The organism is Pseudomonas sp. PDM31 (assembly GCF_019218965.1).
Classification (GTDB): Bacteria; Pseudomonadota; Gammaproteobacteria; order Pseudomonadales; family Pseudomonadaceae; genus Aquipseudomonas.
On sequence record NZ_JAHUWS010000001.1, the window covers coordinates 692058 to 747065 of the forward strand.

The window sequence follows — 55008 nt, forward strand, 5'->3', positions numbered from 1 at the left end:
CGATCACCAGGACCTTGCGCTTGCCTGGCTGGCGCAACAGCTGCGCCGCCAGCATCGCGCCGCTGAGGCCACCGCCGACAATCAGAATGTCGGCTTCATTATTCAGGGTCTGGCTCATCGTGCACTTCCTGTTCAGATCACCACATTACGCACAAAACGCGCCGCCACCGGTCCGTCGTTGCGATAACAGTGGGGCTGGTTACTGGCAAACATGAAAAATTCGCCTGCGGCAATGTTATTGGCCATATCGCCAAGCATCACCGTCAGGCATCCCTCAAATACATATATCTGTTCGCTCCAGCCATCGGCGTCCGGTTCCGACGGATAAACCTCGCCCGGTTGCAGGCACCACTCCCACTGTTCCACTTCACGGCTGGCCGTGGCTTTGGAGAGCAGCACGGCCTTGCTGCCGGCAATCTTGCCGGTCCAGGCCAGCTCGTTGATACGACTGGGATCCCGGGCGTCCGGGGCCTGGATCAGGTCGCTGAAGGCAACATCCAGCGCTTGCGCGACACGATCGAGGGTAGTCAGGCTGACGTTCTTTTCGCCGGCTTCGATGGCCACCAGCATGCGCCGGCTAACCCCGGACAGTTCAGCCAGGGCACTCTGGCTCATATCGGCGGCGTGACGCAAACGGCGCACGTTCTGGCTGACGTGCTGAAGGACCGAAGCCCGTTGGGAAGAATCTTTGTGCACTATATTGCTCACTGGCTGGGGTTGGGCAGTATACTGCGCAACATTCGACGCATTGTGCGTCGCCCTTTTGTAGCGTGCAAGGTCATGACGTCGGCGAACTCCCCCCAGGCTTCCTCCCGTTTCACCAGTTTCAGCAAGGCCGAATGGGTGCTGGTGCTGATTACCATGGTCTGGGGCGGCACCTTCCTGCTGGTCCAGCACGCGATGACCGTCAGCGGCCCGATGTTTTTCGTCGGCCTGCGCTTTGCCGCTGCCGCCAGCATCGTCGCCCTGTTTTCCTGGCGGCACCTGAGGGGACTGACCCTGTTCGAGCTCAAGGCCGGATCATTTATCGGCGTGGCGATCATGCTCGGCTATGGCTTGCAGACGGTGGGGTTACAGAGCATTCCCAGCAGTCAGTCAGCGTTCATAACCGCCCTCTATGTGCCCTTCGTGCCGTTGCTGCAATGGCTGGTGCTGGGCCGCCGTCCGGGGCTGATGCCCAGCATCGGCATCATGCTGGCCTTTACCGGGTTGATGCTGTTGTCCGGGCCGTCCGGTGCTTCGTTCAATTTCAGTCCCGGTGAAATCGCCACCCTGATCAGCGCCGTGGCGATTGCCGCGGAGATCATTCTGATCAGCACCTATGCCGGGCAAGTGGATGTGCGCCGGGTAACGGTGGTGCAACTGGCGGTCACTTCGATCCTGTCATTCCTGATGGTGGTGCCGACCCACGAGGCGATTCCGGACTTCTCCTGGTTGCTGCTGTGCAGCGCCTTGGGGCTGGGAGCGGCGAGCGCGGCGATCCAGGTGGCGATGAACTGGGCACAGAAGAGCGTCTCGCCGACCCGGGCGACCCTCATCTACGCTGGCGAGCCGGTGTGGGCCGGGATTGTCGGGCGCATTGCCGGGGAGCGCCTGCCGGCTATAGCCCTGGTGGGGGCCGGGTTGATTGTGGCAGCGGTGATTGTCAGTGAGTTGAAGACCAAGGGTAAGGCTCGCCCTATGGAAGAAGGGCTAGAACGCGAAATCCAGGGTTAAGCCACTTGAATTTGCGTCGCCTCTGCAGACCCCATCGCGAGCAGGCGCGCTCCCATAGTGTCTCTGGCTGTACGTAGCAATTATGTTCACCTGCAGACTTGTGGGAGCGAGCCTGCTCGCGATGGGGCAGCCCCCGCTGTAATCATCCCCCTGAAACAAAGTTGGACAAGGCTTTTCCGTCTATCTTGTAGGATTCTGCGACAGCTTCGCATTTGGTGATCCGCGAACTGGCACGTATGATGCTTCACAAACTTCCGCAGATTAGAAGCCTATGTCCCTGATAGTTCTACTGCTTCTGCCATTCATTGGCAGCTGTTTGGCGGCCGTGTTGCCGCACAACGCCCGCAATGCCGAGTCCCTGTTGGCAGGCCTGGTCGCCTTGATCGGCACAGTCCAGGTCGCCCTGCTGTACCCGCAGATCGCCCATGGCGGCGTCATTCGCGAAGAATTCTTCTGGTTGCCCAGCCTCGGGCTGAACTTCGTCCTGCGCATGGACGGCTTTGCCTGGCTGTTTTCCATACTGGTGCTGGGCATCGGCACGCTGGTGTCGCTGTACGCCCGCTACTACATGTCGCCGGACGATCCGGTGCCGCGCTTCTTCGCGTTTTTCCTGGCGTTCATGGGGGCCATGCTCGGCCTGGTGATCTCCGGCAACCTCATCCAGATCGTGTTTTTCTGGGAACTGACCAGCCTCTTCTCATTCCTGTTGATCGGCTACTGGCACCACCGCGCCGATGCCCGCCGTGGCGCCTACATGGCGCTGATGGTGACTGGCGCGGGCGGCTTGTGCCTGCTGGCGGGGGTCATGCTGCTCGGCCATGTGGTCGGCAGCTATGACCTGGACAAGGTCCTGGCCGCCGGCGAGCTGATTCGTGCCCATGCCCTTTACCCCATCCTCCTGCCCCTGATCCTGATCGGCGCCCTGAGCAAAAGCGCGCAATTCCCCTTCCACTTCTGGCTGCCCCACGCCATGGCCGCGCCGACACCGGTCTCGGCGTATCTGCACTCGGCGACCATGGTCAAGGCCGGGGTATTCCTGCTCGCACGGCTTTGGCCGTCGCTTTCCGGCAGTGAAGAATGGTTCTACATCGTCAGCGGCGCCGGCGCCTGCACCCTGCTGCTCGGCGCTTACTGCGCGATGTTCCAGAACGACCTCAAGGGCCTGCTGGCCTATTCGACCATCAGCCACCTGGGCCTGATCACCCTGCTACTCGGCCTGAACAGCCCCCTGGCCGCCGTGGCCGCGGTGTTCCACATCCTCAACCACGCCACCTTCAAGGCCTCGCTGTTCATGGCCGCCGGGATCATCGACCACGAAAGCGGCACCCGCGACATCCGCAAGCTCAGCGGCCTGATCAAGCTGATTCCGTACACCGCGACCCTGGCCATGGTCGCCAGTGCCTCGATGGCCGGCGTGCCGCTGCTCAACGGCTTCCTCTCCAAAGAGATGTTCTTCGCCGAAACCGTGTTCATCAACGCCACGGCCTGGGTTGAACTGACACTGCCGATCGTCGCCACCATCGCCGGCACGTTCAGCGTCGCTTACTCCCTGCGTTTTACCGTGGATGTGTTCTTCGGCCCGCCTGCCACCGACCTGCCCCACACGCCCCACGAGCCGCCGCGGTGGATGCGTGCTCCGGTAGAATTGCTGGTGTTCACCTGCCTGCTGGTGGGTATTTTCCCGGCCCAGATGGTCGGCCCGCTGCTCGCCGCCGCGGCACAACCGGTGGTTGGCGGTACATTGCCAGCGTACAGCCTGGCGATCTGGCACGGCTTGAACGCACCGATGATCATGAGCCTGATTGCCCTGTCCTGCGGCACCCTGCTCTACCTGCTATTGCGCAATCAGCTCAAGCGCGGGCGCATCACCCGTCCGCCGCTTATTGGCCGGTTTGACGGCAAGCGCCTGTTCGAGTGCGGCCTGGTCATCAAGATGCGCATGGCTCGCCGCCTGGACCAACTGCTCGGCACCCGGCGCCTGCAAGCGCAGTTGTTCCTGATGGTGCTGGCCGCCGTGCTGGCCGGCTTGATCCCGATGTTGCACAGCAGCCTGAGCTGGGGTGAACGGCCGAAGATCCCCGGGTCGATCGTGTTCGTCACCCTGTGGCTGCTGGCCATCGCCTGCGCCCTTGGCGCTGCGTATCAGGCCAAGTACCACCGACTCGCCGCCCTGACCATGGTCAGCGTCTGCGGCCTGATGACCTGCGTCACGTTCGTCTGGTTCTCGGCGCCGGACCTGGCGCTGACGCAACTGGCCGTCGAAGTGGTGACCACGGTACTGATCCTCCTGGGTCTGCGCTGGCTGCCGCGACGGATCGAAGAAGTCTCGCCGTTGCCGGGCAGCCTGCGCCGGGCGCGGGTACGGCGTATTCGCGACTTGCTGTTGTCGACCTCGGTCGGCGTCGGCATGGCTCTGCTGGCCTACGCCATGCTGACCCGCCAGACCCCAAACGACATTTCCTCGTTCTACCTGAGCCGCGCCTTGCCCGAGGGCGGTGGCAGCAACGTGGTCAACGTGATGCTGGTGGATTTCCGCGGCTTCGACACCCTCGGTGAAATCACCGTGCTGGTGGCCGTGGCGCTGACCGTGTACGCCCTGCTGCGCCGCTTCCGGCCACCGAAAGAGAGCCTGCAACTGCCGGCCCAGCAGCGTTTGCTGGCACCGGACGTGGTCACAGATCTGGTCAACCCGCGTCACGCCAGCGACACCGCACTCGGTTTCATGATGGTGCCGGCGGTGCTGGTGCGCCTGCTGCTGCCGGTGGCCCTGGTGGTGTCGTTCTACCTGTTCATGCGCGGGCACAATCAGCCCGGCGGCGGATTCGTCGCGGGGCTGGTGATGTCGGTGGCGTTCATCCTGCAGTACATGGTGGCCGGCACCCAGTGGGTCGAGGCGCAAATGAGCCTGCGTCCGCTGCGCTGGATGGGCACCGGACTGCTGTTCGCGACGATGACCGGGCTGGGCGCAATGGCGGTCGGATATCCGTTCCTGACCACCCATACCTGGCATTTCGACCTGCCGCTGCTGGGCGACATTCACCTGGCCAGCGCACTGTTCTTCGATGTCGGCGTATACGCAGTGGTGGTCGGTTCGACCCTGTTGATCCTCACCGCCCTCGCCCACCAATCGGTACGGGGTCACAAAACCGCTGCCCAGCCTAAAACCGCTGCAGCCAAGGGAGCCGTCTGATGGAAGAAGTCATCGCAATCGCCATCGGCGTACTGGCCGCGTCCGGCGTCTGGCTGATCCTGCGGCCTCGGACGTTCCAGGTGGTCATGGGCCTGTGCCTGCTGTCCTATGGCGTCAATCTGTTCATCTTCAGCATGGGCAGCCTGTTCATTGGCAAGGAGCCGATCATCAAGGACGGTGTGCCTCAGGACCTGTTGCATTACACCGATCCGTTGCCACAGGCGCTGGTCCTGACCGCGATCGTCATCAGCTTCGCCATGACCGCACTGTTCCTGGTGGTGCTGCTCGCGTCCCGGGGCCTGACCGGCACCGACCACGTGGATGGCCGGGAGCCCAAGGAATGATGGCGATGACTCACCTGATCGTCGCACCGATCCTGCTGCCGCTGTTGACCGCGGCGATCATGCTGATGCTCGGCGAAAAACACCGCCCGCTGAAGGCGAAAATCAACCTGCTCTCCAGCCTGCTCGGGCTGGGCATTGCCGTGGCACTGTTGCAATGGACGCAAACTACCGGCGTACCCGGTTCGATCGGCGTCTACCTGCCGAGCAACTGGCAGGTGCCATTCGGCCTGGTGCTGGTGGTCGATCGCCTGTCGGCACTGATGCTGGTGCTGACCGGAATCATCGGTGTCAGCGCGTTGCTGTTCGCCATGGCCCGCTGGGACAGCGCAGGTTCGAGCTTCCATGCCTTGTTCCAGATCCAGTTGATGGGCCTGTACGGCGCCTTCCTCACAGCGGATCTGTTCAACCTGTTCGTGTTCTTCGAAGTGCTGCTGGCCGCGTCCTACGGGCTGATGCTGCACGGCTCGGGGCGGGCACGGGTGTCGTCGGGGCTGCATTACATCTCGATCAACCTGCTGGCCTCGTCGCTGTTCCTGATTGGCGCGGCGTTGATCTACGGGGTCACCGGCACCCTGAACATGGCCGACCTGGCGCTGAAGATCCCGCTGGTATCGGACGCCGACCGCGGCTTGCTGCATGCCGGTGCGGGCATTCTCGCGGTGGCGTTCCTGGCCAAGGCCGGAATGTGGCCGCTGAACTTCTGGCTGGTGCCGGCCTACTCTGCGGCGAGCGCACCGGTGGCGGCGATGTTCGCGATCATGACCAAGGTCGGCATCTATACCTTGCTGCGCCTGTGGACCCTGCTGTTCTCTGCCCAGGCCGGCGCGTCGGCGTTTTTTGGTGGTGACTGGCTGATCTACGGCGGCATGGCCACTATCGTCTGCGCGGCCATCGCCATTCTCGCCGCACAACGCCTGGAGCGCATGGCCAGCCTGAGCATTCTGGTATCGGCGGGGATCTTGCTGTCGGCCATCGGTTTCGCCCAGCCGAACCTGATTGGCGCCGCGCTGTTTTATCTGGTCAGCTCGACCCTGGCATTGAGCGCGCTGTTTTTGCTCGCCGAGCTGATCGAGCGCTCGCGCTCGGCCAACGAAATCCAACTGGAGGACGAAGCCGGACTGCTGCCGCGCCCCCTGGAGTCCCTGCATCCACCCAAAGGCATCAACCTCGACGACGATCAAAAAGTAGTGGTCGGCCAGGTGATTCCCTGGACCATGGCGTTTCTCGGCCTGGGTTTCATTGCCTGCGCCTTGCTGATCATCGGCATGCCGCCACTCTCCGGTTTCATCGGCAAGCTCGGGCTGCTCAACGCCCTGCTCAATCCACTGGGGCTGGGCGATAGCGGCAACACACCGATATCGAACGCCGCATGGGCTCTGCTGGTCCTGTTGATTGTGTCGGGGCTGGCGTCGTTGATCGCCTTCTCGCGCCTGGGCATCCAGCGCTTCTGGACCCCCGCGGAACGTCCATCGCCGCTGCTGCGGCGTCTGGAGTGCGTGCCGATATTCGCCCTGCTGGGCCTGAGCATTGCGCTGACCTTCAAGGCCGAGCCGCTGTTGCGCTTCACCCAGGCCGCTGCCGATGCCTTGAACAACCCGCAGCAATACGTCAATGCCGTGCTCGATACCCGGGTGGTACCGAACCCGACAGCCCCGGCTGCGATGCTGGAGGTACAACCATGAAGCGCCTGTTCCCTGCGCCATGGCTGTCGCTATCCCTATGGCTGCTGTGGTTGCTGCTGAACCTGTCGATGAGCCCGGGTAACCTGCTGCTGGGCGCGGCGCTGGGTTTCTGTGCACCCCTGATGATGCGCAGGCTGCGTCCGTCCCATGTGCGCATTCGCCGGCCAGGGGTGATCCTGCGCCTGATCCTGGTGGTCGGTCGCGATGTGCTGGTGTCCAATCTCGCCGTGGCCTGGAACGTGCTCAATGCGGGTCGTCGCCCACCGCGCTCACGCTTCATCAAGGTGCCACTGGACCTGCGTGATGCCAACGGGCTGGCTGCACTGTCGATGATCACCACGGTGGTGCCCGGCACGATCTGGTCGGAGTTGGCCCTGGACCGAAGCATCCTGCTGCTGCACGTTTTCGACCTGGACGACGAGGCGCTGTTCATCCAGCACTTCAAGGCGACCTATGAACGCCCGTTGATGGAGATCTTCGAATGAGCCCATTGCTGTCGAACGCGATCCTGCTGAGCCTGTTTGTGTTTTCCCTGGCGATGATTCTGACCCTGATCCGCCTGTTCAAGGGGCCGTCTGCCCAGGACCGGGTGCTGGCCCTGGACTACCTGTACATCGTCGCCATGCTGATGATGCTGACACTGGGCATTCGCTACGCCAGTGACACCTACTTCGAGGCGGCGCTGCTGATTGCGCTGTTCGGTTTTGTCGGCTCGTTCGCCCTGGCGAAATTCCTCCTGCGTGGCGAGGTGATCGAATGAACGCACAACTGTCTTTATGGGTGGAAATCCCGGTGGCGATCCTGTTGGTCTGCGGCAGCCTGTTCGCGCTGATCGGTGCCATCGGCCTGCTGCGCATGAAGGATTACTTCCAGCGCATGCACCCGCCGGCACTGGCCTCGACACTGGGAGCCTGGAGCGTGGCGCTGGCCTCGATCATCTACTTTTCGGCGCTCAAGTCCGGGCCGGTGCTGCACGCCTGGCTGATCCCTATCCTGCTGGCGATTACCGTGCCCGTGACTACTTTGCTGCTGGCCCGGGCGGCGCTGTTTCGCAAGCGCATGGCCGGGGATGATGTGCCGGCCGAGGTATCCAGTCGGCGCACAGAGAGCGGGAGCTGATCAGGAGTTCTTGTGGAGCAAGGAATGGCCCCTTCGCGAGCAAACCCGCTCCCACAGGAAATCTTCAGCAAGCTTAAAACTTGTGTACGACAGCGATCACCTGTGGGAGCGGGCTTGCTCGCGAAGGGGCCAGCCAGTCAAACCCAGGCAACCACCAGCAACCCCGCCCCCAGCATCACACACAACGGCGAGTACACCCAGGTATCCAGCCAGGCGAACCGCGAGCCTTTGACCTCCTTGAAAAACCCCACCAGTTCCGAATCGCCGATGGCCCGGGCGAACAGTAAAAGTGCAACGGCGCTGATCAGCCACTGCAGCCACCCGTGATTCACTTGTGGCAGGCACAAGCCGACCCGCAAGCACACCAGCAGAGCAATCAACAGCAACGCGCCAGCCACCAGCAGCGTGATCCAGCCTCGCGGCTTGAAGGCCGGGCGCAGTTGTTTACTGCCCTCCTCCGGCACCTGCGGGACTGCCGCCACCGCCGCCCACTCGCCACCCAGCGCCCAATACACATGCACCAGGCTGATCACTGCAAAGATCGCCACCAGCCACCGCGCTAACATCAAGGTCATGAATGCGAATCCTGGAAGGAGAATGCCCAGACATAGAGCACGTAATCATTCGAGATCGGCAGCAACTTTATCCGCCACGTCCTTGGGCACCCAGGCCTGCCAGACATCCGGGTGTGCCCTCATGAACGCTTGCGCGGCCTGACGCGGCGCAGTGTGTTTCTCGCTCATCTCGGCCAGGGCCTTGTTCAACGGCTCGATCGGAAAATCAACCTTGGAGAAGAACTCGGCGATTTGCGGGTATTGTTTCTGGAACGGGGTGGACACACCGATGGACAGCTTGGAAGCCAGTGAACGAGTCGGTTGCGGGTTGGGGTTATCGGCGTCGGTCAGGGTCTTCCAGGCCTCGGCATCGAACGGTGGCTCCTCCAGTTGGACCAGCTTGAAGCGGCCGAGCAACGGCGTGGGTGACCAATAATAGAAGAGCACCGGCTTGCCACGCCGAATCGACGAACTGATTTCCGCATCCAGCGCCGCGCCCGAACCACTGCGGAAGTTCACATAGCTGTCTTCCAGACCGTAGGCCTTGAGCTTCTGTTTGTTGACCACTTCCGACGTCCAGCCGATCGGGCTGTTGAGAAAACGTCCCTTGTCCGGAGCTTCCGGGTCACTAAACACGTTCTTGTAGCGCGGAAGGTCGCTGACACTGCGCAGGTCCGGTGCCATTGGCTTGATGCCTTTGGCCGGATCGCCCTTGATCACATACTCCGGTACCCACCAGCCCTCGGTGGCGCCCTTGACCGTGTCGCCCAGACTGACGACCTTGCCGTCGGCCTCCGCCTTGACCCAGACCGGACTGCGCCCGGCCCATTCTTCACCAATGACCTGGATATCGTTGTTGGCCAGTGCGGTTTCCAGGGTAATGGTGGTACCCGGCAAGGTATCGGTCGGCAGCCCGTAGCCCTTCTCGACAATGATGCGCAGGACATCGGTAATCAGGCTGCCGCTTTCCCAGTTCAGATCGGCAAAGTGGATCGGCGCCTGGGCGGCGGACACCGGGACCGGGCTTGCCAGCAGCCCGATAGTGGCCAGCACCGCAGCCAGCAACCGTCGAAATCCGTTCATGCTTTTGCACCTCGTGCTGTTCACAGCAATAGCAGGATGGCCTGGCAGAAGACCGCAAAGCCTCAAAATACTCAGTCAATTGACTGTAGTAGAGGATCCTGCTTTCGAGGGGCGTGATTCAATTTTCGGAAATTTCCTGCAAACGCATCAGCTCTTTCCTGACCATGCTGGCGTACTCCGCCGGTCGCAACAGGTAAATCTGTGAAGCCACCCAGCTCAGCCAGGCTCCCTGCAGAACGGCCCGCTGCTCAAACAGCCGCAGTGCTTCGCTTTGCGCGCCGGCCAGGTTCCGTGCGTGGAAATCGGCGCGGGACAGCGTCATTACTCGCTGGCCTTGAAGGTCACCAGTTCGCCCTTGCGCCATTTGGCTGCCTTGGCAGTCACGGCCTTCAGGGTCTTGGTCAGGTTTTCCTGCAATTGTTGATTCGCGGCGAATACCGTCACCACGTTGTGCCCTTCCTTGAACACGATCGCCTCACCGTCGGCAGTGGTCACGAAAGCGTAATCGCCCAGACCGTAGACCGTGAGTTTGATGTCGCGGAACCGGATCTCCAGCTTGCCGCCTTCGCGACTCGGTAGCACCGAGGCGCTGAAATGATCGCCGACCTTGAGTTTGAGTCCCGGTTTGTCGTCCACCACCAGGGCTGAATCGGTGTCGATTTCGGCAATGTAGATGCCTTCAGCGTTCTGTTCGGTGATGTAAACGAAACGTGACTGAAATTGTTTAACCAGCTTTGCGCGCAGATCGCCCAGCACGAACAAAGCATGCATATCGAGATTACTTACTGCCAAGGAAACATCCCCACATCTGTTAATGGTGCCGCACGCAGGAAAAGCGCGCGGCCAAAAAAGCGGCAATGCCGAAGGTGAAGCCAAAGAACCCGGGTTGATACCTGAATGAGCAGTGCACTCATTTATCACGAGTCTGAGAGACTACTGGAGCGTCACTCGCATCGTCCTGACAGGCGTTCGACAAAGGTTGAAGGAAAACGCCTATTTACGGTCAGAAAAATCCGGACTATCAACATCAAGGAAAAAACCTAAAAAGAAAAGCACATTTCCTACATATCGCTAGCAAAAAATTGCTTTAGATAACCATCTGTCACCCACCAGCGGCGGCAATTCTAGAGCAGCGATGCTGTTGCAGACTACCCAAAACGACGTAAACACTTCGGTAAACATTGAAAAGGACTTCATATGTGCACGCTGACACACTTCGCCCAACCCTTTGCTACCCTCCCGCCGACGCCGTCGAATGCCTGTCCGGCACAGCTGCGCAGCCCTGAACGGCCTGACGAGGTCGTGGCAGGGGCTCGTTTCCAGGTGGTTCTGGCGGGCAATGCCTTCTTCCACATCAGGGAAATTTCCACGGGCTGCGTAAGAGGTTTCCGAGCCAGCCATAACGAAGCCTGTGCTCTGGCCCGCTCTTTCGAATCACGAATATGATTGGCCAACAGTACCGTTTCGTCAGCCCGGCGACTTAACTCAGCCGCCAGCGGGCAACTACTGCCATACTGCCGGCCCAATCAAACACGTCTCCGACCGCTGGGATGTGTTGAATACAATAATATATTTTCAAGGGAAGGCTGCTACGTGACGGAATTTGATATCGGCGAGTTTTTTATCCGGGGCGAAGCCAGAGAGCTCGACGGTGAATTTCAGGCAGTGATTGTCATGCGCGCCAAGCCACCGCTCAAGACCGTGACCTACCATCAGGTCGAAAAGGATCGCTGGTTCAAGACCCCGGATGTCGCCGCCATTGCCGCGCAGGAATCGGCCAAGGCCCTCAAAGCCGCCGTCGATGCAGGAGCATTGAAAGCCTGACGGTCAAGTTAGCGTCTATGCTCTGCTCTAAGTTTTGGCATCAGGATCGAACTCCGCCAGCGCGGCTTCCTCAGATGCAGTGAAGCCGCGCTTTCATACCGATTGCGACTGACCAACTGCAAGGAGATGAAGATGGAATCACCGACCCACGACTTGAAAGGCCTGTTCGACCAGCTAGGCCTGGACTCCAATCAGAAAGCTATCGACGATTTCATTGCCAGTCATTCCCCGCTCCCCGACGACAAGAAACTTATCGATGCCGACTTCTGGACACCGCAACAAGCCGGTTTCCTGAAAGAACAACTACGTGAAGACGCTGACTGGGCGCGGGTGGTCGATGACCTCAACCTGCGCATGCATCAGACACACTGACGTCACTCAATGCAGGCTGTCCGGCTTGCCGGCGTCCAATCTCGCCAGCCAGGCAGCCTTGCACTCCTCTGCTTCATCGCGACTGGAGAACGCCGTACCCCGGCGCTCGCCGTTGAGCAATACCACCCAGCAGACGCTGCGCCCCAACGTGCGCAGGGTGGCAGGCACACCGCTGCCAATCATGACTGCGACATCAACTTTGCATTGCATACTGACCGTCCAAACTTCATTAGCAACCTAACTATGTAGGCATGTTAATAAGTTTTCCGTGGAGGAAACAGCCATGCCTTGCACAGCTGTGTTGCAAAGCGAGTAACAATTACCCTGCCGACGCATTTTCCGGCTTGTAGCCCAGACGCAACCCGCCCCAGTGGCGACCGTTGAGCATGATCGGTACCGAAAGATCGTGCATCAGCTCACCGGTGTCACGGGTATAGGTTTGCAACAGCACGGCCTTCTGATGGCTGCCGCAGCGAATCCCGGTGCGGTCGGCGAACTTGCGCTTGGTGCGATTGTGTACGGCATCAACTTGCGCATCGCCGGTCAATGGCTGGCTGAACGCACGATTATGGGTGGGCACATAACCCTGCTGAGTACAGGCGATGGCGAACACCAGCCCTTCATGGCGCGACAACAGGGGTTCCTGTATGCCTGGCAGCACTTGATCGGTATATCGATCGAAGCGTGTCTGGAATTTTGCCGGGCTGGTATTGGCGATCGCCTGGTAGGTGCGATCGAACAGGTCGTCCAGGCTGATGCAGCCTGCCTCGACGTCCGCTTCAAAACGCGCTGCGATCTGTGCCGCACCTTCCTGGGCGAGGTCGTAAACGCGCTGGTGATAGTCATCAAGACCCACCTCTGCAAGGCGTTCGCTGATGGTTTCGGCCTGGCCTTCCATTTGCACCGCTGCTTCGGCGAGGCGCCGGGTCTGTTGATCGCTGATCGCCAGGTCGCCGCGCATCTGCTCGATGGCCAGGAACAGGCTGTCGAATTGTTCACGGTTGGTCTGCGCACCTTGGGCGATTTCCCCTACCTGACTTTCGACACTGGCCGTCAGACGGGCAATGTTGTCCAGATGCTGGCCGGTAATCTCTATCTGGCCGACTCCGCTGACCAGGTCGCTGGATAGTTGCCGGATCTGCTCCACCACTTGCGCGGTGCGCTGCCGTATATCGGCCACCATCTCCCCGACTTCGCCGGTGGCAGTCGCCGTGCGCGCAGCGAGACCGCGGACTTCATCGGCCACCACAGCAAAGCCGCGGCCGTGTTCCCCGGCACGCGCCGCCTCAATCGCAGCGTTCAACGCCAGCAGGTTGGTCTGACTGGCGATGGATTGAATGACCAGGGTCACGCGCTGGATATCGTCGCTGCGCAGGCTCAAGGCCTCAATCAGCTCGCGGCTGCTATTGGCGCGCTGGCTGAGCTGTTGCATCTGCGCGATGGATTCAATCAGCTCCGCACGCCCGGCCACAGCGCTCTCATGACTCTCGCTGGCGGCACTCAGGGCCTGACGACTATGGGACGAGGTGGCTTGTTCGGTGGCAATCAGCACCTGCGCGTTGCTGACAACCTGCGCAGCGGCCCCGAGCTGTGATTGCACCCTGGCTGCCAGTTGGCGAACGGAAAAGGCAACCCCGGCGGCGGATAGCGCGTTGTGGCTAGTGGTGCAGGAGAGATCACGCGTCAGGGCACCGATGGCGTCAGCGTCATCGGCAGGAGCGGCCTCGGCAGTGCTGCGCGAGCGCAGTCGCGGCAGCCAGATAATCAGCACGGCCAGTGGCAGGCCAAGGTAAAGCGACCAGCCACTGACCGTCATGCCGCCCAACAACAGTATCAGGGCGATGCTTTGCAGTGTTGGAGTCAGCCAGCGGTTCTTCGGCAAAAGCACTGGTGCAGGCACTGCTGCAACCAGAGATCCTTCTCTCGTCATCTTCATCACCCCGGATAGCTTCTAATTGTTGTACCCGCAGTTAACGCCACTACATAGCCATTATCCATGGTCCATTAGTAGGGGGGTTGGGGCGGGTCAGCAGAAGTACCGGGATTTTGTAAAAACGGCGAAAAGCAAAGGCAGCCAGATGATCACTGGCTGCCTCGCAGAATCAGGCCTGACGCTGGTGCTTGTCGATTTGCTCGTGACGTTCCTGAGCTTCGATGCAGTACTTGGTGGTCGGGCTGATCAGCAAGCGCTTGAGGCCGATCGCCTCGCCGCTGTCGTCGCACCAGCCAAAGCTGTCTTCTTTGATGCGTTCCAGCGCTTGTTCCAACTGAGGCAGCATGCGCTGGTCGCGATCGATCGCGTTTACCAGCCAGGTGCGCTCTTCTTCGACCGAAGCCGCGTCAGCCGGGTCAGCCGGGGTGTCCAGACTCTCGATGGCGATACGGTTCTGCTCGATGCGCTCATGGGTTTCGACTTTCATGTTCTGCAACAGCTCGGAGAAAAAAGCATGTTGCTCGGAGTTCATGTAGTCGTCCGCCGGCATGGCCAGCAACTTGTCCTTTGTCATTGATATCTCTATAAAAAAACGTGCATTAAGGCGAATAAGGGAGCGTTCCGGCAGACCTGGGCAGGCCATCGGAAAGGCGCCATTTTTTCCAAGCGCCACCCGGCACTCAATTTACGAGGGGCGGCAGTCTAAGGCCGACTTGAGGCATCAGCAACTGAAAAGACAGCGAATTTGTCCGACAAGGCCCTGAAAATGCTCTGCGGCAGGCTTCAGGCCGTTAATCGGATTGCGTTTATAGCAAGAAATTCAATCGCGCGGCTGTATATAGAAGACAAACGGCCTCTCCTGCAGCGGCACCATCGAGGATTTCCCCGGGAACCTGCGCGGGTGGACGCCTTTTGCAGCCCGGCAAATCAACCGGGGTTTACCCATCGTTTTGACGACCGTGAGACGTTGATGGATAGGCCTGACATCAAAAGCCAAAACGCCGCTTCTGCCTATGGCAGAAGCGGCAGGGGCATGTGCCTCAGGATATTAATGCATGAACAGGGCGATCAGGATGATGATCGGGATTGGCACGCCGAGAAAAAACAGTAGTAATGAGCGCATGGTATTTCTCCTGAATTAACGTGGGGTGGTCACGTAGGTGTCGGTTTCCAGATAAACCACCGCATCGCGACGACGACCGCCTAAGGTAGCGGCAAGGCTGGCGAAGAACGCGCCAATCAACAAGGCAACGAACATCCACAAGGTGGTCCAGGCGGCGACCTTGGCGGCGGTGTCGGCGGCTTGCTGCGCGGCCAGTTTGGCGTCGACCACGGCTTTTTGGGTGCGGGCATAGACTTCGTCGACTCGACGCTCGGCATCGGCCTGGGTCAGGTTGGTCCGCTGTGCAACCATTTGTGCCAGGTAGGTCCGGTCCTCGGCGGCCAGTTGACCGTCATTGCCCAGGTTGCGCACAAAGATGCGGGTTACGGTGCCGCGGGCAGCGTCATCACTGACGGCGGCCGGGCGATCATCGCGAAACAGACTGTCGACGAAGTAGCCGTATTGATCACTGTCAGTATTGCCGGCGGCAGTCCCCATGGCTTGAGTCGCGGTGCTCGCTGCGCCGCCGACAACATTGGCACCGGCCTGTACACCGCCACTGACAATGCTGCTGACCGAACCGGCCACCAGAGTTGCAGTCACCAGAGTGGCTACGCACCAGGCGAGAAAACCATGGGCCGTATCACGGAAATAAACTTCATCGCCATGCATGTACGCCCACTTCACCCGCAGCCGCCCGGCAATGTACCCACCGAGTCCCGATGCAACGATTTGCGTGAAGGCCAGCCAGACGATGGTGGAGATCCCCAGACCCTTGGCACTCACGCCTTCGTGGGCCCAAGGCGACACTGCCGAAAAGCCCAGGCCGAAGCCGAGCAGAACCAGAATCAGCGACAACGCCGCCGCAGCGGCCGCCCCGGCGAAAATCGCCCCCCAGGACACGCCGCTAAGCGTGCTGGATTCATCTACCCCAGGGTAGAAACCATCAGAGGATCTATTCATCGTTGTATCGCTCCAGGCATGAAAGAAAGTGTTACAACTCTTCGATCAAGGAATTGCAGCCACCGTGCCAGTCGCTCTCTTGGAATAAATCCTTAAAATTCAAAAACTTAAAAAATTTGAACTAACCAGGCCCTTGCAAATTGCAAGGAACGGTTATGTTGAACGGGTTTTATGCATTGTTCATTTGCGCTTATAGCTTTTAGTACCGCCAGGAGTCAGGCAGTACACCCCGCCCCGGGGGCCCGTGCAGAATGAACCCGTGCCACATGTGCAACCTTCACCATCACCAACAAAGGCTTGGGGACGGGCCTGGCTTTTATTGCCGAACATCGCTGAACAACTCTTTTTGGAGCCACTTATCGAGCCGTCATTACAAAGGAACAGGTCACCATCGCAGCGATCAATCCCACCCTTTTTACCGGAGCATGGGGTATTACCGGCCCAGGCCGGTGAGCTCAAGACACTGAGCAACAACAAACTTGCCGGCAACCAGCCGCGACGGAACAAAGTGCGCACAATGAAATTTCCCACCTGAAGTCATGGCCTAATGATATCAATCCACCCAGGCGGCGCCACACCAACATGAAAGTTAATTTATTAAGCGAGAGGAAATTCTTGGCAAAATGCTCGCAACTTCGTATCAAACCGATTATCAGGCCAACCCTATGACCCGCATCCTGACCATTGAAGACGACGCCGTGACCGCCCGGGAAATTGTCGCTGAACTGAGCAACCATGGCCTGGACGTGGACTGGGTCGACAATGGCCGTGAGGGTCTTGAGCGCGCAGTCAGCGGTGACTATGACCTGATCACCCTCGATCGCATGTTGCCGGAACTCGATGGCCTGGCGATCGTCACCACCCTGCGGACCATGGGCGTGGCCACGCCTATTCTAATGATCAGCGCCCTTTCCGACGTCGATGAGCGGGTCCGCGGTTTGCGCGCAGGTGGCGACGATTACCTGACCAAACCCTTCGCCACCGATGAAATGGCCGCCCGGGTCGAAGTCCTGCTGCGTCGGCAAAACACCGTGACCGCCCAGGCCACCACGTTGCGCGTGGCCGATCTGGAACTGAACCTGATCAGCCACGAAGCCAGCCGCGACGGCCAGTTGCTGACGCTGCTGCCCACTGAATACAAGCTGCTGGAATTCCTGATGCGCAACAGCGGGCAGATCCTGTCGCGAATGATGATTTTCGAAGAGGTCTGGGGTTACCACTTCGATCCCGGCACCAACCTGATCGATGTCCACATCGGCCGCCTGCGCAAGAAGATTGACCCACCTGGCAATGCCCCGTTGATTCGGACCGTGAGAGGCTCGGGTTATGTCATTGCCGAACCCGTCTAAAGGCTGGCGCTCCTCCAGCAGCCGCCTGCTGGCGCTCTACAGTTCACTGTTCGTGATCTGGAGCGCGAGCCTCATGGGGGTGATGTACTACGAGGTATCGAGCTATCTGGACAACCTGGCCAAACATTCGCTGATGCAACGCCAGCATCTGTTTTCGCATTTCTCCGGCGAACAACTGGCGGACGCCCTCGCCGTCAGCATGACGTTCGATATTCGCGGCGTCGATGCCTACGGTTTGTTCGATGCCGAGCTCCGCTACCTCAATGGCGCCCTGCGCCACATCCCCTACGGCCTGCCGCTGGACGGCAAGATCCACATGCTCAGCGATTGTGCCGGTTCCGACGATCCGACCCTGCCCGCCGACAGCTGCGACGCGGTGGCGACCCAAACCCGGGACGGCCGCTGGCTGGTGCTGGTGCGCGACAACGGCTCGCTGTTCGCCGTAACCCGGATAATCCTGCATGCCCTGTTCTGGGGTGCGACCCTGACCATAATCCCCGGCATCATTGGCTGGCATTTGCTGCGCCGGCGTCCGCTGCAACGCATACGCGCGATTCAGGCCAGCGCCGAAGCCATAGTCGCCGGCGACCTGACGCGGCGCTTGCCGCTGTCCAACCGGCGCGACGAACTGGACATGCTCGCCGCCATCGTCAACGCCATGCTCGAACGTATCGAGCGCCTGATGCACGAGGTCAAGGGGGTGTGCGACAACATCGCCCACGACCTGCGCACACCCCTGACCCGCCTGCGTGCGCAGCTCTACCGCATGCAACAACAGGCCGGTGAAGGTTCCAAAGAGGCGGCACAGCTGGATCTGGTACTCGGCGAGGCCGACACGCTGATGGCGCGCTTTCGGGGATTACTGCGGATTTCCGAACTCGAAGACCGTCAGCGCCGTTCCGGCTTCGTGCAGCTCGACCCGACACCGCTGCTGCAGGAACTGCATGACTTCTATTTACCCCTGGCAGAAGACGATGGCCTGGTTTTCCAATTGCAGCTGCCGGGGACTTTGCCACCACTTAATGGCGACCGCGCCCTGCTGTTTGAAGCAGTGGCGAATCTGTTGAGCAACTCGATCAAATTCACCCCACCCGGGGGCCAGGTGATTCTGCGCGGGACAGACGCGGGCGGCCACACGAAAATCGAAGTGCTCGACTCCGGGCCCGGCATTCCCGAGGCCGAACGCGAAGCGGTGTTCCAGCGTTTCTACCGCGCTGAAGCGGGCAATCTCAAAAGCGGATTCGGCCTGGGGCTGTCGATCGTCGCAGCCATTGTCAGCCTGCATGGATTTACCCTGGAGGTAGGTAGCAGTGAGCTGGGGGGGGCGCGGTTGGTGCTTGATTGTCGGCAGCGGCTGATTCCTCAGGCCTGATCTTAATGACGACCAAGCCCCCTGTGGCGGGCGATTTTTTTGTGGCTAGGGGGGGCTTGTGTGGCGAGGGGGCTCGCCCGCAGGGTCAATGCTCTCCCGATCAATCAGGTTCAGATGGCCATACTGTCGACGACGCCACCGTCGACCCGCAAGGCAGCACCAGTGGTGGCCGACGACAACGGCGAAGCGATGTACGCCACCAGGTTCGCCACTTCCTCGACATTGGCCACGCGCTGGATGATCGAAGTCGGCCGAGCGTTGCGTACGAAGTCATCGGCTTCCTCCTGAACACTGCGGCCCGACCTGGCAATGGCATCCTTGAGCATCAGTTCCACTCCGTCGGTCAACGTCGGACCGGGCAGGATCGCATTGACCGTCACCCCGGTGCCCGCCAGCCGCTTGGCCAATCCATGGGAAACGGCGAGGTTGGCGCTTTTGGTCACGCCATAATTGAGCATGTCGGCCGGAATGGCGATCCCGGATTCCGAAGACAGGAAAATTACCCGTCCCCAGCCCTGCTTGACCATGTCCGGCACGTAATGCCGCGACAGGCGCACACCGGAGATCACGTTGACCTCATAGAAGCGCGCCCACTCACTGTCGGGCGTCTCAAAGAAATCCACCGCGTTGTAGATCCCCAGATTGTTCACCAGGATGTCGGCCCGGGGTTCGGCGGCGAACAGTTTGTCGGCGCCTTCTGCCGTGCCCAGGTCCGCGGTCAGACCACGCGACTGTGCACCGGGCACTTGCTGGCGAATGCTCGCCAGAGCCTGTTCGACCTTGGCCGTGTCGCGACCGATCACCACCACGGTAGCGCCGGATTCGGCCAGCGCCTTGCTGATACCCAAGCCAATGCCCGCCGTGCTGCCGCTGACGATCGCCAGTTTCCCGCTCAAATCAATTTTCATACGTCACCACCCCTCAATGTAGGAACTGCCAAAGGCTGCGAACTTTTGACCCGGCAACGCGGCTCGACCGCAAACCTGCTTCACCTCGCCCGTCAGTTGACGTAAAGCCGCAGGAATCCTCTGCGCTCGGCGGACCAGCTCGAAGGTCTGCGCCAGCGTAGTCTGGATATCGACTTGGTCAACTGCGTGCCGATGACGCGACGTTCGACATCAACCTGTCCGAGCTATCGATGTTCTGGAACGGCGTCAACGATAACGATCCGGCAGAACGCTGGTTGCGCTGGAAAACTGCACAGCACATGTCGGCTCCACTGCCGGGGCACTAGGCAATCGAACCCATGCCGGGTCGGAATCGCGCAGGTACACCGGCATGTCGGTCACCGGGGGCATGGCCGGAATCTCGAAATACATCTGCACCACCCAGCCACGGTGATAGCTGGCGTGGTTGACCACATGCATCAACATGGCGCCGGCGCTCATGGAGCCGCTTTCGCCCGAGACAAAGGTGAATTCGATGGGTTTGTCCAGCGAGGCATCGGTTTGCCGGGCGCACCAGTCGCAGTACCAGTGATCGATTTCTTTTTGCGCCCTGTGCAATTCAGACAGCTCGGCATGCAGCAGATCATGCGAGGTCTTGAAGTCGTGCCCCCGGCCTTCGAGGTGGGCCCGCCAGATGCAGTCCACAACGAACACGTGATTGAGCGTGCCGACCATGTTCTTGAACACCGATATTCGCTCTTTATTGACCTCTCCGGGCGGTAACGCCATGAGGCTGTCAAACAGCCGCTGATTGGCCCAGCGTTTGTAATCGGCGAGCAGGCAGGCAGTGCGTGCGGTAATCATCAGAGTTCTCCGATGGCGATGCGCACTCCCTAGCATAGACCCGATAGGCTTTGGCAGCCCATACGCTGATCATCGGTAGAAAATATCGGCCTGCACCGGACAATGAATTTCTGCCACCACAAAATGTATGTCGCACCCGCAGGGAACTCCTGCCGATCGTCGCGCATCCTAAATAGTGTGGTACATCCCTTATGCTTCACGCTGTCGGAGGACACCGTCATGCGCCGTCTATTTATCCTTGCTTCGCTGGTATTTTGTTTGCCCTTCGGTTCGGCCATGGCCGACGTGGACGCCGAAGACGTTGCCACGTCCGCGGGTGTGTCCGCGTCGCTGTACTCGACCTTCAAAGACCACAAACTGATGATTCCCGCCCGGGATGACGCCTCCAGTTTCGTGGCCAGTGACGGCGCGATCCGGGGTGCCTACCTGGAGTCGGTATTACAGACGATTCGTCAGGACCATCCCGAACTCAACAACACCAGTGACGAAGACCTGGCCCGCGCCATCCTCGTTCAGTAAGGCGTTGCCGATCATTGAAGATCGACCCACGGCAAGGCCCGTGACAGCTGTGCAGGGGTCGCCACAGGCTGCGACCTTTTGCTGTTTATCTTGGGGCATTGAAAGCCAACACAGATAAAATTCAAGAGCAAAAGATCGCGGCCTGCGGCAGCTCCGACAGTGGAGGCCTCATGAAACTCTCGGCCAGAATGGCGTTGCTCGCCATTGTCGGCACTCTCGCCTACCTCGGGCTTGCGGTCTGGGGCCTGGGTGGATTCAGTGCGTTTTTCGCCCATGGATCGCTGATCGTCGTGGCCCTCGCCACACTGGTCATGGCCGTGGCTTCGCTGTTTACCGAGGCCAGCCTGAGTCCGGGTGAGCGTGAAGACCGGGCCAATCGCTGGGTGATCCCGGCCCTTGGCGTACTCGGTATATTGAGCGGCTTCCTGCCGGCCTACACCGACCGCATTGATTTCTGGACATTCGGTGGCGAAGGTGTGCGCTGGCTCGGGGCGTTGTTGTTCATCATTGGCGGCGCATTGCGCCTGTGGCCGGTGTTCGTGCTGGGCAGGCGCTTCAGCGGGCTGGTGGCGATCCAGCCTGGGCACAGGCTGGTAACCGAGGGGATCTACCGCAACCTGCGCAACCCCAGTTACTTGGGAATGCTGATCATAGGCCTGGGATGGGCACTGGCCTTTCGTTCGGGGGTTGGCTTGTTATTGACGGCGCTGATGCTGATCCCGCTGATTGCCCGTATTCACTCGGAAGAAGCCTTGCTGAAAGCGCAGTTTGGCGGTGAATACGAGATCTATTGCAGCCGCAGCTGGCGACTGATCCCCGGCCTTTACTAGCTTGAACACAGTGCCCCTGCGTGATTTGGAACGTTATCCCGGTGGGAGCGGGCTTGCTCGCGAAAGCGCAGTGTCAGCGGGCAGTGTTGTCGACTGGCACTGCGCTTTCGCGAGCAAGCCCGCTCCCACAGGGCGGATGGTGCTGGTCAGGTATTTTGTAGTTGAATTTGATCACCGGATTTCAGGCAAACGGCGACCGACTCATAGTCCACCAGCGTCGCATGTGGCGTCTGAATCGGATGATCATGGGTTGACGTGATGACGACCAGATCCGCGCGTGCGGCTTCAGCAGCGAGAATCCCCACCGTAGCATCCTCGAAGATCAGGCACTCACTGATCTCGACCCCCAGCTTGCGAGCCGCAAGCCGGTAACCGGCAGGATCGGGTTTACCCGCGCTAACGTCCTCGGCGGTCACCATCACCGCAGGTTCCGGGATCCCGGCCGCTGCCATACGGCGCAGCGCCAGCGCCCGCGGTGCAGAGGTGACGATGGCCCACTGTCGGGCCGGCAGCGACTTGAGAAAAGCCGCCGCGCCCGCCACTTCGGTCACCCCATCGACATCTTCGATCTCGGCTGCAGTGATCCACTGCGCCTGCGCCTGGGCATCCACCCCGGGCAACCCCAGGCGACTGATGGTGTCGATGGCACGAGCACCATGGATGGTTGGCAGGAAAGTCTCGACATCGACCCCGTGGCGCACCGCCCAAGTGGCCCAGACTCGCTCGGCGGCGGCAATGGAGGTGAGGACGGTACCGTCCATATCGAACAGAAACGCGCGATAGGCCGTGTTGAAAACCGATTCAAGGGCAGACAAAAGAGAACCTCACAGGTGCCGGGCAGAGTTGCCCGGCAATGTAACATCCCCCCCCGATGTCGCGGTACACACCCCCTGTAGGTTGTGTCAGTGGCGGAGCGGGTTCAGGGCACCTTGCACGCAATCGAGCAATTGCCCGATGGCCCAGGGTTTCTTGATGAATGACACCGCATGCCGCACCCCGGAGCTGGCTGGCGTTTCAAAGCCGGACATGATCATGATCGGTTTTTCCGGCCAGCGATCGCCAAATTGATTGGCCAGGTCCGCACCATTGAGCGTGCCGGGCATGGTGATGTCCGTCAGTAACATGCGCACTCGCGTGGCATGTTCTTCCAGGTACTGCGAGGCCGCGTCCGCACTGCTTTGTGGTTCAACCACAAAGCCTTCCTCTTGCAGAATTTCACAGAGAAACTCCAGGATCAGCGGATCATCTTCAACCACCAGAATCAACCCGCCAGGAAGATGTTCGCCCGTCGTCGAATCTCGACTCATGACCATGCCGCTCCCTGATTGCATAAATGAATTCGCGGGCTCTACTCCGCTACCTACAAGGTATGAGCAGCGGACTCGGAGGAAATTCATTTTTGATAGAGGCGCACGACGAATACTTTGAAAGTAGCCGTCATTGCAGCAGGGCCAGCCCGATTCCAGACTGACCCTGACACTTGCAGGGTGGATGGTTGCAAGCTCCCACAGAGGTTGGGGCGACCAGGACTTACTGCGACGTTTCTTTTTTCATGGTGTCCCTGGACATGCTGTCTTTCTTCATCGCGTCCTTGCTCATTGCATCTTTGGACATGCTGTCTTTGCTCATCGAGTCCTTGGACATGGAATCCTTTTTCATTGCGTCCCTGGACATCGCGTCCTTGGACATCGAATCCTTGCTCATGCTGTCATTGCTCATCGTGTCCGCTGCGAAAACGCAAGCGGCGCCAACGGCCAGGCACATGGACAGAACAACGGTGGCCAACTTTTTCATGATGAAACTCCTTGATGCATTGGGGAAAGGTAGAAACAACCAGGTGCCCGTCAACTGCCACCGAACCAGTTGTAGCCCTGGTCTTCCCAGTAGCCGCCGCTGTAGGTGTTGCTGACGAAAATCGCCTGAATGTGCTTGGGGTTTTTGTAGCCCAGCTTGGTGGGCATGCGCAGCTTCATCGGGAAGCCATATTCACGGGGCAACACCGCACCGTCCCAGGTCAGCGCCAGCAGGGTTTGCGCATGCAGTGCGGTGGCCATGTCGATGCTGGTGTAGTAGTCATCGGCGCATTTGAAGCCGACGTATTTGGCATCGGTGTCGGCGCCGACGCGCTTGAGAAAATCACTGAAACGCACCCCGCCCCAACGCCCGATCGCGCTCCAGCCTTCCACGCAGATGTGCCGGGTGATTTGCTCGGTCTGGGCCATGGCGCGCAGTTCTTCGAGGCGCCAGCTGCGCTTGTCGGCGACAAGGCCGGTGACTTCCAGCCGATAACCCTCCTCCTCCACCGTCGGCGCTTCGTCGATGCCGTAAAAGGCATTGAACGGAAACGGCCGGGTGATCATCGACTGCGGATAGGTCGGCGCCATGGCGTTGGGGTTGAACAGCCAGCCCTGCACCCGATCGTTGAATCGCGACATGGAGGACAACGCACTCTCGACGCTGTCGTTGTCGGTCAGGTTGCAGCCGGACAACATGGCCACGCCTCCGAGGGTCAGGCCACGCAGCAGGAACGAACGGCGTGAGCGGTCCTCGATCTGCGGGGCGAGGATTTTCCGGGCGTCGGTCAGGATGGATGACTCGTCCAGCGCCGACCCTTGAATGGGCTTTTTCATACGTGCTCCTTGCGACCGACAATCATGGCCAGCAACGTTTTTGGAACCAGCGCGACCATCAGCAGATGCAACGCGACGAAGGCCACCAACAGCGCCATGGCGAAGAAGTGCACACGGCGTGCGCCTTCGTAGCCCCACAGCAATTCACGCAGCAGCGGGAACTGCACCGACTTCCACAGCACCAGCCCCGACAGCACCAACAGGATGATGTCGACCATCACGAACAGATACGCCAGCCGTTGCACCTGGTTGTAATGACTCAGGTCGGCGTGCCCCAGCCTGCCCCGCACCGCTGCGCTCAGGTCATGCAGCACGCCTTTGGGCGACACCGGGAAAAAGCGCCGTTGCAATCGGCCGCTGAACAGATTGCAGGCCAGATAGATGAGACCGTTGATCGCCAGGAACCACATCGCTGCGAAGTGCCATTGCAGGGCCCCGCCGAGCCAGCCGCCGAGGGTAATCGAGGCGGGAAAGCTGAACTCGTAGATCGGCGAGGCGTTGTAGATGCGCCAACCGCTGGTGACCATTACCAGCACCGCCACGGCGTTGAGCCAATGGGTCAGGCGTAGCCAGCGTGGATGACTGGCCTTGGGTGTGGCAGTTGACTGCGACATGTCCGGCTCCGGGTTGATGTTCGTTGGAGCCGAGTATGGAAGCCGGGTGTTCGCCAAATCCTCACGTAAAGTTAAATTAAACGTGATAACTGCCTGCGTACCCCTGTAGGAGCGAGCACGCTCGCGATTAACCTGAGAGCGCCGTGGGGTGTCAGGCCTCCAGTGTCTTCGTTTACGACCATCGCGAGCCTGCTCGCTCCTACAGGGGTTTTGTGTGGCCCGCCGATGGGGCAACTATGGTTAAATGCCGCCCCCGCAAATTGCCGACCCAGACCCATGAACGCAGAGTCCCTCGCCACCCTTCACGACCACTTGTTGACGGCACTGGCAACGCCACCCGCCGAAACCCGCCGCCTGTTCCACGGTCGTGGCCGCTGCTGGCCGGGGCTGGAGCAATTGACCGTGGACTGGTTGCAGGGCGTGGTGTTGGTGGCGCTGTTCAAGGAGCCGGAAGCTGAGCAACTGGAAGACTTGAAGCAACTGCTGATAGAGATCAGCCAGTCGCCGCAGTGGGCCCTGTCCGGTGCCCATACGCTGTTGCTGCAACATCGCTACCTGCTGCAAAGCACCACCGAATGGCTGCTCGGCGACGTCATCGAGGAAATGAACATCGCCGAAGGTGGCCTCAAATACCGGGTGGACCTGGGCCGCAAACAGAACACCGGGCTGTTTCTCGACATGCGCTACGGCCGCGACTGGGTACGGGCAAATGCCCAAGGCAAGCGTGTGTTGAACCTGTTCGCCTACACCTGTGGCTTCTCGGTGGCGGCCATCGAGGGCGGTGCGAGCCACGTGGTCAACCTCGACATGTCGAGCCCGGCCCTGAACCGTGGTCGCGACAACCACAGGCTCAACGACCACGACCTGAGCAAGGTGACTTTTCTCGGCCATGACCTGTTCAAATCCTGGGGCAAGGTGATCGGCAAAGGCCCTTACGACCTGGTGATCATCGACCCGCCGTCGTTCCAGAAAGGCAGTTTCCTGCTGACCAAGGACTACCAGCGCGTCCTGCGGCGTTTGCCAGAGTTGCTCAGCCCACAGGGTACGGTGCTGGCCTGCATGAACGACCCGGCGTTCGGTGCCGACTTCCTCATCGACGGCGTTACCCGTGAGGCACCGGGCTTGCGCTTCGAGCAACGTCTGGACAATCCGCCGGAGTTTCCCGATGCCGATCTGGAGTGTGGATTGAAGGCGTTGGTGTTCAAACTGCAGGATTAATCGGGCGCCCGGCCGGGGGTGGATGCGACTAGCGGTACTTGAGCAAAACACTAGGTCTTTTTACGATAAACCTGCGCAATCGTTTGATGGCTCAAACCGTTGCGCAGTGGGTGAGTGCACTGAACCTTTATAAGCTCACCCCTTAGCTTCACGCGCATCTTGAGCCTCGAGGGCTCTACTTCCTCCCCATCAAAGAGCTTTGAGGCTCTTTTTTTACCTTGAATTCAACACTCCCCCTTGTGGGAGCGGGCTTGCTCGCGAAAGCGGTGTGTCAGTTAATTAATTTCTCACTGATACACCGCTTTCGCGAGCAAGCCCGCTCCCACAAGGGGGATGTGGTGTTGATGTAAATGGGGTCAGACCAGACGCAGTCGAGGCCCCGCAGCCGGCACGGCATCATCTCCCAAGCGCTCTCGCACGAACTCGACGGCCTTGCGCGTCAACTGATCCAGATGCCGGTCGCGCTGTTTCTCCGCATCGGCCATCGCCCGCTTGCCGTGCTTTTGCAGCAGGTAGGCATGAATCTGCCGCACCTCCAGCGAACTGTAGATCGGCGCTACATCGAGCAGCGCCATCAAGCCATCGGTGCTGTGATCGCGAGTATTCATCAATACCTGGGGCGCGCGCGCACCCACCACCTCAAAGCCCATCGCCTCGAAATAAGGCACCTTGGCCACGGCACAAGTCAGCTCCGCGTGGGGGTAGCGACCAACCATCTCGCGCAGCATCCGCCGCGCCACACCCTGGCGCCGATGCTCGGCATGCACCGCCATGTACGCCACGCCGCAGGCATCGGCATCGTCCTTGACCGGCAGGTACAGCAAAAAGCCGATGACCTGTTCCGGATCGTCTTCGTCGGTGGCGACGATCAACTCCACGGCAATGCCCTTCTCACCGTTCAAAGCTTGCAGATACAGGTGCACTTCATAGCCGATGGCGTACTGATACAGGTTGTACAGCAGGTTGCTCGGCGCGATGGCGACCATGCTGATGTCGGTCAGGTTGTCGACGACCATCTGCAGGATCTGGCTGTTGACGTGCTCGGGGCACGGCGACTTGAAATGGCTGATGCGGGGCATTGAAGGGCTGAACTCCGGGGGTGGCGAGGCTGCCTATCATAACCCGCCCTGATGGCGCTGTGGATTCATGAGCCACACGCATAACTGTATGCCCGAAAACGGCAAAAACTTTTCCCCACCTCCACAGGTCACTCCAGAGATGAGGGCTTTCACGCGCAGCCATGGGCTGCGTTCGCCGCTAAACACAGGAATCGAACCATGGACAACCGCAACCTGCTGCCGATTACCCGACGCAATTTGCTGATCGTGGGCGTAGTGACAGCGGCCAGCGTCGTCCTGCCGCCGTTTATCTGCGCGCAGGCCAGCGCCGTCAACGCCTCGCAGCCGGTCAAGGCTAAAGTGTCGATCCAGGTGAACGGCGAGCAGCGCGAACTGGACCTCGACACCCGCACCACCCTGCTCGATGCCCTGCGCGAAAACCTGCAACTGACGGGCACCAAGAAAGGTTGCGACCACGGTCAATGCGGTGCATGCACGGTGATCGCCAATGGCCGGCGGATCAATTCCTGCCTGACCCTGGCGGTCATGCACCAGGGTTCGCAGATCACCACCATCGAAGGCCTGGGCACCCCGGACAACCTGCACCCGATGCAGGCAGCGTTCATCAAGCACGACGGCTACCAGTGCGGTTACTGCACCCCGGGGCAGATCTGTTCGGCCGTCGCGGTGCTCAAGGAGATTCGCGATGGCATTCCCAGCCACGCCAGCCCCAGCCTGACTGAAGCACCTCAGCTGATTGCCGGGGAAATCCAGGAGCGCATGAGCGGCAACATCTGCCGTTGCGGCGCTTACTCCAACATCATCGAGGCGATCAGCGAAGTCGCGGAGGCCAGCGCATGAGACCTTTCACCTACCTGCGCGCGCAATCCCCCGCCGAAGCGGCGGCCCTGGCTGCACAAACCAGCGGGTCGAGGTTCATTGCCGGTGGCAGCAACTTGCTGGACTTGATGAAACTGGAAATCGAGACGCCGGCGTACTTGATCGACGTCAACGACGTCGGGCTGGACCGGATCGAAGACGCGGCCGATGGTGGTTTACGTATCGGCGCCCTGGTACGCAACACCGACCTCGCCGCCCACCCGCGCATCCGCAAAGACTGGGGTCTGCTCGCCCGAGCCCTGCTAGCCGGCGCTTCCGGACAGTTGCGCAATGTCGCCACCACCGCCGGCAACCTGCTGCAACGCACGCGCTGCCCGTATTTCTACGACACCAACCAGGCCTGCAACAAGCGCCAGCCGGGCAGTGGTTGCGCAGCCATTGCCGGCTTCAATCGGCAGTTGGGGATCATCGGCGTCAGCGACGCCTGCATCGCCACCCACCCCAGCGACATGGCGGTGGCGATGCGCGCCCTCGATGCGCAGGTGGAAACGGTCAAGCCCGACGGTTCGACCCGGGTGATCGCCCTCGCCGACCTGCATCGATTGCCCGGCACCACCCCCAATATTGAAACCACCCTGGCCCCCAACGAGTTGATCACCGCGGTCACCTTGCCGGCGCCGGTGGGCGGCACGCACATTTACCAGAAGGTGCGCGACCGCTCCTCCTACGCATTCGCCCTGATCTCGGTCGCCGCGATCCTTCAAAAGGACGGCAGCGGTCGTGTCGCCCTCGGCGGCGTCGCACCCAAACCCTGGCGCCTGGAAAGCGCCAAAGCCGCCATGTCCAAGGGCGCCAAGGCCGTGACCGAACAGTTGCTCGCCGGGGCCACCCCCACCGATGACAACGCCTTCAAAATCACCCTGGTCGAGCGCACGCTCGCGGCGGTCATGGCCCAGGCGAGGGAACAGGCATGAAATTCGACACTCCGGCCGGCACCAACCCCATCGACCAGATGAAAGTCGTCGGCAAAGCCACCACGCGCATCGAAGGGCCACTCAAGACCACCGGCCAGGCGCCCTATGCCTACGAGCATCACCACGCCGTGGCCAATCAGGCCTATGGCGTGGTGATCGGCTCGGCCATCGCCAAGGGCCGTATCAGCGCGATGGACCTGAGCGCTGCCGAGGCCGCTCCGGGGGTGCTTGCCATTGTTACCGCCGCCAACGCCGGCAAGCTCGGCAAAGGCAAATACAACACCGCGAAACTGCTCGCCGGCCCCGACGTCCAGCATTACCACCAGGCCGTCGCGCTGGTGGTGGCGCAAACGTTGGAGCAGGCGCAGGCCGCCGCGCAGCTGGTCGAGGTTCGCTACGAACGCGCCGAGGGTGTGTTCGACCTCGCCGCCAGCCACGAGTCCGGCGTGGAGTCCAAAGAGCAGATGGCCGACACCCTGCACGGCGATTTCGAAGCGGCCTTCGCCGCCGCACCGGTGCAGCTGGACTCGACCTACACCACGCCCGATCAGGCCCACGCGATGATGGAACCCATGGCCTCAATGGCCGCCTGGGAGGGCGACAAACTGACCCTGTGGACCTCCAATCAGATGATCGATTGGTCAGTCACCGATCTGGCGACCACCCTCGGTGTGCCGAAGGAAAATGTGCGACTGATCTCCCCGTACATTGGCGGCGGATTTGGCGGCAAGCTGTTCATCCGCAGCGATGCCCTGCTCGCCGCCCTCGGTGCGCGCATGGCCCGCAGGCCGGTGAAAGTCGCGCTGGCGCGGCCGCTGATCTTCAACAACTGCACGCACCGCCCGGCCACTATCCAGCGTATCCGCATCGGCGCCACCGCGGACGGCAAGATCACGGCCATCGCCCATGAAGGCTGGTCCGGCGACCTGCCCGGCGGCAAGCTCGAACTGGCCGCGCAGCCAAGCAAACTGCTGTACGCCGGGGAAAACCGTCGGGTGACCATGCGCCTGTCGACCCTCGACCTGCCGGAGGGCAACGCCATGCGCGCACCGGGCGAGACCCCGGGAATGATGGCGCTGGAAATCGCCATGGACGAGATGGCGGAAAAACTGCAGCTCGACCCGGTCGAGTTTCGCCTGCGCAACGACACCCAGGTCGATCCGGTCAATCCGCAGCGATCCTTTTCCCAGCGGCGCTTGATCGAGTGCCTGCGCACCGGCGTCGAGCATTTCGGCTGGGATCGTCGTAACGAGCAGCCAGGGACCCGGCGAGAAGGCCGCTGGTTGATCGGCATGGGCATGGCGGTGGCCTTTCGCAACAATCTGACGGTGAAATCGGGCGCCCGGGTACGGCTCAACGAGCAAGGCATCGTCACCGTGGAAACCGACATGACCGATATCGGCACCGGCAGCTACACCATCATCGCCCAGACCGCCGCAGAAATGATGGGCGTCACGCTGGACAATGTGGTGGTGCGCCTGGGGGATTCCAGCTATCCCGTATCGGCTGGCTCGGGCGGCCAGTTCGGCGGTAATTGCTCGACGGCAGGCGTCTATGCCGCCTGCGTCAAATTGCGCGAGGCGGTTGCGCAACGACTCGGCGTGCCCCTGGGGGATGCCGTTTTCGCCGACGGCGAAGTGCATTCAGGCGATAAACGCATACCCCTGCGCAATGCCGCCCAGGCCGGTGAACTGGTCGCCGAGGATTCCATCGAGTTCGCCGAACTGAGCAAGAAGTACCAGCAGTCGACCTTCGGCGCACACTTTGTCGAAGTCGCGGTAGACAGCGCGACCGGTGAAACCCGCGTGCGCCGGATGCTCGCCGTGTGTTCAGCCGGTCGCATCATCAACCCGACCTCGGCGCGCAGCCAGGTGATCGGCGCAATGACCATGGGCGTTGGTGCCGCGCTGATGGAGGAGTTGGCGGTGGACAAGCGCCTGGGCTATTTCGTCAATCACGACCTGGCCGGCTATGAGGTGCCGGTGCATGCGGACATCCCGCACCAGGAAGTGATTTTCCTCGATGAAGCCGACCCCGTCTCATCGCCGATGAAAGCCAAGGGTGTCGGCGAACTGGGCATCTGCGGGGTCAGCGCGGCGATCGCCAATGCCATCTACAACGCCACGGGCATTCGCGTGCGCGACTACCCCATCACCCTCGACAAGATGCTCGACAAGTTGCCGCAGATGATTTGATTTCGTGTGCACTGCAGATTCACTGTAGGAGCGAGCCTGCTCGCGATGAGGCCGGGAAATCCAGCATCAAGGGCGACTGACACACCGCCATCGCCGGCAGGCCAGCTCCCACAAGGGATTTGTGGCCGTTCACAGATTTCGTGTGCACTGCAGATTCACTGTAGGAGCGAGCATGCTCGCGATGAGGCCGGCACATCCAGCATCAAGGGCGACCGACACACCGCCATCGCCGGCAGGCCAGCTCCCACAAGGGATGGTTGCAGGTCATTAATTTAGTGTTCACTGAAGATCAAACTGTGGGAGCTAGCCTGCTGGCGATTAGGCCGGCACATCCAGCATCAAGGGCGACTGACACGCCGCCATCGCCGGCAGGCCAGCTCCCACAGGGGATGGTTGCAGGCCATTAATTTAGTGTTCACTGAAGATCAAACTGTGGGAGCTAGCCTGCTGGCGATTAGGCCGGCACATCCAGCATCAAGGGCGACTGACACACCGCCATCGCCGGCAGGCCAGCTCCCACAGGGGATGGTTGCAGGCCGTTAATTTAGTGTTCACTGAAAATCAAACTGTGGGAGCTAGCCTGCTGGCGATTAGGCCGGCACATCCAGCATCAAGGGCGACTGACACACCGCCATCGCCGACAGGCCAGCTCCCACAGGGGATGGTTGCAGACCGTTAATTTAGTGTTCACTGAAGATCAAACTGTGGGAGCTAGCCTGCTGGCGATTAGGCCGGCAAATCCAGCATCAAGGGCGACTGACACACCGCCATCGACGACAGGCCAGCTCCCACAGGGGATGGTTGCAGACCGTTAATTTAGTGTTCACTGAAGATCAAACTGTGGGAGCTAGCCTGCTGGCGATTAGGCCGGCACATCCAGCATCAATGGCGACTGACACACCGCCATCGCCGGCAGGCCAGCTCCCACAGGGGATGGTTGCAAGCCGTTAATTTAGTGTTCACTGAAGATCAAACTGTGGGAGCTAGCCTGCTGGCGATTAGGCCGGCGAATCCAGCATCAAGGGCGACTGACACACCGCCATCGCCGACAGGCCAGCTCCCACAAGGGATCTGTGGCCGTACAAAGATTTCGTGCGCACTGCAGATTCACTGTAGGAGCGAGCCTGCTCGCGATGGCGTGCGCCGCGACGACGCCGAACTTTACCAGTCGTAAGTCATCTCGACCGACGCCACCCGCTCCTGTCCGTAGTAGCAGCCAAACGAATAGTTGCAGTCCGACACATACTCGCGGTCGAAGATGTTCTGCACGTTCAGACGACTCTGCAGGCCGCGCAGGCTCGGGTCGAGCTTGCCCATGTCGTAGCTGACGGTGGCGTCGTAGACAACGTAGGACGGCACGTCGAACGAGTTGGCCGCATCACCCGGCTTGCGCCCGGTGTAGCGGGCTCCGGCACCGAAGGTCAGGCCGTTGAGGCTGGCCTGGGTAAAGTGATAGTCCACCCATAGTGCCGCCGCTACCGGCGACTGGGCTTCGTTGCGATTGTCCTGATTGCCCCAGGTATCCTTGGTGTAGAACGAATCCATGTAGCTGGCAGCAGCCAGTACGTCGACGTTGTCGATGCTCGATTTGACTTCCAGTTCGACGCCGCGCGAGCGCATTTCGCCGGCCTGGGACATGAACTCCGGATAGTCGTCGTCGCCGGTCAGCACGTTTTTCTGTTTGATCTGATAGACCGAAGCGGTAATCAGGGTCTTCTCGAACGGCTGGTACTTCACCCCCACTTCGTATTGCTCACCCTCGGTCGGCTCGAACGCCTTGCCACCACGCTGGGGAGCCGCAGTGCCCATGGTCGGCAGGAAGGACTCGGAATAGCTGACATAGGGCGCCAGGCCGAAATCGGTGACGTAGGTCAGGCCCACCCGTGCAGTGAACTTATTGTCGCGCTTGTCTTCGCGGGTAGAGGCCAGCAGATCCTTGTTGTCGACTTCCGCCCAGTCCTGGCGACCACCGATGGTCAGGATCCACCGGTCCAGCTTGATCTGGTCCTGCAGGTACACGCCGGTCTGGCGCAGGGTGTTGTCCCATTGCGTGGTGAGCGTCGGCGTCACGCTGCTGGTGTCGTAGTTGTTCTTGCCATACAGATCGACCGGCAACACGTTGTTGGCGTTGTAACCGTCGTACTTGCGGGAGAAATGGCGGTAGTCCACGCCCGCCAGGGTGGTGTGCTCCAAGGCGCCGGTGTTGAATTTGTATTCCAGGTTGTTATCGATGGTGTAGGCGATGTTGTGCTGGCGCCAGTCGACCTTGGCACGGTTGGCGCGGGTGAAATCGGTCACCCCCGCCTCGGTGACGAAGCTGCGCAGGTAGAAGCCTTTGTAGCGGTCGCGCACGTCGGTGTAGCGCGCGGTTGAGCGGTACCTGAGGTCTTCGCTGAAGTCGTGGCTGAAGTCGTAGCCAAAGACGTACTGATCGCGTTTGTAGTCGTTGAAGTTGGTGTCGCCGGAGAAAAAGTGGCGGTTGATTCGCTCGCCATTCGGGCCGCGATCCAAGGAGCCGATCCGCGGCAGCGATTGATAATCCGGCACGCCCTCATCGCGCTGGGCCTGGGCCAGCAAGGTCAGAGACGTGGCGTCGTTGATCGCCCAGGTCAGGCTTGGCGCCAGCAGCATGCGCTGGCTGTTGTTGTGGTCGACCTGTTCGTTGCCTTTGTCCGCGACACCCACCAGGCGATAGCTGAACTGCTTCTGCTCGTCGAGCGGGCCGCTGGTGTCGAAGGCACCGTTGACCCGGTGGTAACTGCCCGCGCCCAGTTTGACCTGGTTTTGCTGCTCGGTCGTAGGCCGCTTGGACACCATGTTGATCAGGCCGCCGGGCTGGTTTTGCCCATACAGAACCGACGACGGGCCCTTGAGCACTTCAATGCGTTCCAGGGTGTATGGATCGATTTGCGGCGCGCCACCCAGGCTGCCGGCATAGGGGATATACGCGCCGTCCAGATACAGCGGCGTCGGGGCGAAACCACGGCTGGTGATTTCATCGGCGATCGAATTGCGATCGGTGAATCCGCCGGTGTTCACCCCCGGTGTATAGCGCAGGGCCTGGGTCAGGTTGCGGGCGCCCTGGGCTTCCACCTGATCGGCAGTGACCACGTTGATGGTCTGCGGGATCTCCAGGATCGGCGTGTCAGTCTTGGTAGCGGTGGCGCTGCGGGTGGCGACGTAGCCGTCGACCGGGCCATAGGCCGACTCAGTGACCACGCCGGAAATGCTGGTAGCGCCCAGTTGCAGCGCTTCACCGCTGGCCACCATTGGCAGCAGCGAATAGCTGCCATTGTCGTGACGCACCGCTTCCAGCCTGGTCCCGACCAGCAACTGCCACAACCCGGCATCAACCGGGTAGCGGCCCTGCAAGCCAGCAGTCCTCTGGCCAGTGGCATGGGCCGGGTCGAATGAAACGGTGACACCGGCTGTGGCGGCAAATTGGGTCAGCGCCGAATCCAGCGGACCGGCCGCAATGTTGAACTGTGCCTGGACATCGGTTTGCGCCCAGGCCGGTTGCGCCAGCACCGCCATCCCCAGTGGAACGGCCAGCGCCATCCCCAACACTGCAGCCTGCACTGCGCGGTTCAAAGACTTGATGGCTGGCTGGGTAGAACAAATGTGCAGGTGGGGATTGCGAGGGGTCATGCAGTTTCCTTTCGCCCGTTGGCAGTCAATGGCGGCGTCTGTTGCGCCTCTACCTACAAAGTCGAACGAGAATCAAAATCAACAACCCCTTCGCGAAATATTTCTGTCTGCATACTCAAACCGGTTCTACCGTGGCCCAATAGCGACTGAATCGGCGAATGCGCACGGGCAAGGTGGACGTCAGGTTGTCCAGCACCGTGTCGGTATCGCCCAGATGAAACGCCCCGGAGATACGCAGCGCCGCGACCGCCGGATCACACCCCAGGTGCCCCGGACGATAACGCTGCAACTCCCTGATGAAATCGGCCAGCCGCCAGTCGTTGGCCACCAGCATGCCGCGAGTCCATGCATCGGCCTGTGCATTGGCCTGCTGCACGGACTCGATGCTGTCCTGGCGAAAGCTCACCTGCTGCCCGGCGTCGACCCGCACCACCGGACCTGACAAGCTGAGCGCGCGCACCTCCACGGCATGCTCCTGCACGCTGACAAGCGTGCGCCCCGCTTCACTGCGCACATTGAACCGCGTGCCCAGGGCGCGGATGCTGCCTTCCCCCGTGTGAACAACGAAAGGCCGCGCCAGCGCATCACGGGCCGTTTCAATGAGGATTTCACCCTTGAGCAAACGCACTTCGCGCAGGTTTGCGCTGTAGCGGATGTCCACGGCCGTCGCGGTGTTGAGTTGCAATTGGCTGCCATCGCCCAGGCGTACACGGCGGCGCTCGCCCGTCCCGGTACGCTGATCGGCCATCAGGGTCGGCAGCGCCGTGGTGTTCCAGGCCACTGCACCCGCCCCGCTCGCCATCAGCAAAATCGACAGTACCTTGAGTACGTCCCGGCGTTTGGCCCTGGCGCTGGCCAAGGTCGGCCGGGCCATGCCGGGGGTGATCTGGCCGAGTTTGTCTTGCAGGCGCGCCAGGCGTTCCCAGGCCTGCAGATGCCGTGGATCACGCTCCAGCCAGCGCCGATGGGCCTCGCGGACGGCCTCGTCCGGCGCCTCGTCGCGCAGGTCGACATACCAGCGTGCGGCGGCTTCGAGGGTGGCGTGATCCAACGGTTGCGGGCGCACCATGGCTCAGTCCTCGATCAGCAACAGGCAGTGTGTCAGGGCGCGCACCGCATGCTTTTTCACAGTGGTGACCGAGACTTTCAAGCGCCGGCCGATCTCGACATAGCTGAGACCATCGAGCTGCGCCAGCAGGAAAATCTCGCGGGTGCGCTCACCCAGGCCATCGAGCAACCGGTCGATTTCCATCAGGGTCTCGATCACCAATTCACGGGTTTCCGGCGACACCGCCACCGGTTCAGGGGTGGCGGCCAGGGTTTCCAGCCAGGCCTGCTCCAGCGCCCGACGGCGGAACATGTCGATCATCAGGCTACGGGCAATGGTGCTCAGGTAGGCGCGGGGCTCGCGCAGTTCGAGGGTCTTGCGCTGGGTGAGCACGCGAATGAAGGTGTCCTGGGCCAGGTCCGCCGCATGCTCGACGCAACCGAGGCGTTGGCGCAGCCAGCCGCACAACCAGCGGTGATGGTCCTCGTAAAGCGAATGCACGGCGTGTTGCAACGACAGATCAGCAGAGGACATGGAACGACCCGACACAAGAGTTATTTGATAATGACTCTCATTTTCGTCGAAGCCGATACATTTTGGCAAGACCGTGCGCATTAGTTGGGGCTGGGTGGCTCACATAACGGTGATCGCCCGGTGAAGGGTTCCGGGTGCGTCTCAACGCTGCGGCGCTACCATCCGAAACCGAATATTGATCTCGTTGGACACCATACTGTCCGCCCATTCCCCCTCGCCCACCTTGAAGTCATTGCGATTGAGCGTCAGTTCGCCATCGAAGATACCCACGGCATTCTCCGCCTTCAGCAGCACCGGCACACTCACCTCCCGGGTCAGCCCCCTGAGGCTGAGATTGCCGGTGAACACATAGCGGCTGTCACCGAGATCCTTGACCGCCGTCGACTCAAAGGTCGCCACCGGAAAGTTTTCAGTGTCGAACCACGCGGTCTTTTGCAACTCGACATTGGCATCACTGTCGCCGGCGTCGATGCTCTTCAAGTCAATGGTCATCGCGGCAAGGGCCGCCTCGGGGTTTTGCGTATCGAAAACCAGCTTCGCCTCAAACTTGTTGAAGGTGCCGTAATTTTTCGACCCCATCTGATGGTAGGTAAAACTGATGGTGCTGGCGGTGGTGTTCACCGAGGTGTACTCGACGGCCCCGGCGCACGGCACAAGGCCCAGCGCGAAAACGCCGGCCAAGGCGACGAAATACGGCAATCGAGGATTCATCGAACTCTCCGGGCGGGGCTCCCGTCATGAGTTGAGGCGTTGTACAGCGAGACTGGCCTCAGTGGACTAAAGCAAACATCCGCCGTTCCTTCCACCCCTGGTACAGCATTACGACCATCGCCCATCCTCCCGTGTTGCTGGCTTGCCAGCGATGGTGTCCTCACATCCAACATCCATGGCGACCGGCACTCCGCCATCGCCGGCAAGCCAGCTCCCACACGGGAATGATGGAACGCCGAGTTTGCGCACCAGCATCAGGTCGAGGCGAACCTCCAGGGCCATGGCCACTTCATAAGCCACCGGCACCCCGCCCCGGGGCAAGGCAAGAATGATGACGTCGGGACGACGCGCATAGTGGTGCAAATACTCCACCAGCCGCCGACCGGCTGCAGCGCGGTCCTGCAAAAGGGTCTGTGATGAGGAAATCATTGGTAGGCCTCCCCAGGCGCACGCGCCTGTCGGTTCACCACCCCCAAATTGTCGGTCCGACGCTCACTGGCAGCAAGCGCCCTGGCCGCCTAGATCAACCGCTCAATCTTCTGATGCCGCCAGACCAACCGGTAATACAGCGTCTGCAACAGCAGCATCCCCAGGTACGCCACCGGAAACGCCATCCACACCCCGGGCAGCCCGAACATCGAGTCCAGCAGATAGGCCGCCGGCACCTGCACCCCGACCACACAGACAATCGAAATCGCCACCGGCACCATCACCGTGCCGCTGGCGCGCATGATGCCGCCGATGATCGCCTGGAAGCCGAACACCAAAAGGCTCCAGAGCATGATGTGCAACAGGTGTTCGGCCAGGGTCAGCGTCGACTCTTCGGTGAGGAACGAGGCCAGCAACCACGGCGACAGCAAATACCCCAACAGCACCAGGCTGCCGGTCAGGCACAGGTTGATCATCAAACCCGTGCGCAAAATCGGCCCCATGCGCTCGACCCGCCCTGCCCCGATCGCCTGCGCTCCGAGGATAGACGCAGTGATCGCAATCGACAGCGCCGGAAACTGCACGTAATTGACGATCTGCGTCACCGCCCCGTACGCCGCCGTCGCCTGGGAACCGTGCTGGTTCACCAGCGCCAGAATCACCAGCTCCGACAGCGACAACACCACCATCTGCAAACCCGTCGGCAAACCAATACGCAGCACCTTGCCGAGAATCGCCATGTCCAGCTTCATCGCAGCAAAAAACTCCCGGTCCGGCGCCAGCGGATGGCCCTTGCCGAGCAACCGCCAGGCGAGCAACCCCATCGCCACCAGATTCCCCGCCAACCCGGCGAACGCCGCACTCTGAATCCCCATCGGCGGCAACCCCAGCCACCCGCGAATCAACGCCGGCGTCAGCGCCAGCCCGACACAGGTCGACACCACCAGCGCCAACAACGGCGACAAGGTATCACTGACCCCGCGCAGCAACTGGGTGAACAACACGAACACCAACAGCGAGGGCATGATCCACAACATCACATGGGCATATGCCACCGCATCATCCAGCACATCCGCCGGCGTCCCCAACCCCACCAACGCCGACCGCGCAAACACACTGCCCAACACCGCCGCCAGCAACCCGATCAACAACCCCAGTAACAAGGTCGACCCGGCAATCGCCTTCACCATGTGCATTTCTCGTGCACCCCAGGCCTGCCCGATCAACACCCCGGCGCCAGCGCCGAGGCCGATGACCAGGGCGATGAAGAAAAACACGATGGGGAACATCCCCGACACCGCCGCCAGCGCCTGAGTGCCGAGCATCTGGCCGATGTAGATGCTGTTGACCGTGCCGGACATCGATTGCAGGAAGTTCGACAGCACCATCGGGGCGAGGAAAAACAAGTAGGTTTTCCAGAGCGGGCGTTGGGATTGGCTGGGGGTTTGCATTGACTGGAGGTCCATCTCGACGGCGGGCGGGCTGATGGAGGATAGCTTCGGTGAGATATGAGCGTGGGGCAACATATATGCGCTGGGGTGCCGCATCTTTAATACAGGAGCACAAACTGACCACTTGAATTTTCGAGAATAGTTGTACAGACCATTCATGTGAAAACGTCAATCAGCCGCCTTGAGCCCAATAAAACCAGCGTTTCGCGGATCTCCGACATGTGAAGTCAAACGTAAAGTCGAAGGCATGTTAAATACCTGAGATTTTATCGTTACAGGTCCTGGATAAAACTCGGAACGCCTCACTTCGCCCATTTGTACTGCGACATAAATTTCATGCCTTTTCGGCCACGAAGGAACCGATGCGCCACTACTCTACGCCATAGACAACCGGTCGAATTAATCTAGCCTTAAGTAAGATCACATGGGAGAAAAACGCCATGTCCCTCGCTATCAGAAATCTGTTTGTCTTCGCATCGGCGGGCTTTTTTTGCATTGCAGCATTCGGTCATGGAGAAGCAGGTACCGATCACCCACCGGCCATACTCCCGTTGGAATCCGAGAAGCCGGTAAAACTCATTGCCTTTGCGCCGCTTGCCGAGCCGCTCGCCCGCGGTGTTGTCATCATTCAGTTTCGGACAGAGCACGCCAGGATCATGCCGGTGTTTGGCAAAGCCGCTGGCGACGTTTCACCACGTCTGGGCCACCTCCACGTGACCGTCGATGACTGGAAAGGTACATGGGCGCATTCCAGCGAAGACCCGATTATCCTGGTGGGACTGACTCCCGGAACTCACAGGGTACTATTGGAAGTGGCCGACCCGACCCACCACATTCTCACCAGCACCACAGTGAGTTTCATAGTTCCCGAGAAGAAATCATCGGATGCACCCCAAATGGACGTTGGGCACACGCTAAAACCATGAACGAAAAGCAAAAAGAAAGCGAAAAGGGGACGGATCTATTTTTCCGATAAGGGCGCGTGGATAATCCCTCCGTCCGCCGATTCTGGCGGGTTGGACCGCAAGCCCATGCGGCCATCGTCAGCGTCCTTGGTGAGGCCACAGCGAACGCCGATAACATTCGTGAACGACTCAAGCCGGTTCACGAAGTCAGCCATCTGACGGTCGAGTTTCGACCTGTCTGATTCAGCGCCTCCCCACTATTGTCTCCAAAGGAACCTGTAATGCCTCTAGGGAAACGTGAACTGGCACGAATCGAACGTCGGTTGATAAGCGCGCTCACCGAGGCGTGCGAAACAGCAAAAGGTGAAATCAAAGGCTTTGTTTGGCTCACCCACATCGCTGACCTGAACGCGTTGGCTCAAACCCTGAAGGTAATCTGGGTATTCGAGACCCTGGCTGACAGAAAGCTCGCCCTGGTTGACGCTAAGGCGCGCATCTTTGAGTTGACGGCCATCGCGTTGAATGAGGCCAACATCGACCTGATCCCTTCAGGCCACAGTGTCCTCTTCGACTCTGAGGAGGAGTGTCAGCGAATTCACGGAGGCGACTGGAAAACCCGCCTGACTCAATCGCGCGTGGCCAAAGGTGCCTGACAATGGCTAAAGAAATCGAGAATCCCTGCATCTCAGTTTGCCAGCTCAGTGGTGAGCTATGTGTGAGCTGCGGGCGAAGCAAGGAAGACATCAGAAAATGGAAACGCATGAAGCGGCCTGAAAAAATGGCCGCTGTGCAAAGGGCGAATGTGCGCTTGAAAGGGCTGAAGAAAGCACAGGGATAGTCACTTGCTCAGGATGAAGCCATCACTCAATAACCGGCGAAGTCTCGACCGAACCCTCATTGGCGGTGTATGAGCCGGGCCAGGCTTCGACAACAGGAAGAACCTCAGCGGGCTTGGGCAGCTCAATTCGTTTAACGCAATCAATTGTCCATTGAATGCATCAAGGGCGTGAATCGCCGGATTCCAGAGTGCGATGCCCAATCCTGAGCGGGCGGCTTCGATTGCCTGGGCGTAGTCACCCATCACCCTGTCGATAGGCTTCGAAGTCAGGCGTTTGCCGTGATGGCTCATCCACGCTCGCCACAGTGTCGTGTCGCCGGTGTGTAGTAGCGCAGTGTCCTGTATCAAGGACAACGGCTGTTCGTTCATGGCGAGTACTTCGGGTGACGCCACGGGGCAAAGCGACTCCTCGAACAGTGGCTCCTCGTCTCCGTCATTCCATTGTCCACGCCCATATCTGATGGCCAGATCTACCTCGCCTGAGGAAAGGCTGGCATTGAGCGCTGAGGTGACCAGTTCAATACGTAAATCCTTAGTCGTACCTTCCAGTTCGGACAGGCGCGGGATCAACCAGAAACGTGCGAAGGATGACGTAGTGGCCAATTTGACAATGGGCAAGATTTGGCCGACGGGCCGGAGCTGTCGCGCTTGTTTCAGTTGTTCGAAGGCATGAGCGACTTTGGCCAGCGCGATTTGTCCCGTTGCCGTAACGGTGACACCGCGCGCATGGCGGTCGAACAAGGAACATTGAAACCATTTTTCAGCCATTTCCACACGTCGGCTGATGGTCGCATGGGTAACTTCCAGTTCCGCTGCCGCAGCACTGAAGGAGCCGATTCTAGCGGCGGTAATGGCAGCTTGCAGGGCTTCGAAGGGAGGGAAGATATCGTCTGAGCTGTACGTCATATGCACAGCTTATGGATAAGCAGTGCTATAGGTCAACAGCTTAGAGTTTTCTATGCTGCGCTGCCTTGTTCATTGAGAAAGCAGCATGTCGTGTTTGAAAGCGCTCATTTCGCCATTGGTAATCATCGCAACAGTGGCAGGGCTTTGTGCGGGTAATTATTGTTATGCCGCCTCCAGCTTAGAAAGGCCAATCGTACGAGGTTACGAAGGGAATGGAGGCGTCTCCGTTGAACTGGTCATGTCTGGCTCACCTGGAAAAGAGTGGGCATTGCTCAGGATTCGAGGAACGGAAACGGAAACGGAAGTGGGGGCGGTGGTACATCAAGCAAGCGTTCAGCGCTCACCGGTTTCGACATCCTTTGTAGAAAGTATCAACGGGGTTTCACGGACAATTTTTGAGGTGCGGATGCATCAGGGTTTTCTTCCGCGTCAAGAGCAGAAGCCTTATGTGCTGGGAGAAAGCGCCCGCTTGGAGAGACTGAGTAATATCGGCCTGGAGCTACAAAGGTTTGGAACTGAGGAATTGGCCGCTCATCAAGCTTGGACACAGACCGCGCCATCCGAAAATTTGACCGTAAACCGTCCTTGATTGAACGGCTCCTCTTGGCCGATAGCGGAGTCTCCCCACCTCTCGCGGTCGATTTAATACTTAGGTCAGCTGTCGTACTCCCAGGCCAAGAATCAGACCACCGCACAGGCGATCAATCACTTTCCGAGCCTTCTGATATGCCGAGGAAATCCTTGGTTGTGACAAAGCCACCGCAACCAGTCCATACCAGGTCAGCGAAACGACCACCACAACCGCCAGCATTGAGACGAAGGTGCTGACCGAGGGGTGGGCGGGGGCTGCTGCTGAAAAGACGGCGGCGTAGAAGGCCATGGATTTAGGATTGCCGATGTTGGTGACGACACCCTGAAAGAAAGATTTCCGGACGCTGCCAACCGTGCCCTCACAAGGCCGTAAGGCGGGATGCTTGCCTGCTTTAACGATCAGGCGTACGCCAAACCACATCAGGTACGCCGCACCCATTATCTTCATAACCAGTGCTGCCCATGGGAAGGCTGCAAACACAAGGCCCAGGCCTGTGATCGCACAGCCAGACCAGAGCAGGTTCACGGTCACTATACCGGCGACTAACGCCAACGCCTCGGCACGTGTTGCGGCTACTGCCTTGTGAACAACGGCGACGAAGTTCGGCCCCGGAATCACTACGCCCGCCAGATAAACCCAGAAAACAGTGAGCACCGCGGTACTGTCGAACATTTCGATCCCTCTTAGCGCTGATCGGTACCAGCGTCTGGTTGAAGATTTCATCACGTTTTTCGCCGCCAGAGCATCCATGCTAGCGAGCGAAGGGGCGGACAGTCAGACACAGATCCAACAATAAACTCCGATACAGTGATCTTTTAAGCTAAGTAAACCCTGCCCGGCGATGAGGTGGTCAGGGATCGGGATGGTAATCATCGGGTGCTTCTGGAAGTGGCAGACCCGACTCACCACATCCTCACCAGCACGACAGTGAGTTTCGTTGTTCCCGAGAAGAAACCATCGGACGTGCCCTCAATGGACGATGGACACACGCTAAAACCCTGAACAAGTTCGATCCGCAAGACGCCCCTGAACCAGAGGTCATCACAGCACGCTAGGCACCTCAAACCCGACTTTCACACGGTCCAGTGCCACGATTGTCTTGAACCAGGTCACGTTGGGGTTTTCGGCAAACAATCGCCGCGCCAACGCCTGGTATTCGTTCATGCTGGCAACGGTTAACACCAGGACGAAATCCACTTCGCCAGTGACGTAATAGCACTGCTGCACTTCGGGCACAGCGAAGTGTGCCTTCATCGCCTCCAGTTCCTTGATACTGGTGCGCTCGGTCATCACTTCCACAATGATCGTGATCGGCCGTCCCACGGCGGTGGGATCCACGATGGCTACGTTGCCTGTGATGACACCACCCTCCTCCATCCGCTTGATGCGGCGCTGCACGGCGGCCGTGGAGAGATTGACCTGCTCGGCCATCAGGCGCAGAGGCATGGTGTTGTCGCGCTGTACGAGTTCCAGGATGGCGCGGTCGAATTTGTCCAGCGATTCAGGTGCAGCGTCGTTTTTTGCCATGGTGAACCCGTGAGAAATTTTCTCGAAAACTAGCAGAAAACTGCGGCCCTTTATCTAGCCGAGAGAAATATTATCTTGCCAGCAGGCTGCAGACGCAGCCCTGGTTGGATACTCACACAGGATGATATCGGTATGCTCGCACTGTTCCATCTTTCCCCTGTCCTGTTGGTTACAGCCATGCTCGTCGTGCTACGTCGGCCACCCGTTCACGCCGCCATTGCAGGCACGCTATTGGTGGTGGTGCTCTGGCTCGCCGGCGCCGCCGATGCGTGGCGCCCGGACAGTATGGTGGCCGCCGCTCAGGACACGGCCGTGCTGTTTGCAAGCACGGCGTTCGTGATCGTTCCAGGTTTGCTCTTCGTGATTTTTATCGAGCGCATGGGCGTCAACCTGGCGCTGAGCCAATGGGTGCAATCATTGGGGCTCAGACGTGGCGACCAGGTAGCGTTCATCGTCCTTGGACTGGCACCGTTGCTCGAAGCGATGACCGGCTTCGGCGTGTCGTTGATCGCTACGGTACCGCTGCTGCTCAGTCTCTTCGAACGTCGGGTCGCGCTACGAATAGCACTGACTGGCATGGCAATCATGCCATGGGGAACACTGGGATTGGCAACGGTCATTGGTGCTTCGCTGGTACACCTGGACGCATCCGCGCTGGCTTCGACCTCGGCGCTGACCAGCGCCCCGGTTTTTCTGGTGCTCAGTGCCATCGCGTTATACCTGGCAGGCGTTCGTGACTCCCGGGAATGGACGGCACTGGGCTCTTTCTGGCTAGTGTTTGTGGGCGTGCTTTACAGTGTCAGCCGATGGCTGGGGCCGGAAGTGGCCGGTGTTGCTGCGGGCCTGGTGACCGCAGCGGCTGTACTTTCTGCCGGGCTTTGGCGTCTGCATCGCAACGATAGTGAGCGCAGTGCAGTGCAATGGCCGCGTCAGGCATGGCCGTATCTGGTGCTGATTGTCTGCATTGTCGCGTTGAAGATCGTCTGGACGATCACCTCCTGGCAGGATCACTGGGTCGTACAGGGCACCCAGGTCACCTGGAAGCCACTCGCCTCACCGGGCCTGGCGCTGGTTCTGGTGCTGATCGGGTTGGGGTTTCACGCGCGCAACACACAACGCCAGACAGCGCTTGAGGTCAGCATGCCGGTTGCGTTGATGGCACGGGCGAAGCGACCACTGTTGACCATTTTCTTCTTTCTCGCGATGTCGCAGATGATGGTCAAGGCCGGCTTCCTGACGGGTTTGATGCAAATGCTCGCAGGCCTGTCGCCCGCTGCCGCGACGTCGCTGGTTGCCGTGTTTGGCGCGCTGTCCGGCTACATGACCGGGTCGAATGTTGGCGGCAACGCGATCTTCATGCCGGCCATCGCGATGCTGCCCGAGTCCTCCCGCCTGTTGCTGGCAGCCGTCCAGAACAGCTCCGCAGGGCATGCCGCGCTGGGCTCGCTGTCGGTTGTCATGCTGATCCTTGGCCTCGCTAAAACCCAGGCCAGGGAGGAAGGCGAACTGGTCAGGTTCGGCTTCGCGCTGGTCTGCATCAATACGGCGTTGGTCGCGTTGGGCGCAGGGTTGTTGAGTGTGTGGTTTGCATAGCACTCGAACAGCATCTGGCCCACCGGCCAGGCTGAGAGTAATAGTGGCGGTCATGCGGTGGTCTCTAGATTAGTAAGATGGGTTTGAGCCAGCGGTGGGCGACCTCAATCTGGTGCGCGAAAGCCTGAACGATGGGGTGCTTGTCGCACCGTTCGATATCGAACTCAATCTAGGGGAGCCGTATGAACTGGGATGATGCACGGGTGTTTCTGGCGGTGTGTCGAGAGTCGACGCTTCGAGGTGCCGCGCGGGTGCTGTGTGTCGATCAGGCGACAGTGGGCCGGCGGATCACTGCGCTGGAGAAGTCCCTGAGTGCCAAGCTGTTTCTGCGCACCTCCGAGGGCTATGCATTGACGGCTGTCGGCGAAGCGGCGTTGCAGGCAGTGGAAAAAATGGAACATTCAGCGCTCGAACTCGAGCGCCGGATTCAAGGACTCGACGATCGACTGACCGGACTCGTCAGGGTCAGCACAACAGACTCTCTGGCCATCGACTTCCTGATCCCGGCGATTGCTCGCTTGCATCAACGGCACCCTGACGTGCGCGTGCAACTGGACGCCTCGACGCAGATTCTCAGCCTGTCCAAACGCGAGGCCGACATCGCCGTGCGCAATACCCGGCCGGACAACCCGGACCTGATCGCCCGACGGCTCGCCCGCTGGCCGGTAGGTCTTTTCGCGTCTCAAAGGTATGTCGATACACACGGCATCCCGGAGCCGGGCTCGGCGTTCGAGGGGCACGATCTGGTGGTATACCAGCCCTATCTGCAAGGCAACAAAGACATGACGCTGGTGTCGGAGCCGATAACTCGCGGGCGGATCGTGTCGAGCCTGAGCTCCGGCCTGCTGGTGCGCCGATCCATCGCTGCCGGGATAGGCTTAGGGGAAATTCCGGTGTACATGGGGGAAAGAGACGGGCTGGTCAGGCTGTGGCCGGAGCGCACACGACCGGAACCCTATGGTGTGTGGCTGGTGACTCACGCAGACCTGCGGCACACCGCCAGAGTCCGCGTCATGATCGATGAAATTGTCTCGGCGTTTTCAGGTGCAGATGGGTGATGCCTGGCCGTCAATATTTGCAGCAATTGCACCGATCGGGTTGCCAGCTACAAAATCCCGGGCGGTTCATCCAGAGGTTAAAAAAACGCCCCACTCAGGGTAATGCTGTTCACTTACGGCGATTTTCAGGCAATTGAAAACCGTGGCGAGGGGGCTTGCCCCCGTTGGGCTGCGAAGCAGTCGCAAAACCATTGCACGTGGTTTACCTGATACGCCCCGATGGTAGGTTTTGGGGCCGCTTCGCAGCCCAACGGGGGCAAGCCCCCTCGCCACAGATTTTGTACTTGCCTGATGATCGTGTTAAGTGAACAGCATTAACCACTCAGGGGGCGTTATTACGAACCTTCACTCAGGTTTTGACACCGTCATTCAAACCGCAGCCAGTTTGAGCGTGACTTCAACACCCAGGATCAGTGGCCTTCGGAAGCGTTGAACATGGTTTTGGCGTAGATCAGCCCCAAACCATAAGCGCCGCCATTTTCAATGGAGGTTTTCACCATGGCGTCGCAGGTTTCGGTACGGGCCCAGTCACGTTGCAACTCAAGCAGATATTGCAGGGATGTCATCGGGCGTGCGCCAAGTTGTACCATGCGCTGAATGGCCATCTCATGAGCCTCGACCGATACGTCACCACAAGCGTCAGCGATGAAATACACCTCGAAACCTTGATCCAGGGCAGAGAGCGCCGGGCCAACAATACAGACCGATGTCCATAGACCGGCCAGCACAATCTTGTGCCTTGCCGTGACGATTCACCTCTACGGCAATACGCGGATCTTCCCAGGTGTTCATGCTGGTGCGGTCAATGACGTGCTGATCGGGAAAAACCGACTTGATTTCGTCGAAGACAGGCCCGGAAAAGCTCTTCTCTGCGACCGTCATCAAGATGGTCGCAACCTCAAACTCCTTGGCTGCTTTGGCAACCAGCGCTGCATTGTTGCGCAGCCTCGTCGCGTCGATGGATTTGGTGGCGAAGGACATTTTGTGACTGGTGATCGATCATGATGAGGGTGTGATCGACAGGTTTCAGTAGAGTCTTGCCGGGTACTGCAGATGCGGTAGGCATGGTTATCGCTCCATTGTGGCTGGGAAACTACCCATTCACTTTGAGGTGTTCGACTTTGCCAGGCTTGCATCCTTGTCCTGTGTCTTGGGTGAGGTCAGATCAATGAGAAGCCTGCCGCAAGGCAGGCTTCATTCTGGCGGCTCAGTTCAGGTGTGTTTTGAGCTCCAGCGCTGCCTGACGCACCGCAGCCTTGACCTCGGGAATCGAGCTCAGCGGATTGAGCAAGCCGAAATCATGGATCATGCCGTTGTAGCGTACCGCGGTCACCGGCACGCCTGCCGCATCCAGATGGCGGGCATATTCTTCGCCTTCATCACGCAACACGTCGAACTCGGCTGTTTGCACCAAGGCTGCCGGCAGCCCTTTGAGTTGGTCGGCGCTGGCGTTAAGCGGCGAGGCGTGGATCTGTGCGCGCTCGGCCGGGTTGGTGGTGTAGTTGTCCCAGAACCACTGCATCATGCCCTTCGTCAGGAAGTGGCCCTCGGCAAATTGCTGGTATGAGCCATTGTCGAACCCGGCATTGGTCACCGGCCACATCAGTAACTGAAAACGCAGGGCCGGGGCTTTCTGTTCCTTGGCCATCAACGCCACGACCGCCGCCATGTTACCGCCGACGCTATTGCCGGCGACCGCCAGCCGCTTACCGTCGACGCCGATCTCCTTGCCATGCTCGGCCACCCAGCGGGTCGCGCCATAGGCCTGGTTGATCGCTGTCGGGTACTGCGCTTCCGGAGACGGCGTGTAATCGACATACACCGCGACGGCGCCGGAGCCCACTACCAGGTCGCGAATCAAGCGTTGGTGAGTCGGGAAGTCGCCCAGGACCCAGCCGCCGCCGTGGAAAAACATGAACGCTGGTAACTCACCCTTGACCTTGGCCGGGCGGACGATTTTCAGGTTGATGTTTTGCCCACCAACCTGGATTGAGCGGTCGCTGACTTCGACGCCGGACAGATCAACCTTCACCGACGCCTGGGCACCTGTCAGCACCGCACGGGCGTCCTTCGGGCTCAGTTGCTCCAGCGGTTTTCCGCCGCCGGCTGCCAGGGCTTCAAGGAAGGCCTGGGTGTTGTGCTCTACGCCCGCACTGCCTGCGGCAAAAGCATTGCCTACGCAAAGAGCCAGGAGAGTGGTGGCCAGCGTTTTCTGGATGAGGTCCATGGGTAATCCCTTTTTTCGTTTTGGTTTGAGTTTGAATGTCAAAAGGTCAGCAAGCAGTTCAGCTTCGGTCGACGCTTTTATTGATCAGAAAGCAAAACAGGAACAGCCGAAGGCGCCCCAGAAACCGGCAAAATCACTGACCGGCGCATTCGACAAACGCGCCCGCTCATGGCTGTGGGAGTGCACGGCGCACGGCCCGCTGCACTGGTGAACCTGCGCCTGTAACGGTGAGTTCGGCCGCCAGTGACCGGGGACTTTCACCACTGGCGACCAGTCCGGCAGTACCGGCACACTGGCCGGTCCGAGTTTTGCGAAATCACCGGCGGCGTACACGACCTTGCCGTCAACCACGGTCAGCACCGACTCGATCCACTTGATGGCTTCTTCTTCGACACTGAAAAAATCCGCGCTCAAGGCCGCGATATCGGCCATTTGCCCGACCTTGATCTGGCCTTTCCTACCCTGCTCCGAGGAGAACCAGGCGCTGCCATGGGTAAAGAGTTCCAGCGCGGTTTGTCGAGGCAGGCCTTCGGCATGCAGCTCCATGCCGCCGACAGTCTTGCCACTGACCATCCAATAAAGGGATGTCCAAGGGTTGTAGCTCGATACCCGGGTAGCGTCGGTACCGGCGCCCACCGGCACGCCTTCGGCCAGCATGCGTTTGATCGGCGGGGTCTGTTCGGCGGCCTTGGCGCCGTAGCGGTCGACGAAGTACTCGCCCTGAAACGCCATGCGATCCTGAATCGCAATACCGCCACCGAGAGCACGCACCCGCTCGATATTTTTCGCACTGATGGTTTCGGCGTGGTCGAAAAACCAAGGCAGGCCATTGAACGCAATGTCACGATTGACCTTCTCGAACACGTCGAGCATGCGCGAAATCGATTCGTCATAGGTGGCGTGCAAGCGGAACGGCCAACGCTGTTCCACCAGATGGCGCACCACTGGTTCCAGCTCCTGCTCCATGGTTTGCGGCAGGTCCGGACGTGGTTCAAGGAAGTCCTCGAAGTCGGCGGCGGAGAACACCAGCATTTCCCCGGCGCCGTTGTGCCGCAGGAAGTCGTCACCCTGGTGCAGCTTGACGCTGCCGGTCCAGTTCTTGAAGTCGGTGAGTTCCTCTTTGGGTTTCTGGGTGAACAGGTTATAGGCGATGCGCACAGTCAGCTGACCATCCCTGGCTAACTGCTCGATCACCTGATAGTCATCCGGATAATTCTGATAACCGCCGCCGGCATCGATGGCGCTGGTCAAACCCAGGCGATTGAGCTCGCGCATGAACTGGCGTGTCGAGTTGACCTGATATTCCAGGGGTAGCTTGGGCCCCTTGGCCAGGGTCGAATACAGAATCATCGCATTGGGCCGCGCCACCAACATGCCGGTAGGTTCGCCGTTGCTGTCGCGTACGATCTCGCCACCCGGCGGGTTCGGCGTGTTTCGGGTGTAGCCGGCGACGCGCAGGGCTGCACGATTGAGCAGCGCCCGGTCGTAAAGGTGCAAGACGAACACCGGTGTATCGGGCGCCGCCTGGTTGAGTTCTTCCAGGGTCGGCATACGTTTTTCGGCAAACTGGAATTCATTCCAGCCACCCACCACTCGCACCCATTGCGGTGTCGGTGTGCGGTCGGCCTGGTCCTTGAGCATACGCAACGCATCAGCCAGCGACGGTACCCCTTCCCAACGCAGTTCCAGGTTGTAGTTCAAGCCGCCCCGGATCAGGTGCAGGTGGGAGTCATTGAGGCCTGGAATGACCGTGCGTCCCTTCAAATCGATGACCTGGGTGCCACTGCCCCGCAGCGCCATGACCTCGGCATCGGTTCCAACCGCGACAAAGCGCCCTTGGCTGATGGCTACCGCACTGGCCCGGGGTTTCTCACGGTCGACGGTATGGAATTGACCATTGAATAGAATCAGCTCGGCGCTCATCGAATATCCTTCTGCAGGGGAAGAGGCGAAATTCAGTCGCGGCCAGAAGGCCACCGCCGCGCTGAGCAAGGACCCGGCAGCGAGCAATTGTCGGCGCAGCGGATCCGTCGGGTCGTTGTCATTGGTCATGGAGAGGCTCCAGGCGTTCGTGGGCGACGCAGGCTTGCCACACAATTGGAAAGATCACCGACGTCGAAGTCGACGCCGGGATTCAATTGTGCCGATGCGGTGGCGGGGAAAATTGACTGTATGTGCTCTCGTTGCGAGAGCACCAGGATCTGCGGAACGCGCTTTCTTTTACATCCGGGCGCAGGTGAGTTTGAAGGTCTAGGACATGAACTGGGCAATCCGCGAGCGCAACCAGCGCTCTGCCGGATCATTGTCATGCACCCCGCTCCAGGCCATCGACAACTGCGCCGCCTCAATCTCGAACGGCGGGTCCTCGGCGCGCAATCCACAGCCCTCTACCAACGCACAAGCGGCATAGTCCGGCACCGTGGCGATCATTTCGGTGCCCGCGAGCAATGCGCGCAAGCCACTGAACTGCGGCACCCCCAACACCACCTTGCGGCACCGCCCGACCTTGGCCAGATCCAGGTCAATGTTGCCGCTCAGGTCACCGGAAAACGACACCATCGCATGGGGTCGTGCGCAGTATTCGTCCAGGGTCAACGGGCCCGGCCGATCATCCCCGCGCAGCACCTTGCAGGCTATATCACGTAACTTCTTGCGCTTGGCATTGGCCGGCAGATCCGTGGTGTAGCTCACGCCCACCGAAATTTCCCCGGACGCCAGCAACGCCGGCATCAGCAGGTAGTTGGCGCGGCGCACCACCACGACGATCCCGGGCGCCTCCTCTTGCAACTGCCGCAACAACGGCGGAAACAGACCGAACTCGGCATCGTCCGACAGGCCGATGCGAAACACATCGCAACTGCTCTGCGGGTCGAACGCCTTGGCCCGGCTGACCGCACCGGAGATGGTGTCCATCGCCGGTTGCAGCTCTTTGAGAATCGCCAGTGCCCGCGCTGTCGGTTCCATGCCGCGACCGTTGCGCAACAACAACGGATCGTCGAACAGGTCGCGCAAACGCCCCAGTGCCGCACTCACCGCCGGCTGGCCCATGAACAGCTTTTCGGCAACCCGGGTCAGGTTCTTTTCGAACATAAGCGCTTCGAAAATGACCAGCAGGTTCATGTCGACGCGGCGCAGATCGTTTCGGTTCATGGGCGTGGTGTCCTTGTGGGTTGAGTCAGGCGCAGGTGCAGCACACGTTACTCGATCAGCGGTACGTTGGCCGCGCGTTTGTATGGGCCGTATTCCACCGGCACCCACTCGAACTGCTTGCCCACGGCGCTGATATGGCCGATACCGGGAAACGGTAAATGCGCAGCCGTCACCCAGGTCTTGCTCTTGGCGGCGGCGCTGAATACCTGGTCGCGACTCTTGATCGCTTGCGTGTGGTCGACGTCGAAACCGATCGATACCTCCGGATGCGGGAACTGCACGGCAAGGTTGTGCACCAGGTCACCCATGAACAGGATGCTCTGCCCCTGGGACGTGAAGCGGTAGGTGGTGCTGCCCGGCGTGTGTCCGGCCGCCAGCTTGGCCTCGACCGTACCCGGCAACGGCGATTGGTCAGGGGCAAAGGTATTGAAGCGCCCCGCGGCGATGTAAGGCGCAGTGGAATTCTGGGCGATTTTGAAGAAGCCTTTGGCCGCCTCCGGTGCCTTGGCCAGCGCCTGAGGGTCGAGCCAGAAGTCGGCTTCGGCCTGAGCGGCATACACCGTGGCATTAGCGAAGACCGGCTGTTGCTGGTTATCCACCAGGCCGCAGACGTGATCCAGATGCAGGTGCGTGATCAGGATGGCATCGACCTGCTCCGGCTTGTAGCCGGCCGCGAGCATGTTGGCCGGGAGCTGGCCGGCCGTAGCGCCGATGCACTGCCCTGCCCCGGTGTCGACCAGGATCAGTTGCTTGCCGGTATTGATCAGGAAGGCGTTGAACGCTGTCTGCACGCCTGGGGATTCAATCGAGCGACGGGCGAGCAACGCGCGGATCTGACTCTGGCTCATGCCCTGCAGCAGCTTGGGCGACAGATCGTTGTAACCGTCGAACAGCGCCGTCACTTCATAATCCCCCACCGCCAACCGGTAGAAGCCAGGGACCTGTGTACCCTGAATCGGCGCCTGAGCCTGGACGCCAACCGATGTCAGCACGAATGCCAGACTTAGTACACGCAGTGTGCAAACCAGAGAATGCTTCATGCCTCACCTCTTGATCGAGTCAGAAAAACGGCCATTCACTCCAGCCGAAGAAAGACGATCATGCACGAGCCACCACCGTGAAAATTGCAGCAATGTGCTGATTTAACGCAGTGGTGCGCAGGGCAGCCAATCGTGCTCTAACTGAATTGCTCGCGGTACTGGACAGGGGTCAGGCCGAGTTTGTCACTGAACAGTGAGCGCATGTATCGCACGCTGCCGAAACCACTTTTGTAGGCCACGGTCTTGAGCGGCAGGTCGCTGCTCTCCAGCAGGCTCCTGGCGCGGTCAATGCGTGCGTTCTGCAGGAATTCCATCGGGGTCATATTCACCTCACGTGAGAACACCCGGGCGAAATGTCGTGTACTCATGTTCACCAGACTGGCCATGCGCTCAATGTTGAAAGCTTCGTCCAGGTGTTCAAGTACATAATTCTGCACCCGCGTCACCGACGTTTCATGTGGCGCCACCGCGGCCATCAACGGGCTGAACTGCGCCTGTCCACCCTGGCGCTTCATCACCACCAACAGTACTTTGGCTACGTCCTGGGCGACTTTCTTGCCGTGATCCTGGGCGACCAATGCCAGTGCGAGGTCGATGCCAGCAGTGATACCACCCGAGGTAAGCAGGGTGCGGTCCTGGATATAAATCTGATCGGTCTCGACCGTTGCCTTGGGGAAGGCTCGAATCAACCGCTCTGTGTAATGCCAGTGAGTCGTCACCCGATAGCCGTCCAGCAAACCAGCATGCCCCAACACGAAAGCCCCTGTGCAGATCGAGCCATAGCAACTGGCCCGACTCACCGCTGCCGGTAGCCAGTCGAGCAACCGAGGGTGTTTGTCGTTATAGGCCCCTGGCCCACCCGGCACCAGCAGCAGGTCATAGCTGTCGCACGCCTGGTCGATATGCACATCGGCCTGAACGCTGACACCGTTGGACGCTCGCAGCGAGCCCTGTTCGGTGCCGATCAATGACAACTGATAATGGTTGTCTGGTTCCAGAAAACGATTGGCGAGGGAAAAAACCTCCATGGGCCCGGACATATCGAGCAGAAGAAAGTCCGGATACAGCACCATTGCCACGTTTTTCATGGGGCGAAATCACTTTTTGCAAGAGATGGAAACGCAATGCCAACGCTGGGCGTTGTGCCTGAGCGGGCGGCGCGATTATCGAAGAAGAATAAGTGATTTGCCTAAAAAATTGTCAAGCGCAAAGAGACAATATTGAGACCCTCCTCGTCTTTTTACTCAAAAAGCTAACCCACTCCTCTATTGGAGGAAATCCAGGCAGGAGATTCGGTCTTGGGGGCTGTTGGCAACTTGCAGCGGTTCGCCCGCCTATAACGGCGTGCTGTCCAATGCCTGTGACAAGGCCCGTTTAATAACTCTTAAGGTTTGCTTAAGGACTTTAAATGCCGTTGGCGGACAGACTTTCCTGAACGATAAGGATTGCCGCCATGAACCCACAATCGGCTGACTCAGACACTCCCTGCTCTCTTGCGCGACCGCTGGGATCGCTTTCCGGCTGGCAGGAGCGCCGCGCCAAGGAGTTGATGCTGCGTGACATGGACAACTGCGTGCGCATCGGCGAAATTGCCCAGCAATGCAACCTGTCACGCAGCCACTTCTCCCGCGCGTTCAAAAAGGTTACCGGTCACTCGCCTCAAGACTGGCTGTTGCGGATGAAGATTGAAAAAGCGAAACGCCTGCTGATCACTTCAATGGCAATAACGGACGTGGTTTATGAATGCGGTTTCGCCGATCACCCGCATTTCACCCGCACGTTCAGTCGCCTGGAGGGGGTGACACCGAAGGCCTGGCGCCACAACTTTCATCACGCCATCGCAAGCAGCCACTTTTTATCCAGCGCTGACTGGCGTGAGCGGCAAACTGAAACAAATCCGGGCACCTTGCTCGCTGTCCTGGACCACCAACGTCCCTCCATGCGCGCCGACCACTGACCTGCAGATGGCCAGCCCCATGCCCATGCCGCTGCCTTTGGTGGTATAGAACGCATCGAAGATCTGCTCGCGCTCTTGCGCGCCGACTCCCGGTCCGTTGTCCTGCAAGCAGACATGTACATAGTCACCTTCGACCGCTGAGTCGATGGTGATGCGTCCATC

At 60.0% G+C, this 55008-nt stretch carries 59 protein-coding genes and 4 pseudogenes (2 of these 63 running past the window's edge); 28 read left to right on the forward strand and 35 right to left on the reverse strand.

The features are described 5' to 3' along the window. Both KW839_RS02810 and KW839_RS02815 read right to left on the reverse strand, forming a co-directional pair. On the reverse strand, positions 1 to 118 hold the beginning of the coding sequence (locus KW839_RS02810) for an FAD/NAD(P)-binding protein (RefSeq protein WP_218423337.1). The gene continues 1289 nt to the left of window position 1, outside the view; 118 of the gene's 1407 nt are visible here — the first part of the coding sequence; it begins with the start codon at positions 116 to 118; its stop codon lies beyond the left edge, outside the window. 14 nt (positions 119 to 132) lie between these two features. Next, the gene (locus KW839_RS02815) at positions 133 to 696 is read right to left on the reverse strand and encodes an XRE family transcriptional regulator (protein ID WP_218423338.1); all 564 of its coding nucleotides are present in this window, start codon (positions 694 to 696) and stop codon (positions 133 to 135) included. Between KW839_RS02815 and KW839_RS02820 the strand changes: the two genes are divergently transcribed. The 7 genes from KW839_RS02820 to KW839_RS02850 all read left to right on the forward strand — a co-directional run bounded on the left by KW839_RS02820 (position 691) and on the right by KW839_RS02850 (position 8051). Further along, on the forward strand, positions 691 to 1716 hold the full coding sequence (locus KW839_RS02820) for a DMT family transporter (protein ID WP_218423339.1): 1026 nt from the start codon (positions 691 to 693) through the stop codon (positions 1714 to 1716). The two genes, KW839_RS02815 and KW839_RS02820, sit on opposite strands and share 6 nt — an antisense overlap. Positions 1717 to 1987: 271 nt before the next feature. Next, a complete protein-coding gene (locus tag KW839_RS02825; protein ID WP_218423340.1) occupies positions 1988 to 4906 on the forward strand; it encodes a monovalent cation/H+ antiporter subunit A in 2919 nt (972 codons plus the stop codon). Continuing rightward, positions 4906 to 5250, forward strand: coding sequence for a Na+/H+ antiporter subunit C (locus KW839_RS02830; protein ID WP_007986256.1), 345 nt, complete (start codon positions 4906 to 4908; stop codon positions 5248 to 5250). The genes KW839_RS02825 and KW839_RS02830 overlap by 1 nt, the downstream gene beginning before the upstream one ends. After that, positions 5247 to 6932 (forward strand): monovalent cation/H+ antiporter subunit D, encoded by a 1686-nt coding sequence (locus KW839_RS02835; RefSeq protein ID WP_218423341.1) that lies wholly within the window; start codon positions 5247 to 5249, stop codon positions 6930 to 6932. Before KW839_RS02830 ends, KW839_RS02835 begins: the two co-directional genes overlap by 4 nt. Continuing rightward, positions 6929 to 7417 (forward strand): Na+/H+ antiporter subunit E, encoded by a 489-nt coding sequence (locus KW839_RS02840; RefSeq protein WP_060543744.1) that lies wholly within the window; start codon positions 6929 to 6931, stop codon positions 7415 to 7417. The genes KW839_RS02835 and KW839_RS02840 overlap by 4 nt, the downstream gene beginning before the upstream one ends. Continuing rightward, positions 7414 to 7692, forward strand: a complete 279-nt coding sequence (locus tag KW839_RS02845; RefSeq protein WP_060543745.1) for a K+/H+ antiporter subunit F — start codon at positions 7414 to 7416, stop codon at positions 7690 to 7692. The genes KW839_RS02840 and KW839_RS02845 overlap by 4 nt, the downstream gene beginning before the upstream one ends. After that, positions 7689 to 8051: a Na+/H+ antiporter subunit G gene (locus KW839_RS02850; protein ID WP_060543746.1), complete on the forward strand. Its 363-nt coding sequence runs from the start codon at positions 7689 to 7691 to the stop codon at positions 8049 to 8051. Before KW839_RS02845 ends, KW839_RS02850 begins: the two co-directional genes overlap by 4 nt. Positions 8052 to 8188: 137 nt before the next feature. Here KW839_RS02850 and KW839_RS02855 read toward each other — a convergent pair whose 3' ends face one another. The 4 genes from KW839_RS02855 to KW839_RS02870 form a co-directional block, all read right to left on the reverse strand. After that, positions 8189 to 8626, reverse strand: coding sequence for a DUF3995 domain-containing protein (locus KW839_RS02855; protein ID WP_060543747.1), 438 nt, complete (start codon positions 8624 to 8626; stop codon positions 8189 to 8191). Positions 8627 to 8671: 45 nt separating this feature from the next. Continuing rightward, positions 8672 to 9688 (reverse strand): ABC transporter substrate-binding protein, encoded by a 1017-nt coding sequence (locus KW839_RS02860; protein WP_218423342.1) that lies wholly within the window; start codon positions 9686 to 9688, stop codon positions 8672 to 8674. A gap of 118 nt (positions 9689 to 9806) precedes the next feature. Continuing rightward, complete coding sequence (locus KW839_RS02865; protein WP_060543749.1) at positions 9807 to 10010, reverse strand: hypothetical protein; 204 nt, start codon at positions 10008 to 10010, stop codon at positions 9807 to 9809. Further along, positions 10010 to 10480, reverse strand: coding sequence for a hypothetical protein (locus tag KW839_RS02870; protein ID WP_371318035.1), 471 nt, complete (start codon positions 10478 to 10480; stop codon positions 10010 to 10012). Before KW839_RS02870 ends, KW839_RS02865 begins: the two co-directional genes overlap by 1 nt. A gap of 405 nt (positions 10481 to 10885) precedes the next feature. Between KW839_RS02870 and KW839_RS27500 the strand changes: the two genes are divergently transcribed. The 3 genes from KW839_RS27500 (at position 10886) to KW839_RS02880 (ending at position 11884) form a co-directional block, all read left to right on the forward strand. Beyond that, on the forward strand, positions 10886 to 11134 hold the full coding sequence (locus KW839_RS27500) for a hypothetical protein (protein ID WP_082457628.1): 249 nt from the start codon (positions 10886 to 10888) through the stop codon (positions 11132 to 11134). Positions 11135 to 11281: 147 nt separating this feature from the next. Then, positions 11282 to 11512 carry a hypothetical protein gene (locus KW839_RS02875; RefSeq protein WP_060543751.1) on the forward strand — a complete coding sequence of 77 codons (231 nt, stop codon included), beginning with the start codon at positions 11282 to 11284 and terminating at the stop codon, positions 11510 to 11512. Positions 11513 to 11644: 132 nt separating this feature from the next. Then, positions 11645 to 11884 (forward strand): DUF2789 domain-containing protein, encoded by a 240-nt coding sequence (locus KW839_RS02880; RefSeq protein ID WP_060543752.1) that lies wholly within the window; start codon positions 11645 to 11647, stop codon positions 11882 to 11884. A 6-nt stretch (positions 11885 to 11890) separates the two neighbouring features. Here KW839_RS02880 and KW839_RS02885 read toward each other — a convergent pair whose 3' ends face one another. From KW839_RS02885 to KW839_RS02895, 3 genes are all read right to left on the reverse strand, one after another. Next, positions 11891 to 12094, reverse strand: a complete 204-nt coding sequence (locus tag KW839_RS02885) for a hypothetical protein (RefSeq protein ID WP_218423343.1) — start codon at positions 12092 to 12094, stop codon at positions 11891 to 11893. Between the two features lie 109 nt (positions 12095 to 12203). Next, positions 12204 to 13820: a methyl-accepting chemotaxis protein gene (locus KW839_RS02890; RefSeq protein WP_371318036.1), complete on the reverse strand. Its 1617-nt coding sequence runs from the start codon at positions 13818 to 13820 to the stop codon at positions 12204 to 12206. A gap of 166 nt (positions 13821 to 13986) precedes the next feature. Continuing rightward, a complete protein-coding gene (locus KW839_RS02895; RefSeq protein ID WP_060543754.1) occupies positions 13987 to 14391 on the reverse strand; it encodes a TraR/DksA family transcriptional regulator in 405 nt (134 codons plus the stop codon). A gap of 171 nt (positions 14392 to 14562) precedes the next feature. On the opposite strand from KW839_RS02895, the gene KW839_RS02900 reads away from it, so the two are divergent. Next, a complete protein-coding gene (locus tag KW839_RS02900; protein WP_218423345.1) occupies positions 14563 to 14928 on the forward strand; it encodes a hypothetical protein in 366 nt (121 codons plus the stop codon). Positions 14929 to 14955: 27 nt separating this feature from the next. Here the strand turns inward: KW839_RS02900 and KW839_RS02905 are convergent, their stop codons facing one another. Together KW839_RS02905 and KW839_RS27505 are read right to left on the reverse strand one after the other, a co-directional pair. Further along, positions 14956 to 15882, reverse strand: coding sequence for a hypothetical protein (locus tag KW839_RS02905; protein ID WP_218423346.1), 927 nt, complete (start codon positions 15880 to 15882; stop codon positions 14956 to 14958). 180 nt (positions 15883 to 16062) lie between these two features. Further along, the gene (locus KW839_RS27505) at positions 16063 to 16398 is read right to left on the reverse strand and encodes a hypothetical protein (protein WP_371318044.1); all 336 of its coding nucleotides are present in this window, start codon (positions 16396 to 16398) and stop codon (positions 16063 to 16065) included. Positions 16399 to 16547: 149 nt separating this feature from the next. Between KW839_RS27505 and KW839_RS02910 the strand changes: the two genes are divergently transcribed. Beyond that, on the forward strand, positions 16548 to 17231 hold the full coding sequence (locus tag KW839_RS02910) for a response regulator transcription factor (RefSeq protein ID WP_060543871.1): 684 nt from the start codon (positions 16548 to 16550) through the stop codon (positions 17229 to 17231). Continuing rightward, entirely contained in the window at positions 17209 to 18603 is a 1395-nt protein-coding gene (locus tag KW839_RS02915; RefSeq protein WP_218423347.1) for a HAMP domain-containing sensor histidine kinase, read from the forward strand. The genes KW839_RS02910 and KW839_RS02915 overlap by 23 nt, the downstream gene beginning before the upstream one ends. 110 nt (positions 18604 to 18713) lie before the next feature. Here the strand turns inward: KW839_RS02915 and KW839_RS02920 are convergent, their stop codons facing one another. Together KW839_RS02920 and KW839_RS02925 are read right to left on the reverse strand one after the other, a co-directional pair. Further along, positions 18714 to 19511, reverse strand: coding sequence for an SDR family NAD(P)-dependent oxidoreductase (locus KW839_RS02920; protein ID WP_218423348.1), 798 nt, complete (start codon positions 19509 to 19511; stop codon positions 18714 to 18716). Positions 19512 to 19757: 246 nt separating this feature from the next. Further along, a complete protein-coding gene (locus tag KW839_RS02925) occupies positions 19758 to 20354 on the reverse strand; it encodes a DinB family protein (protein ID WP_218423349.1) in 597 nt (198 codons plus the stop codon). 219 nt (positions 20355 to 20573) lie between these two features. On the opposite strand from KW839_RS02925, the gene KW839_RS02930 reads away from it, so the two are divergent. Together KW839_RS02930 and KW839_RS02935 are read left to right on the forward strand one after the other, a co-directional pair. Further along, complete coding sequence (locus tag KW839_RS02930; protein ID WP_060543760.1) at positions 20574 to 20873, forward strand: DUF2388 domain-containing protein; 300 nt, start codon at positions 20574 to 20576, stop codon at positions 20871 to 20873. Between the two features lie 170 nt (positions 20874 to 21043). Then, positions 21044 to 21703 (forward strand): isoprenylcysteine carboxylmethyltransferase family protein, encoded by a 660-nt coding sequence (locus KW839_RS02935; RefSeq protein WP_218423350.1) that lies wholly within the window; start codon positions 21044 to 21046, stop codon positions 21701 to 21703. 146 nt (positions 21704 to 21849) lie between these two features. Here the strand turns inward: KW839_RS02935 and KW839_RS02940 are convergent, their stop codons facing one another. From KW839_RS02940 to KW839_RS02960, 5 genes are all read right to left on the reverse strand, one after another. Beyond that, entirely contained in the window at positions 21850 to 22518 is a 669-nt protein-coding gene (locus tag KW839_RS02940) for an HAD-IA family hydrolase (protein ID WP_060543761.1), read from the reverse strand. 87 nt (positions 22519 to 22605) lie between these two features. Further along, the gene (locus KW839_RS02945) at positions 22606 to 23010 is read right to left on the reverse strand and encodes a response regulator (RefSeq protein ID WP_060543872.1); all 405 of its coding nucleotides are present in this window, start codon (positions 23008 to 23010) and stop codon (positions 22606 to 22608) included. A 223-nt stretch (positions 23011 to 23233) separates the two neighbouring features. Next, the gene (locus KW839_RS02950; protein ID WP_218423351.1) at positions 23234 to 23497 is read right to left on the reverse strand and encodes a pentapeptide MXKDX repeat protein; all 264 of its coding nucleotides are present in this window, start codon (positions 23495 to 23497) and stop codon (positions 23234 to 23236) included. A gap of 50 nt (positions 23498 to 23547) precedes the next feature. Further along, complete coding sequence (locus KW839_RS02955) at positions 23548 to 24333, reverse strand: molybdopterin-dependent oxidoreductase (RefSeq protein ID WP_218423352.1); 786 nt, start codon at positions 24331 to 24333, stop codon at positions 23548 to 23550. Continuing rightward, entirely contained in the window at positions 24330 to 24947 is a 618-nt protein-coding gene (locus KW839_RS02960) for a cytochrome b/b6 domain-containing protein (protein WP_218423353.1), read from the reverse strand. The genes KW839_RS02955 and KW839_RS02960 overlap by 4 nt, the downstream gene beginning before the upstream one ends. Before the next feature lie 276 nt (positions 24948 to 25223). Between KW839_RS02960 and KW839_RS02965 the strand changes: the two genes are divergently transcribed. Then, the gene (locus KW839_RS02965) at positions 25224 to 26165 is read left to right on the forward strand and encodes a class I SAM-dependent methyltransferase (RefSeq protein ID WP_218423354.1); all 942 of its coding nucleotides are present in this window, start codon (positions 25224 to 25226) and stop codon (positions 26163 to 26165) included. 356 nt (positions 26166 to 26521) lie between these two features. On the opposite strand, the gene KW839_RS02970 is transcribed toward KW839_RS02965, so the two are convergent. Beyond that, on the reverse strand, positions 26522 to 27244 hold the full coding sequence (locus KW839_RS02970; RefSeq protein ID WP_218423355.1) for a GNAT family N-acetyltransferase: 723 nt from the start codon (positions 27242 to 27244) through the stop codon (positions 26522 to 26524). 198 nt (positions 27245 to 27442) lie between these two features. On the opposite strand from KW839_RS02970, the gene paoA reads away from it, so the two are divergent. Genes paoA through paoC form a run of 3 tightly spaced genes read left to right on the forward strand, consistent with a single transcriptional unit; the run spans position 27443 to position 31232 of the window. Next, positions 27443 to 28084 carry an aldehyde dehydrogenase iron-sulfur subunit PaoA gene (paoA, locus tag KW839_RS02975; protein WP_060543767.1) on the forward strand — a complete coding sequence of 214 codons (642 nt, stop codon included), beginning with the start codon at positions 27443 to 27445 and terminating at the stop codon, positions 28082 to 28084. Continuing rightward, the gene (locus KW839_RS02980) at positions 28081 to 29037 is read left to right on the forward strand and encodes a xanthine dehydrogenase family protein subunit M (RefSeq protein WP_218423356.1); all 957 of its coding nucleotides are present in this window, start codon (positions 28081 to 28083) and stop codon (positions 29035 to 29037) included. Before paoA ends, KW839_RS02980 begins: the two co-directional genes overlap by 4 nt. Continuing rightward, on the forward strand, positions 29034 to 31232 hold the full coding sequence (gene paoC / locus KW839_RS02985) for an aldehyde oxidoreductase molybdenum-binding subunit PaoC (protein ID WP_218423357.1): 2199 nt from the start codon (positions 29034 to 29036) through the stop codon (positions 31230 to 31232). The genes KW839_RS02980 and paoC overlap by 4 nt, the downstream gene beginning before the upstream one ends. A gap of 1161 nt (positions 31233 to 32393) precedes the next feature. Here paoC and KW839_RS02990 read toward each other — a convergent pair. From KW839_RS02990 to KW839_RS03015, 6 genes and pseudogenes are all read right to left on the reverse strand, one after another. Continuing rightward, positions 32394 to 34880, reverse strand: a complete 2487-nt coding sequence (locus tag KW839_RS02990; protein WP_218423358.1) for a TonB-dependent siderophore receptor — start codon at positions 34878 to 34880, stop codon at positions 32394 to 32396. 115 nt (positions 34881 to 34995) lie between these two features. Beyond that, on the reverse strand, positions 34996 to 35949 hold the full coding sequence (locus KW839_RS02995; protein ID WP_218423359.1) for a FecR domain-containing protein: 954 nt from the start codon (positions 35947 to 35949) through the stop codon (positions 34996 to 34998). Positions 35950 to 35952: 3 nt separating this feature from the next. Beyond that, the gene (locus tag KW839_RS03000) at positions 35953 to 36462 is read right to left on the reverse strand and encodes a sigma-70 family RNA polymerase sigma factor (protein WP_060543771.1); all 510 of its coding nucleotides are present in this window, start codon (positions 36460 to 36462) and stop codon (positions 35953 to 35955) included. 141 nt (positions 36463 to 36603) lie between these two features. Continuing rightward, entirely contained in the window at positions 36604 to 37173 is a 570-nt protein-coding gene (locus KW839_RS03005) for a YceI family protein (protein ID WP_060543772.1), read from the reverse strand. A 225-nt stretch (positions 37174 to 37398) separates the two neighbouring features. Continuing rightward, a pseudogene (locus tag KW839_RS03010) lies at positions 37399 to 37602 on the reverse strand (phosphoribosyltransferase); the annotation flags it as partial. Positions 37603 to 37691: 89 nt separating this feature from the next. Continuing rightward, positions 37692 to 39053: an MATE family efflux transporter gene (locus KW839_RS03015; RefSeq protein ID WP_060543774.1), complete on the reverse strand. Its 1362-nt coding sequence runs from the start codon at positions 39051 to 39053 to the stop codon at positions 37692 to 37694. A 440-nt stretch (positions 39054 to 39493) separates the two neighbouring features. On the opposite strand from KW839_RS03015, the gene KW839_RS03020 reads away from it, so the two are divergent. The 4 genes and pseudogenes from KW839_RS03020 to KW839_RS03030 all read left to right on the forward strand — a co-directional run bounded on the left by KW839_RS03020 (position 39494) and on the right by KW839_RS03030 (position 40796). Next, positions 39494 to 39979: a DUF6130 family protein gene (locus tag KW839_RS03020; protein WP_218423360.1), complete on the forward strand. Its 486-nt coding sequence runs from the start codon at positions 39494 to 39496 to the stop codon at positions 39977 to 39979. Between the two features lie 83 nt (positions 39980 to 40062). Continuing rightward, positions 40063 to 40200 (forward strand): annotated as a pseudogene (locus KW839_RS27515) (cation transporter); the annotation flags it as partial. 39 nt (positions 40201 to 40239) lie between these two features. Then, the gene (locus tag KW839_RS03025) at positions 40240 to 40611 is read left to right on the forward strand and encodes a hypothetical protein (protein WP_218423361.1); all 372 of its coding nucleotides are present in this window, start codon (positions 40240 to 40242) and stop codon (positions 40609 to 40611) included. Positions 40612 to 40613: 2 nt separating this feature from the next. Beyond that, positions 40614 to 40796 (forward strand): DUF1289 domain-containing protein, encoded by a 183-nt coding sequence (locus tag KW839_RS03030; RefSeq protein ID WP_218423362.1) that lies wholly within the window; start codon positions 40614 to 40616, stop codon positions 40794 to 40796. Here the strand turns inward: KW839_RS03030 and KW839_RS03035 are convergent, their stop codons facing one another. Next, positions 40797 to 41702 carry a LysR substrate-binding domain-containing protein gene (locus tag KW839_RS03035; RefSeq protein WP_218423363.1) on the reverse strand — a complete coding sequence of 302 codons (906 nt, stop codon included), beginning with the start codon at positions 41700 to 41702 and terminating at the stop codon, positions 40797 to 40799. 85 nt (positions 41703 to 41787) lie between these two features. Between KW839_RS03035 and KW839_RS03040 the strand changes: the two genes are divergently transcribed. Further along, positions 41788 to 42291, forward strand: a complete 504-nt coding sequence (locus KW839_RS03040; protein WP_218423364.1) for a hypothetical protein — start codon at positions 41788 to 41790, stop codon at positions 42289 to 42291. A gap of 60 nt (positions 42292 to 42351) precedes the next feature. Here the strand turns inward: KW839_RS03040 and KW839_RS03045 are convergent, their stop codons facing one another. Further along, a complete protein-coding gene (locus tag KW839_RS03045) occupies positions 42352 to 42966 on the reverse strand; it encodes a LysE family translocator (RefSeq protein WP_060543778.1) in 615 nt (204 codons plus the stop codon). 192 nt (positions 42967 to 43158) lie between these two features. On the opposite strand from KW839_RS03045, the pseudogene KW839_RS27520 reads away from it, so the two are divergent. Further along, positions 43159 to 43296, forward strand: a pseudogene (locus tag KW839_RS27520) (DUF6130 family protein); the annotation flags it as partial. 39 nt (positions 43297 to 43335) lie between these two features. Here the strand turns inward: KW839_RS27520 and KW839_RS03050 are convergent. Beyond that, positions 43336 to 43821: an Lrp/AsnC family transcriptional regulator gene (locus KW839_RS03050; protein WP_060543779.1), complete on the reverse strand. Its 486-nt coding sequence runs from the start codon at positions 43819 to 43821 to the stop codon at positions 43336 to 43338. A 132-nt stretch (positions 43822 to 43953) separates the two neighbouring features. On the opposite strand from KW839_RS03050, the gene KW839_RS03055 reads away from it, so the two are divergent. Both KW839_RS03055 and KW839_RS03060 read left to right on the forward strand, forming a co-directional pair. After that, on the forward strand, positions 43954 to 45414 hold the full coding sequence (locus tag KW839_RS03055) for an L-lactate permease (RefSeq protein ID WP_218423365.1): 1461 nt from the start codon (positions 43954 to 43956) through the stop codon (positions 45412 to 45414). 182 nt (positions 45415 to 45596) lie between these two features. Continuing rightward, entirely contained in the window at positions 45597 to 46472 is an 876-nt protein-coding gene (locus KW839_RS03060) for a LysR family transcriptional regulator (protein WP_218423366.1), read from the forward strand. 410 nt (positions 46473 to 46882) lie between these two features. Here the strand turns inward: KW839_RS03060 and KW839_RS03065 are convergent. The 6 genes and pseudogenes from KW839_RS03065 to KW839_RS03090 form a co-directional block, all read right to left on the reverse strand. Then, positions 46883 to 47538: pseudogene (locus tag KW839_RS03065) on the reverse strand (hydrolase). A gap of 141 nt (positions 47539 to 47679) precedes the next feature. Further along, positions 47680 to 48699, reverse strand: a complete 1020-nt coding sequence (locus KW839_RS03070; protein WP_218423367.1) for an alpha/beta hydrolase — start codon at positions 48697 to 48699, stop codon at positions 47680 to 47682. Between the two features lie 84 nt (positions 48700 to 48783). After that, positions 48784 to 50622 (reverse strand): amidohydrolase, encoded by a 1839-nt coding sequence (locus KW839_RS03075; protein ID WP_218423411.1) that lies wholly within the window; start codon positions 50620 to 50622, stop codon positions 48784 to 48786. Positions 50623 to 50949: 327 nt separating this feature from the next. Next, on the reverse strand, positions 50950 to 51849 hold the full coding sequence (locus KW839_RS03080; RefSeq protein ID WP_218423368.1) for a LysR family transcriptional regulator: 900 nt from the start codon (positions 51847 to 51849) through the stop codon (positions 50950 to 50952). Positions 51850 to 51896: 47 nt separating this feature from the next. Continuing rightward, positions 51897 to 52889, reverse strand: coding sequence for an MBL fold metallo-hydrolase (locus KW839_RS03085; RefSeq protein WP_218423369.1), 993 nt, complete (start codon positions 52887 to 52889; stop codon positions 51897 to 51899). Positions 52890 to 53026: 137 nt separating this feature from the next. Next, positions 53027 to 53977, reverse strand: a complete 951-nt coding sequence (locus tag KW839_RS03090) for a GlxA family transcriptional regulator (RefSeq protein WP_218423370.1) — start codon at positions 53975 to 53977, stop codon at positions 53027 to 53029. A 365-nt stretch (positions 53978 to 54342) separates the two neighbouring features. On the opposite strand from KW839_RS03090, the gene KW839_RS03095 reads away from it, so the two are divergent. Further along, positions 54343 to 54846 (forward strand): helix-turn-helix transcriptional regulator, encoded by a 504-nt coding sequence (locus tag KW839_RS03095; protein WP_218423371.1) that lies wholly within the window; start codon positions 54343 to 54345, stop codon positions 54844 to 54846. Here the strand turns inward: KW839_RS03095 and KW839_RS03100 are convergent. Next, positions 54745 to 55008: the final stretch of an ATP-binding sensor histidine kinase gene (locus KW839_RS03100; RefSeq protein WP_218423412.1), read on the reverse strand. Its footprint extends 4791 nt past the window's final position; only the last 264 of its 5055 coding nucleotides appear in the window; its start codon lies beyond the right edge, outside the window; it ends in the stop codon at positions 54745 to 54747. The genes KW839_RS03095 and KW839_RS03100 overlap by 102 nt on opposite strands.

Coding starts and splice junctions, on each gene's coding strand:
- KW839_RS02990 (WP_218423358.1), bottom strand. CDS start 34,880: ATGACCCCTCGCAATCCCCACCTGCACATTTGTTCTACCCAGCCAGCC.
- KW839_RS02930 (WP_060543760.1), top strand. CDS start 20,574: ATGCGCCGTCTATTTATCCTTGCTTCGCTGGTATTTTGTTTGCCCTTC.
- KW839_RS02845 (WP_060543745.1), top strand. CDS start 7,414: ATGAGCCCATTGCTGTCGAACGCGATCCTGCTGAGCCTGTTTGTGTTT.
- KW839_RS02825 (WP_218423340.1), top strand. CDS start 1,988: ATGTCCCTGATAGTTCTACTGCTTCTGCCATTCATTGGCAGCTGTTTG.
- KW839_RS03000 (WP_060543771.1), bottom strand. CDS start 36,462: ATGTCCTCTGCTGATCTGTCGTTGCAACACGCCGTGCATTCGCTTTAC.
- KW839_RS03020 (WP_218423360.1), top strand. CDS start 39,494: ATGTCCCTCGCTATCAGAAATCTGTTTGTCTTCGCATCGGCGGGCTTT.
- KW839_RS03070 (WP_218423367.1), bottom strand. CDS start 48,699: ATGGACCTCATCCAGAAAACGCTGGCCACCACTCTCCTGGCTCTTTGC.
- KW839_RS02840 (WP_060543744.1), top strand. CDS start 6,929: ATGAAGCGCCTGTTCCCTGCGCCATGGCTGTCGCTATCCCTATGGCTG.
- KW839_RS03050 (WP_060543779.1), bottom strand. CDS start 43,821: ATGGCAAAAAACGACGCTGCACCTGAATCGCTGGACAAATTCGACCGC.
- KW839_RS03085 (WP_218423369.1), bottom strand. CDS start 52,889: ATGAAGCATTCTCTGGTTTGCACACTGCGTGTACTAAGTCTGGCATTC.
- KW839_RS02935 (WP_218423350.1), top strand. CDS start 21,044: ATGAAACTCTCGGCCAGAATGGCGTTGCTCGCCATTGTCGGCACTCTC.
- KW839_RS02945 (WP_060543872.1), bottom strand. CDS start 23,010: ATGAGTCGAGATTCGACGACGGGCGAACATCTTCCTGGCGGGTTGATT.
- KW839_RS03045 (WP_060543778.1), bottom strand. CDS start 42,966: ATGTTCGACAGTACCGCGGTGCTCACTGTTTTCTGGGTTTATCTGGCG.
- paoC (WP_218423357.1), top strand. CDS start 29,034: ATGAAATTCGACACTCCGGCCGGCACCAACCCCATCGACCAGATGAAA.
- KW839_RS03075 (WP_218423411.1), bottom strand. CDS start 50,622: ATGAGCGCCGAGCTGATTCTATTCAATGGTCAATTCCATACCGTCGAC.
- KW839_RS03040 (WP_218423364.1), top strand. CDS start 41,788: ATGTCGTGTTTGAAAGCGCTCATTTCGCCATTGGTAATCATCGCAACA.
- KW839_RS03005 (WP_060543772.1), bottom strand. CDS start 37,173: ATGAATCCTCGATTGCCGTATTTCGTCGCCTTGGCCGGCGTTTTCGCG.
- KW839_RS02965 (WP_218423354.1), top strand. CDS start 25,224: ATGAACGCAGAGTCCCTCGCCACCCTTCACGACCACTTGTTGACGGCA.
- KW839_RS03030 (WP_218423362.1), top strand. CDS start 40,614: ATGGCTAAAGAAATCGAGAATCCCTGCATCTCAGTTTGCCAGCTCAGT.
- KW839_RS02915 (WP_218423347.1), top strand. CDS start 17,209: ATGTCATTGCCGAACCCGTCTAAAGGCTGGCGCTCCTCCAGCAGCCGC.
- KW839_RS03095 (WP_218423371.1), top strand. CDS start 54,343: ATGAACCCACAATCGGCTGACTCAGACACTCCCTGCTCTCTTGCGCGA.
- KW839_RS27500 (WP_082457628.1), top strand. CDS start 10,886: ATGTGCACGCTGACACACTTCGCCCAACCCTTTGCTACCCTCCCGCCG.
- KW839_RS02865 (WP_060543749.1), bottom strand. CDS start 10,010: ATGACGCTGTCCCGCGCCGATTTCCACGCACGGAACCTGGCCGGCGCG.
- KW839_RS03080 (WP_218423368.1), bottom strand. CDS start 51,849: ATGAACCGAAACGATCTGCGCCGCGTCGACATGAACCTGCTGGTCATT.
- KW839_RS02960 (WP_218423353.1), bottom strand. CDS start 24,947: ATGTCGCAGTCAACTGCCACACCCAAGGCCAGTCATCCACGCTGGCTA.
- KW839_RS02950 (WP_218423351.1), bottom strand. CDS start 23,497: ATGAAAAAGTTGGCCACCGTTGTTCTGTCCATGTGCCTGGCCGTTGGC.
- KW839_RS02835 (WP_218423341.1), top strand. CDS start 5,247: ATGATGGCGATGACTCACCTGATCGTCGCACCGATCCTGCTGCCGCTG.
- KW839_RS03055 (WP_218423365.1), top strand. CDS start 43,954: ATGCTCGCACTGTTCCATCTTTCCCCTGTCCTGTTGGTTACAGCCATG.
- KW839_RS03025 (WP_218423361.1), top strand. CDS start 40,240: ATGCCTCTAGGGAAACGTGAACTGGCACGAATCGAACGTCGGTTGATA.
- KW839_RS02955 (WP_218423352.1), bottom strand. CDS start 24,333: ATGAAAAAGCCCATTCAAGGGTCGGCGCTGGACGAGTCATCCATCCTG.
- KW839_RS02860 (WP_218423342.1), bottom strand. CDS start 9,688: ATGAACGGATTTCGACGGTTGCTGGCTGCGGTGCTGGCCACTATCGGG.
- KW839_RS03015 (WP_060543774.1), bottom strand. CDS start 39,053: ATGCAAACCCCCAGCCAATCCCAACGCCCGCTCTGGAAAACCTACTTG.
- KW839_RS02995 (WP_218423359.1), bottom strand. CDS start 35,949: ATGGTGCGCCCGCAACCGTTGGATCACGCCACCCTCGAAGCCGCCGCA.
- KW839_RS02970 (WP_218423355.1), bottom strand. CDS start 27,244: ATGCCCCGCATCAGCCATTTCAAGTCGCCGTGCCCCGAGCACGTCAAC.
- KW839_RS02880 (WP_060543752.1), top strand. CDS start 11,645: ATGGAATCACCGACCCACGACTTGAAAGGCCTGTTCGACCAGCTAGGC.
- KW839_RS02885 (WP_218423343.1), bottom strand. CDS start 12,094: ATGCAATGCAAAGTTGATGTCGCAGTCATGATTGGCAGCGGTGTGCCT.
- KW839_RS02905 (WP_218423346.1), bottom strand. CDS start 15,882: ATGAATAGATCCTCTGATGGTTTCTACCCTGGGGTAGATGAATCCAGC.
- KW839_RS03060 (WP_218423366.1), top strand. CDS start 45,597: ATGAACTGGGATGATGCACGGGTGTTTCTGGCGGTGTGTCGAGAGTCG.
- KW839_RS03090 (WP_218423370.1), bottom strand. CDS start 53,977: ATGAAAAACGTGGCAATGGTGCTGTATCCGGACTTTCTTCTGCTCGAT.
- paoA (WP_060543767.1), top strand. CDS start 27,443: ATGGACAACCGCAACCTGCTGCCGATTACCCGACGCAATTTGCTGATC.
- KW839_RS02850 (WP_060543746.1), top strand. CDS start 7,689: ATGAACGCACAACTGTCTTTATGGGTGGAAATCCCGGTGGCGATCCTG.
- KW839_RS02920 (WP_218423348.1), bottom strand. CDS start 19,511: ATGAAAATTGATTTGAGCGGGAAACTGGCGATCGTCAGCGGCAGCACG.
- KW839_RS02925 (WP_218423349.1), bottom strand. CDS start 20,354: ATGATTACCGCACGCACTGCCTGCCTGCTCGCCGATTACAAACGCTGG.
- KW839_RS02980 (WP_218423356.1), top strand. CDS start 28,081: ATGAGACCTTTCACCTACCTGCGCGCGCAATCCCCCGCCGAAGCGGCG.
- KW839_RS02895 (WP_060543754.1), bottom strand. CDS start 14,391: ATGACAAAGGACAAGTTGCTGGCCATGCCGGCGGACGACTACATGAAC.
- KW839_RS02910 (WP_060543871.1), top strand. CDS start 16,548: ATGACCCGCATCCTGACCATTGAAGACGACGCCGTGACCGCCCGGGAA.
- KW839_RS02855 (WP_060543747.1), bottom strand. CDS start 8,626: ATGACCTTGATGTTAGCGCGGTGGCTGGTGGCGATCTTTGCAGTGATC.
- KW839_RS03035 (WP_218423363.1), bottom strand. CDS start 41,702: ATGACGTACAGCTCAGACGATATCTTCCCTCCCTTCGAAGCCCTGCAA.
- KW839_RS02830 (WP_007986256.1), top strand. CDS start 4,906: ATGGAAGAAGTCATCGCAATCGCCATCGGCGTACTGGCCGCGTCCGGC.
- KW839_RS02890 (WP_371318036.1), bottom strand. CDS start 13,820: ATGAAGATGACGAGAGAAGGATCTCTGGTTGCAGCAGTGCCTGCACCA.